This is a genomic window from Nocardia sp. NPDC051321, from assembly GCF_044455225.1.
Classification (GTDB): domain Bacteria; phylum Actinomycetota; class Actinomycetes; order Mycobacteriales; family Mycobacteriaceae; genus Nocardia.
Genome location: NZ_JBITEM010000013.1, coordinates 92,054 through 148,468, shown reverse-complemented (window position 1 = coordinate 148,468; position 56,415 = coordinate 92,054). Strand labels below are relative to the sequence as shown.

55 protein-coding genes (1 of these 55 running past the window's edge) are annotated in these 56,415 nt (G+C 67.1%); 19 read left to right on the top strand and 36 right to left on the bottom strand.

The annotated features are described in order from the left end of the window. Positions 1-2,971 carry the 5' portion of a molybdopterin-dependent oxidoreductase gene (locus ACIA8C_RS30320; protein ID WP_397140587.1) on the bottom strand. The gene continues 2 nt to the left of window position 1, outside the view, so the window shows 2,971 of its 2,973 coding nt (coding positions 1-2,971); it begins with the start codon at positions 2,969-2,971; only part of the stop codon is in view: it crosses the left edge, with 1 base visible at position 1. Further along, entirely contained in the window at positions 2,968-3,825 is an 858-nt protein-coding gene (locus ACIA8C_RS30315) for an FAD binding domain-containing protein (protein ID WP_397140585.1), read from the bottom strand. The genes ACIA8C_RS30320 and ACIA8C_RS30315 overlap by 4 nt, the downstream gene beginning before the upstream one ends. Positions 3,826-4,561: 736 nt before the next feature. Between ACIA8C_RS30315 and ACIA8C_RS30310 the strand changes: the two genes are divergently transcribed. Then, a complete protein-coding gene (locus ACIA8C_RS30310; RefSeq protein WP_397140583.1) occupies positions 4,562-5,377 on the top strand; it encodes a M20/M25/M40 family metallo-hydrolase in 816 nt (271 codons plus the stop codon). A gap of 5 nt (positions 5,378-5,382) precedes the next feature. Here the strand turns inward: ACIA8C_RS30310 and ACIA8C_RS30305 are convergent, their stop codons facing one another. Genes ACIA8C_RS30305 through uraD form a run of 4 tightly spaced genes read right to left on the bottom strand, consistent with a single transcriptional unit; the run spans position 5,383 to position 8,494 of the window. Beyond that, positions 5,383-6,744: an 8-oxoguanine deaminase gene (locus ACIA8C_RS30305; protein ID WP_397140581.1), complete on the bottom strand. Its 1,362-nt coding sequence runs from the start codon at positions 6,742-6,744 to the stop codon at positions 5,383-5,385. Continuing rightward, entirely contained in the window at positions 6,732-7,637 is a 906-nt protein-coding gene (gene pucL, locus ACIA8C_RS30300) for a factor-independent urate hydroxylase (RefSeq protein WP_397140579.1), read from the bottom strand. The genes ACIA8C_RS30305 and pucL overlap by 13 nt, the downstream gene beginning before the upstream one ends. Before the next feature lie 6 nt (positions 7,638-7,643). Then, positions 7,644-7,961: a hydroxyisourate hydrolase gene (uraH, locus tag ACIA8C_RS30295; protein ID WP_397140577.1), complete on the bottom strand. Its 318-nt coding sequence runs from the start codon at positions 7,959-7,961 to the stop codon at positions 7,644-7,646. Beyond that, complete coding sequence (uraD, locus tag ACIA8C_RS30290) at positions 7,958-8,494, bottom strand: 2-oxo-4-hydroxy-4-carboxy-5-ureidoimidazoline decarboxylase (RefSeq protein ID WP_397140576.1); 537 nt, start codon at positions 8,492-8,494, stop codon at positions 7,958-7,960. Before uraD ends, uraH begins: the two co-directional genes overlap by 4 nt. A gap of 150 nt (positions 8,495-8,644) precedes the next feature. On the opposite strand from uraD, the gene ACIA8C_RS30285 reads away from it, so the two are divergent. After that, the gene (locus ACIA8C_RS30285) at positions 8,645-9,244 is read left to right on the top strand and encodes an NTP transferase domain-containing protein (protein WP_397140574.1); all 600 of its coding nucleotides are present in this window, start codon (positions 8,645-8,647) and stop codon (positions 9,242-9,244) included. Between the two features lie 13 nt (positions 9,245-9,257). Next, on the top strand, positions 9,258-10,289 hold the full coding sequence (locus tag ACIA8C_RS30280) for an XdhC family protein (protein ID WP_397140572.1): 1,032 nt from the start codon (positions 9,258-9,260) through the stop codon (positions 10,287-10,289). On the opposite strand, the gene ACIA8C_RS30275 is transcribed toward ACIA8C_RS30280, so the two are convergent. The 4 genes from ACIA8C_RS30275 to ACIA8C_RS30260 form a co-directional block, all read right to left on the bottom strand. Then, the gene (locus tag ACIA8C_RS30275) at positions 10,286-11,380 is read right to left on the bottom strand and encodes an ABC transporter substrate-binding protein (protein WP_397140570.1); all 1,095 of its coding nucleotides are present in this window, start codon (positions 11,378-11,380) and stop codon (positions 10,286-10,288) included. The two genes, ACIA8C_RS30280 and ACIA8C_RS30275, sit on opposite strands and share 4 nt — an antisense overlap. Before the next feature lie 98 nt (positions 11,381-11,478). Continuing rightward, positions 11,479-12,276, bottom strand: coding sequence for an ABC transporter permease (locus ACIA8C_RS30270; protein WP_397140568.1), 798 nt, complete (start codon positions 12,274-12,276; stop codon positions 11,479-11,481). Between the two features lie 49 nt (positions 12,277-12,325). Continuing rightward, positions 12,326-13,072, bottom strand: coding sequence for an ABC transporter permease (locus ACIA8C_RS30265; protein ID WP_397140566.1), 747 nt, complete (start codon positions 13,070-13,072; stop codon positions 12,326-12,328). A gap of 115 nt (positions 13,073-13,187) precedes the next feature. Further along, positions 13,188-14,030, bottom strand: a complete 843-nt coding sequence (locus ACIA8C_RS30260; protein WP_397140564.1) for an ABC transporter ATP-binding protein — start codon at positions 14,028-14,030, stop codon at positions 13,188-13,190. Between the two features lie 161 nt (positions 14,031-14,191). Between ACIA8C_RS30260 and pnuC the strand changes: the two genes are divergently transcribed. Next, entirely contained in the window at positions 14,192-14,875 is a 684-nt protein-coding gene (gene pnuC / locus ACIA8C_RS30255; protein WP_397140864.1) for a nicotinamide riboside transporter PnuC, read from the top strand. A gap of 4 nt (positions 14,876-14,879) precedes the next feature. On the opposite strand, the gene ACIA8C_RS30250 is transcribed toward pnuC, so the two are convergent. After that, positions 14,880-15,446, bottom strand: a complete 567-nt coding sequence (locus tag ACIA8C_RS30250) for a TetR/AcrR family transcriptional regulator (protein WP_397140562.1) — start codon at positions 15,444-15,446, stop codon at positions 14,880-14,882. Positions 15,447-15,554: 108 nt separating this feature from the next. Here ACIA8C_RS30250 and ACIA8C_RS30245 point away from each other — a divergent pair, with 108 nt between their 5' ends. Next, on the top strand, positions 15,555-16,712 hold the full coding sequence (locus ACIA8C_RS30245) for an FAD-dependent oxidoreductase (RefSeq protein WP_397140560.1): 1,158 nt from the start codon (positions 15,555-15,557) through the stop codon (positions 16,710-16,712). Positions 16,713-16,735: 23 nt separating this feature from the next. Here the strand turns inward: ACIA8C_RS30245 and ACIA8C_RS30240 are convergent, their stop codons facing one another. The 11 genes from ACIA8C_RS30240 to ACIA8C_RS30190 form a co-directional block, all read right to left on the bottom strand. After that, on the bottom strand, positions 16,736-17,482 hold the full coding sequence (locus ACIA8C_RS30240) for a TetR/AcrR family transcriptional regulator (RefSeq protein WP_397140558.1): 747 nt from the start codon (positions 17,480-17,482) through the stop codon (positions 16,736-16,738). Positions 17,483-17,490: 8 nt separating this feature from the next. Then, the gene (locus tag ACIA8C_RS30235; RefSeq protein ID WP_397140556.1) at positions 17,491-19,032 is read right to left on the bottom strand and encodes a cytochrome P450; all 1,542 of its coding nucleotides are present in this window, start codon (positions 19,030-19,032) and stop codon (positions 17,491-17,493) included. A 194-nt stretch (positions 19,033-19,226) separates the two neighbouring features. Next, positions 19,227-19,400: a hypothetical protein gene (locus ACIA8C_RS30230; protein ID WP_397140554.1), complete on the bottom strand. Its 174-nt coding sequence runs from the start codon at positions 19,398-19,400 to the stop codon at positions 19,227-19,229. Between the two features lie 16 nt (positions 19,401-19,416). Continuing rightward, positions 19,417-20,208, bottom strand: coding sequence for a DeoR/GlpR family DNA-binding transcription regulator (locus ACIA8C_RS30225; protein WP_397140552.1), 792 nt, complete (start codon positions 20,206-20,208; stop codon positions 19,417-19,419). A 186-nt stretch (positions 20,209-20,394) separates the two neighbouring features. Beyond that, complete coding sequence (locus tag ACIA8C_RS30220; RefSeq protein WP_397140550.1) at positions 20,395-22,512, bottom strand: CocE/NonD family hydrolase; 2,118 nt, start codon at positions 22,510-22,512, stop codon at positions 20,395-20,397. Between the two features lie 161 nt (positions 22,513-22,673). Continuing rightward, on the bottom strand, positions 22,674-24,296 hold the full coding sequence (locus ACIA8C_RS30215; RefSeq protein ID WP_397140548.1) for an AMP-binding protein: 1,623 nt from the start codon (positions 24,294-24,296) through the stop codon (positions 22,674-22,676). A gap of 138 nt (positions 24,297-24,434) precedes the next feature. Further along, complete coding sequence (locus ACIA8C_RS30210) at positions 24,435-25,088, bottom strand: TetR/AcrR family transcriptional regulator (RefSeq protein WP_397140546.1); 654 nt, start codon at positions 25,086-25,088, stop codon at positions 24,435-24,437. Between the two features lie 68 nt (positions 25,089-25,156). Next, positions 25,157-26,554 carry a lipase family protein gene (locus tag ACIA8C_RS30205; RefSeq protein WP_397140544.1) on the bottom strand — a complete coding sequence of 466 codons (1,398 nt, stop codon included), beginning with the start codon at positions 26,552-26,554 and terminating at the stop codon, positions 25,157-25,159. Positions 26,555-26,697: 143 nt separating this feature from the next. Further along, positions 26,698-27,606, bottom strand: coding sequence for a carbohydrate ABC transporter permease (locus tag ACIA8C_RS30200; protein WP_397140542.1), 909 nt, complete (start codon positions 27,604-27,606; stop codon positions 26,698-26,700). Between the two features lie 67 nt (positions 27,607-27,673). Then, positions 27,674-28,501: a carbohydrate ABC transporter permease gene (locus ACIA8C_RS30195; RefSeq protein WP_397140540.1), complete on the bottom strand. Its 828-nt coding sequence runs from the start codon at positions 28,499-28,501 to the stop codon at positions 27,674-27,676. Positions 28,502-28,556: 55 nt separating this feature from the next. After that, positions 28,557-29,807, bottom strand: a complete 1,251-nt coding sequence (locus ACIA8C_RS30190; protein ID WP_397140538.1) for an extracellular solute-binding protein — start codon at positions 29,805-29,807, stop codon at positions 28,557-28,559. Positions 29,808-29,935: 128 nt separating this feature from the next. Between ACIA8C_RS30190 and ACIA8C_RS30185 the strand changes: the two genes are divergently transcribed. From ACIA8C_RS30185 to ACIA8C_RS30155, 7 genes are all read left to right on the top strand, one after another. After that, positions 29,936-30,880: an SIS domain-containing protein gene (locus ACIA8C_RS30185; protein WP_397140536.1), complete on the top strand. Its 945-nt coding sequence runs from the start codon at positions 29,936-29,938 to the stop codon at positions 30,878-30,880. A 79-nt stretch (positions 30,881-30,959) separates the two neighbouring features. Beyond that, positions 30,960-32,024 (top strand): ROK family protein, encoded by a 1,065-nt coding sequence (locus ACIA8C_RS30180; protein WP_397140534.1) that lies wholly within the window; start codon positions 30,960-30,962, stop codon positions 32,022-32,024. After that, positions 32,021-32,392: a hypothetical protein gene (locus ACIA8C_RS30175; protein ID WP_397140532.1), complete on the top strand. Its 372-nt coding sequence runs from the start codon at positions 32,021-32,023 to the stop codon at positions 32,390-32,392. Before ACIA8C_RS30180 ends, ACIA8C_RS30175 begins: the two co-directional genes overlap by 4 nt. Continuing rightward, the gene (locus tag ACIA8C_RS30170) at positions 32,386-33,540 is read left to right on the top strand and encodes an N-acetylglucosamine-6-phosphate deacetylase (protein ID WP_397140530.1); all 1,155 of its coding nucleotides are present in this window, start codon (positions 32,386-32,388) and stop codon (positions 33,538-33,540) included. Before ACIA8C_RS30175 ends, ACIA8C_RS30170 begins: the two co-directional genes overlap by 7 nt. Next, positions 33,537-34,490: a hexose kinase gene (locus ACIA8C_RS30165; RefSeq protein WP_396991426.1), complete on the top strand. Its 954-nt coding sequence runs from the start codon at positions 33,537-33,539 to the stop codon at positions 34,488-34,490. The genes ACIA8C_RS30170 and ACIA8C_RS30165 overlap by 4 nt, the downstream gene beginning before the upstream one ends. A gap of 113 nt (positions 34,491-34,603) precedes the next feature. Next, positions 34,604-35,431, top strand: a complete 828-nt coding sequence (locus ACIA8C_RS30160) for a class II fructose-bisphosphate aldolase (protein ID WP_397140528.1) — start codon at positions 34,604-34,606, stop codon at positions 35,429-35,431. 266 nt (positions 35,432-35,697) lie between these two features. Continuing rightward, positions 35,698-36,564 carry a DUF559 domain-containing protein gene (locus ACIA8C_RS30155; protein WP_397140526.1) on the top strand — a complete coding sequence of 289 codons (867 nt, stop codon included), beginning with the start codon at positions 35,698-35,700 and terminating at the stop codon, positions 36,562-36,564. Positions 36,565-36,814: 250 nt separating this feature from the next. Here ACIA8C_RS30155 and ACIA8C_RS30150 read toward each other — a convergent pair whose 3' ends face one another. Both ACIA8C_RS30150 and ACIA8C_RS30145 read right to left on the bottom strand, forming a co-directional pair. Next, a complete protein-coding gene (locus ACIA8C_RS30150) occupies positions 36,815-37,009 on the bottom strand; it encodes a DUF397 domain-containing protein (RefSeq protein ID WP_397140524.1) in 195 nt (64 codons plus the stop codon). Between the two features lie 9 nt (positions 37,010-37,018). Next, on the bottom strand, positions 37,019-37,879 hold the full coding sequence (locus ACIA8C_RS30145; RefSeq protein WP_397140522.1) for a DUF5753 domain-containing protein: 861 nt from the start codon (positions 37,877-37,879) through the stop codon (positions 37,019-37,021). A gap of 551 nt (positions 37,880-38,430) precedes the next feature. Here ACIA8C_RS30145 and ACIA8C_RS30140 point away from each other — a divergent pair. Further along, positions 38,431-38,880 carry a DUF4254 domain-containing protein gene (locus tag ACIA8C_RS30140; RefSeq protein ID WP_397140520.1) on the top strand — a complete coding sequence of 150 codons (450 nt, stop codon included), beginning with the start codon at positions 38,431-38,433 and terminating at the stop codon, positions 38,878-38,880. A 593-nt stretch (positions 38,881-39,473) separates the two neighbouring features. Here the strand turns inward: ACIA8C_RS30140 and ACIA8C_RS30135 are convergent. The 6 genes from ACIA8C_RS30135 to ACIA8C_RS30110 form a co-directional block, all read right to left on the bottom strand. Then, positions 39,474-39,788 (bottom strand): DUF3349 domain-containing protein, encoded by a 315-nt coding sequence (locus ACIA8C_RS30135; RefSeq protein WP_397140518.1) that lies wholly within the window; start codon positions 39,786-39,788, stop codon positions 39,474-39,476. 16 nt (positions 39,789-39,804) lie between these two features. Beyond that, a complete protein-coding gene (locus ACIA8C_RS30130) occupies positions 39,805-40,140 on the bottom strand; it encodes a DUF3349 domain-containing protein (RefSeq protein ID WP_397140516.1) in 336 nt (111 codons plus the stop codon). Between the two features lie 10 nt (positions 40,141-40,150). Next, on the bottom strand, positions 40,151-40,435 hold the full coding sequence (locus tag ACIA8C_RS30125) for a hypothetical protein (protein ID WP_397140514.1): 285 nt from the start codon (positions 40,433-40,435) through the stop codon (positions 40,151-40,153). Positions 40,436-40,446: 11 nt separating this feature from the next. Next, a complete protein-coding gene (locus ACIA8C_RS30120) occupies positions 40,447-41,715 on the bottom strand; it encodes an anion permease (protein ID WP_397140512.1) in 1,269 nt (422 codons plus the stop codon). Between the two features lie 113 nt (positions 41,716-41,828). After that, positions 41,829-43,064 (bottom strand): lipase family protein, encoded by a 1,236-nt coding sequence (locus tag ACIA8C_RS30115; RefSeq protein WP_397140510.1) that lies wholly within the window; start codon positions 43,062-43,064, stop codon positions 41,829-41,831. Positions 43,065-43,266: 202 nt separating this feature from the next. Next, positions 43,267-44,778 (bottom strand): ATP-dependent DNA ligase, encoded by a 1,512-nt coding sequence (locus ACIA8C_RS30110; protein WP_397140508.1) that lies wholly within the window; start codon positions 44,776-44,778, stop codon positions 43,267-43,269. 93 nt (positions 44,779-44,871) lie between these two features. Between ACIA8C_RS30110 and ramB the strand changes: the two genes are divergently transcribed. Continuing rightward, positions 44,872-46,278: an acetate metabolism transcriptional regulator RamB gene (gene ramB / locus ACIA8C_RS30105; RefSeq protein WP_397140506.1), complete on the top strand. Its 1,407-nt coding sequence runs from the start codon at positions 44,872-44,874 to the stop codon at positions 46,276-46,278. Positions 46,279-46,390: 112 nt separating this feature from the next. On the opposite strand, the gene ACIA8C_RS30100 is transcribed toward ramB, so the two are convergent. Further along, positions 46,391-47,626, bottom strand: coding sequence for an MFS transporter (locus ACIA8C_RS30100; RefSeq protein WP_397140504.1), 1,236 nt, complete (start codon positions 47,624-47,626; stop codon positions 46,391-46,393). Positions 47,627-47,701: 75 nt separating this feature from the next. On the opposite strand from ACIA8C_RS30100, the gene ACIA8C_RS30095 reads away from it, so the two are divergent. Beyond that, positions 47,702-48,535 carry a TetR/AcrR family transcriptional regulator gene (locus ACIA8C_RS30095; protein WP_397140502.1) on the top strand — a complete coding sequence of 278 codons (834 nt, stop codon included), beginning with the start codon at positions 47,702-47,704 and terminating at the stop codon, positions 48,533-48,535. A gap of 74 nt (positions 48,536-48,609) precedes the next feature. Here ACIA8C_RS30095 and ACIA8C_RS30090 read toward each other — a convergent pair whose 3' ends face one another. Next, complete coding sequence (locus ACIA8C_RS30090; RefSeq protein ID WP_397140862.1) at positions 48,610-50,436, bottom strand: acyl-CoA dehydrogenase; 1,827 nt, start codon at positions 50,434-50,436, stop codon at positions 48,610-48,612. Positions 50,437-50,610: 174 nt separating this feature from the next. Then, on the bottom strand, positions 50,611-51,480 hold the full coding sequence (locus ACIA8C_RS30085) for a nuclease-related domain-containing protein (protein WP_397140500.1): 870 nt from the start codon (positions 51,478-51,480) through the stop codon (positions 50,611-50,613). A gap of 227 nt (positions 51,481-51,707) precedes the next feature. Between ACIA8C_RS30085 and ACIA8C_RS30080 the strand changes: the two genes are divergently transcribed. Beyond that, positions 51,708-52,241 carry a carboxymuconolactone decarboxylase family protein gene (locus tag ACIA8C_RS30080; RefSeq protein WP_397140860.1) on the top strand — a complete coding sequence of 178 codons (534 nt, stop codon included), beginning with the start codon at positions 51,708-51,710 and terminating at the stop codon, positions 52,239-52,241. Positions 52,242-52,338: 97 nt separating this feature from the next. On the opposite strand, the gene ACIA8C_RS30075 is transcribed toward ACIA8C_RS30080, so the two are convergent. After that, positions 52,339-53,067: a TetR/AcrR family transcriptional regulator gene (locus tag ACIA8C_RS30075; protein ID WP_397140858.1), complete on the bottom strand. Its 729-nt coding sequence runs from the start codon at positions 53,065-53,067 to the stop codon at positions 52,339-52,341. A 212-nt stretch (positions 53,068-53,279) separates the two neighbouring features. Between ACIA8C_RS30075 and ACIA8C_RS30070 the strand changes: the two genes are divergently transcribed. Further along, positions 53,280-53,657, top strand: coding sequence for a VOC family protein (locus ACIA8C_RS30070; protein WP_397140498.1), 378 nt, complete (start codon positions 53,280-53,282; stop codon positions 53,655-53,657). Between the two features lie 67 nt (positions 53,658-53,724). On the opposite strand, the gene ACIA8C_RS30065 is transcribed toward ACIA8C_RS30070, so the two are convergent. Beyond that, the gene (locus ACIA8C_RS30065; RefSeq protein WP_397140496.1) at positions 53,725-54,573 is read right to left on the bottom strand and encodes an SDR family oxidoreductase; all 849 of its coding nucleotides are present in this window, start codon (positions 54,571-54,573) and stop codon (positions 53,725-53,727) included. A 100-nt stretch (positions 54,574-54,673) separates the two neighbouring features. Here ACIA8C_RS30065 and ACIA8C_RS30060 point away from each other — a divergent pair, with 100 nt between their 5' ends. Both ACIA8C_RS30060 and ACIA8C_RS30055 read left to right on the top strand, forming a co-directional pair. Next, positions 54,674-55,072, top strand: coding sequence for a winged helix-turn-helix transcriptional regulator (locus ACIA8C_RS30060; protein WP_397140494.1), 399 nt, complete (start codon positions 54,674-54,676; stop codon positions 55,070-55,072). 46 nt (positions 55,073-55,118) lie between these two features. After that, positions 55,119-55,535 carry a PPOX class F420-dependent oxidoreductase gene (locus tag ACIA8C_RS30055; protein WP_397140492.1) on the top strand — a complete coding sequence of 139 codons (417 nt, stop codon included), beginning with the start codon at positions 55,119-55,121 and terminating at the stop codon, positions 55,533-55,535. Here the strand turns inward: ACIA8C_RS30055 and ACIA8C_RS30050 are convergent, their stop codons facing one another. Next, a complete protein-coding gene (locus ACIA8C_RS30050; protein WP_397140490.1) occupies positions 55,536-56,240 on the bottom strand; it encodes a polysaccharide deacetylase family protein in 705 nt (234 codons plus the stop codon). Positions 56,241-56,415: the final 175 nt, after the last annotated feature.

Here is a 56,415-nt window from a genome sequence, read left to right as displayed (position 1 = left end):
ACCGCTGATCTCCTTCCTGCATGGACCGCCAGATCCGATCGGCGGTCATCGGCAGCCGATCCGGCCGCACCCCGACAGCATCCCGTATCGCGTTCGCCAAGGCGGGGGCGACCGGGTTGTACGGGGATTCACTCATCGACTTGGCGCCGAGCGGGCCGAACGCGTCGGCGGTATCGGCAAAGTACACCTCGGTGCGCGGCACGTCCGAGAACCGCGGAATGTGGTAATGCCGCAGCGACTGGGTGGTGACGACGCCGAACTCGCTGCGCATGTCCTCGTAGAGCGCGGTGCCGATGGCCTGCGCGACGCCGCCCTCCACCTGGCCGCGGCATTGCACCGGATTGAGCACGGTCCCGGCGTCGGCGGCTTGGATCGACTGGAGGATGCGCACCGAGCCGGTGTCCTGGTGCACGGCGACGCGGAAGGCGTGCACGTTGAAGCTCACCGATCGCGGGGTGCCCGAGTGCTCGCCGTGCGCGACCAGCTCGCCGTCGGCCAGCAATTCGCGGACGCCGAATACCTGGTCGCCGCAACGGACTCCGTCGGACTCGAGCACACAGTCGCGCTCGGGCAGCCCGGCCAGCTTCGCCGCCCTGGCCAGCAGCAGTCTGCGCAATTCGAGCGCCGCCGCGTAGGTCGCCTTGCCCGCCACCACGATTCCGGTGGAGCCGAATGCGCCGGTGTCGTGCCCGATCAGGTCGGTGTCGGATTGCCGGACCAAGATGCGCGCCGCATCGGTTTCCAGCGCGGAGGCCGCGAGCTGGGCGTGCACGGTGGTGGTGCCGTTGCCGAATTCCGCGGTACCGACGCGGATCTCGTACCGGCCGTCGGGCAGCAGGGTGATCGTGGCGTCCGCCGAGTGCCCGCGCGGCGGGATAGTCGCGATCATCGCTATCGCCATCCCGGTGCCGACCCGCCACCGCGGCCCTGGATCCGATACCCCGTTGCCCCGCAACAGTGCTCGTTCGGCCAGGTCGATGCACTGGTCGAGGCCGTAGCTGCCGAACGACAGATCGCTCTCGTCCACCTCGGCGCCGACGAACTCGTCGCCCGGGACCACCACGTTGCGGCGCCGGAACTCGAACGGGTCGATGCCGAGCGCACGCGCGAGATCGTCCAGCGCGGACTCGATCCCGAAAATGACCTGGCCGAGCCCGTAGCCGCGGAACGCGCCGGAGGGAATGTTGTTGGTGTACACCGCTTGCGCGTCCACCCGCTTGTTGGCGCAGCGATAGACGCCGATCGATTCGCCGACACCGTGGAACATCACGCCCGCGCTGTGATTGCCGTACGCGCCCGCGTCGGCGAGCACGTCGACCAGCAGCGCGGTCAGCACGCCGTCCGCGTCGGCGCCCGCGGTCACCGCGACGCGCATCGGGTGACGGCAAGTGGCGGAGGAGAATTCGTCGGCCCTGGTGAATTCGTACTGCACCGGCCGCCCGGTGCGCAGCACCGCCAGCGCGATCAGGTCCTCGGCCAGCATCTCCTGCTTGGCGCCGAACCCGCCGCCGACCCTGGTGGCGAACACCCGCACCTGTTCGCGCCGCAGCCCGAACAGCTGACACAGCTCGTCGCGCACCAGGAACGGCACCTGCGTGCTGCACCGAATGACCAGCCTGCCGTCCGCGTCGAGCCAGCCGATCCCGCCGTGCGTCTCCAGGTGCACGTGCTGTCCGCGCGGCGAATGCCACACGCCGCGCACCACTTTCGCCGCCGCCGCGAGACCGGCAGGCACATCGCCCACCTCGCCGTGCACCTCGGCGATCAGATTACGTTCGGCGTCCGCGATCCGCGCCGAATCCGGTTTGCCCCCATGCAGTTTCGGCGCGTACGGCGCCAGCGCCTCGGCAGGCTCGAACACCGCGGGCAACACCTCGTACTCGACCCGCACAGCCCGGCAGCCCGCGCGTGCGGCCGCCGAACTCTCCGCGACCACCGCCGCGACCCGCTGCCCGACGAAGCGCACCGTCCGATCGAGCACGTAGGTGTCGTCCGGATCGTCGGCTCGTAACTCGTGCCGTGCGGTGGAAAACGCCACCTCCGGTGCGTCCCGGTAGGTGAGCACCGCGCGCACTCCGGGCAGCGCCTCGGCGGCTGTCGTATCGATGGACACGATGCGCGCGTGCGCGTGCGGACTTGGCAGCACCGCGAGGTGCAGCGGAGCGGTGGGCGGCGAGACCTCCGGTTCCCCAGGTGAACTCGCGTGCACGTCGTTCGCGCCCGGTCGGATATCGAAGGTGAACGGCTCCATGCCCCGCACGATCCGCGGACCGGCGGGGGCCCCGACACCAGCGCCTGCACGCCCGGCCACCACGGGCCCCGATTCGCCACTGCCTGAACATGTTTCGGAGACAGCACGCGCTGTCGCACCGGTCGGAGCGGCGTCGGCCGGCCCACCGGCCAACGCTTCGGCGATCGATCGATAACCCGTGCAGCGGCACAGGTTTCCCTTCATCAGTTCAGCCAACTCGGCGTCGGAACGGCCGCCGTATTCGACCGCGCCGACGGAACTCAGCGCCGCGGCGCCCGCCGATGCGACGGCACCGTCTCGCGCGACTCCATCGACCGATACCGCGGCCGCTTCGCCCGGCAGATCCGCGCCGCTGGGCGCGACAGCCGACGCCGTCCCGGATGTACCGCAACCGAGGCCCGCGGCGGTCACCACCATTCCCGCGGTACAGAACCCGCATTGGAAGGCGGCGTTCTCGACGAATCGGCGCTGTATCGGGTGCGGCTCTTCGGCGGTGCCGAGCCCCGCCGCGGTGGTGATCACACGGTCGGCCGCACGGTGGGCCGGAATCAGGCACGAGTGCACGGTCATTCCGTCGACCTGTACCGAACAGGCCCCGCAATCGCCTGTGTCGCAGCCTTTTTTGACCGACAGGGTGCCTTGCTCGCGGAGCAAGGTGCGCAGGCATTGGCCTGGGCGCGGTTCGGCTTCGACAGCTCGGCCATCGACTTCGAATCTCATAGTCGCTCCCGATCCGGGGCGCGCAGCTCGGCGGCGACCTCGCGAGCGAGTACGCCGGTGACGTGCCGGCGCCAGTCGGGCGTGCCGTGCGGGTCGTCGAACCACAGCAGTGGATCTATTTCCGCGACCACCGCATCGATCTCGGCATCGCTTGGCGCCGCGGCGAAATCCAGCACGACGGGTCGGGCAGTGGCCGCGGTAATGGTGACCACGCACCGGCCATCCGGATCACACCGCCCCATCACCACTGATCCGGACCGGCCAAGCGGCGCGAGCGCGACCTTCCGGAAACTGGTGTGCGCCAGCAGACTCGACGTCGGCACGGTGATCGAGCGCAACACCTCACCAGGTTGCAGCACGTTCCGACCGGGACCGAGTACGAACTCCCGCAGCGGAATCCGGCGATCGGCGCCCTCCGGACCCCACACCAGCGCGACACCGTCGAGCGCGGTCAGCGCCGCGAGCACGGCACCGGCGGGCAAGGACAAACAGATGTTGCCGCCCACCGTCGCCGTACGCCAGATCTTGTGCGACGCAAGCAATGCCCGGCACCCCTTGGCGAACAACCGGGTCCCCGGCCACTGTTCGCGCAACACCGGCGCACCGAGCTCACGCCCCGGCACCGCACCGGCGAATTCGGCCAGCGTGCAGGTGGCCGCGATCTCCAGCCCGTCCGGCCGGACCGTGAACGCGGGCCAGCCGAGCGCGGTGATGTCGACCAGCCGCTCCAGGTGGTTCTGCGGCTCGGAGAAGAGGAAGGTGCCGCCCGCGAGCACCGCGCACGACGCATCGACCGCAGCCAGGTCCGCTCGCTCCCGCGCGAGCACCACCGCACGGATCGTGTCCAGATCCACGTCTCACCTCACTCCGCTGTCGCTGCGGCCACCCTAGGGGCGGGGAGTTGCCGCAATGTTGCACAACAACCGCCCCTGATGTCGCGACCGTTACCGGGCCGGCGTCCGACCGGCCTACTCCACTCCCTCGGATCGCCCGCGCGCCCCGCGACACCCGACGTCCGTTCCGTTCGCCACCACAGTCAGAGGCGACCCTGTTCCAGTATCCCGCACATGCGCTGAACTGGCACAATGCCGGTTCAATACCTGCCGGTCTATTTCTGACGGTCCGCAGCACAGGCGTCGAAAACACTCGCGGCGACAGCCCGCGAACTCCACCGGTCCGCAACACGCCGAGCCCCCGGTCCACGACGCGCGCTCGACACGCGATATCGAGGACGTCACACACTCGACAACCAGGCGGCTGCCAGATTAATGTCCAACCCGGCCCACTCTGTGTGACATTTCCCACGCGTACGCGGGCCATCCCTTACTGATGTGTGCCACCGACGGCCCCGTTGTCGGCAGCCCATGTCCCGACGCGGAGGGCCTCCGATCAACGCCAACCAGCGGGCGGCGACCGCCGACCACGAGTTGCCAGCGGACCACTGTCACCGGCGACGGCGCCGCCCTCTACGATCGCTACGTCCCGGAACGGGAGCTGGGCGGCCTCGTTCTCGCCGCATTACACGACGACACGCACGGTGACCGATCCCGCCGGGTTACGCGATGTCGGTGCTGATCGGATTCAGAAAGCGTGAATAGTTCCACAACGACCTTCGTCGACCAGTTGCCCCGGCTGCTGCCCGACGACGAGCTCGTGCAGCTGGCTGCCGGGCTCACCGCGGTGCCTTCCTTTACCGGGCAGGAGACGCCGCTGGCTTTCCACGTCCGCAATGTCCTCGCCCGCAATGACATTCATGCATACCACCAAGAAGTGCAGCCGGGCCGATTACAGACCGTCGCACGGCTCGGCCCGGAGCGCGGCACACCCGCGCTGCTGCTCAGCGGCCACCTCGACATGGATCCGCTCGGCAGCGACTTTCCCGGCGAGCCGTTCGCCGCCCGGCGCGACGGCGACCGGCTGTACGGGGCGGGCCTGCACAACATGAAAAGCGGCCTCGCCGCGATCCTCGGCGCGGCTATCGCGCTGCGCCGCAGCGGGATCGGCCTGGAACGACCGCTGCTGCTCGAGTTCGTCGTCGGCGGGCTACATGGCGAGGTCGGCACGAGGCACGCGCTGCGCAGCGGCCTCACCGCGGACGCCGCCGTTGTCCCCGAACCGTATTCGGTGCGCAGGGTGATCACCCGCGTGCCCGCCGACCGCGCGGTGGTCCGCGACATCACCGAATTGCTGCCTCAGGTCTCGAATTTCCAGGTCGAAGAAACCGGATCGGCGCTGCCCTACTCGTACTGCGGAAACGACACCACTGACCTGAGCCGGGCAGGCATCGAATGCTGCCTGTTCGGGCCTCGCGGCGACGCAACGGATACCGAACATCACGTCCTGATCAGTGAAATGCGCGCCTGCGCGGACACTCTCGCGGTACTCGCGGCCCGCCGCTGCGGCTGAACCCGCTACCCAGCCTTGGCGACCAGCGCGGCTTGCGCCCGAGCCACCCGCGTCCCGACCGCCTCCTCGTCGATGGTGCACAGCCGACCGGCCCGAACGACCTCGCGCCCGTTCACGATCAGCGCCGCGAGGGGCGGCGCCGAGCCGAGCACGAGCGCGGTCACCGGGTCGTCGATGCCCGCGTGCGCCGGGGTGTCCAGCCGCCACAGCGCCAGATCGGCGAGCTTGCCCGGTTCGATCGAGCCGATCTCGGCGTCGCGGCCGAGTACCCGCGCGCCGCCGATGGTGGCCAGCGCCAACGACGTTCGCACGGTCATCGCGCGCGGGCCGCCCCTGTTGCGCGCGAAGAACAGGGCATTGCGCGGCTCCTCGATCATCGAGCTCGACTCGTTGCTCGCCGCGCCGTCCACCCCGAGGCCGACCGGGACCCCGGCGTGCACCAGGTCCGCGGTACGCGCGATACCCGCGCCGATCCGTGCGTTCGAGGTGGGGCAATGCGCCACCCCGGTACCGGTTTTCGCCATCGCCTCGATCGCCGAGTCGTCAAGGTGGATCGCGTGCGCCCACCAGACGTCGGCACCGACCCAACCGAGCCGCTCCACGTACTGCGCCGGTGTGCAGCCGAATGTCGCGGCGCAATAGTCCTGTTCGTCGATCGTCTCGGCGACATGGGTATGCAGCCGCACTCCCGACTCGCGCGCCAGCACCGCCGACTCCCGCAGCAGATCCGGCGTCACCGAGAACGGCGAGCACGGGGCCAGCGCGATGCGCAGCATCGAGTCGAACGACGAATCATGGTGGCGGGCAATGGCCGTCGCACTGTCGGCCAGGATCTCGTCCAGCGTTTGCACCACGTGATCGGGGGGCAGTCCGCCCGAGCTGACACCGAGATCCATCGAGCCTCGGCACGGATGGAAGCGCAGGCCCACCTCGGCCGCCGCGGCGATCTCGGCGCCGAGCAGATCTCCGCCCTCGCGCGGGAACACGTAGTGATGATCCGTCGTGGTGGTGCAGCCGGTACGGGCCAGCGCGGCGAGCCCGCCCGTCGCCGCGATCCGCACCGCGTCCTCATCGATGCCCGCCCAGATGGGATAGAGCGTGGTGAGCCACTCGAACAGCGTGTTGTCCGCGGCGAGCCCCCGGGTAATCCACTGGTAGAGATGGTGATGCGTGTTCACCAAGCCGGGCGTCAGCAGACAGCCACGGCCGTCGATGCGCCGCACCGCGCCGTCGCCTGCGGGCGCCGCGCCCGCGCCGACGGCCTCGATCCTGTTGCCGCGCAGCACTACATGACCGTCGCGATATTCGGTGCCGACCGCGTCCACGGTCGCGACGGCACACCCCTCGATGACCGTCACCGCGTCCATGCGGGCCCGGCCTCCGGTGCGTCGGCCCGCTGCACGGTCGCGTGGATCAGGCCGTACGGACGATCCGCGGCGATGTACACCTCGCCGTTGTTCTCGATACCGAAACGTTCGAGGTCGTAATCGAAGTGGTGCTTGTTCGGCGCCGCCAGCCGGATCTCCGCGAGCACCGGGTAAGCCTCCAGTGCGGCCTTGCCCATCTCGAACAAGGTCTGCTGCAACGCCTTCGAGTGCTGCGTCGCGAAAGTCTCGACCAACCGCGCCCGGATACCGGCGTACACCTCGTCCCAGGCGATGCCGGTGGTGCCCGCGAACCGCCATTCCACCACCAGCGCGGTGGCCAGCATCCGGTCGTGCGTCGGGGCGAGCACGGTGAATTCGTCGGTCAGGAAGTCGGCGAACTCCGAGCCGGTCGACTTCAGAATCGTCAGGTCCTTCACCCCGCCGATCACCCAGGCCTGCCGGTCCGCACCCGCGCCTGCCACCGTCACCGCCGCGGTGCGCACCTCGGGACCTTGCCGGACCCAGGTGTGGTCGTGTTCGTGGCCGTCCACCGAAACCCGTTGCCAGGCATACTCGTCGACCTCGATCCGCGCGCTGGTCACCGGTTCGATGTCATCGACGAAATGGCCGGCCAGCGCTAGCGCGTAGTCCTCGATCGTTTGTAGCCCTGGCTGTTTCGCGTAGGCGTACGCGGTCTGCTTCTGGGTATCGGTGGGGAGCACCTTGCGCTGATCGCCCGCGACGTAGGCGTCGGCGAAGTCGCCGCGCAGCACGGTGGACACGTTCACGTCGCGGATCTCGTGGCGGGCGCGCTGCCGCCAGATCCGGACGATCCGGTTCTCGGCCTTGCCGTATCGGTGGTCGGACAGCACGATCGGCCCGGTCAGTTCCATGCTCGTTCAGCTCCCTCGATAGGTGGAAAAGGCAAAGGGCGACAGCAACAACGGGACGTGGTAGTGCCGCTCCTCGGTGACGGCGAACGCCACGGAGACCTCGGGATAGAAGGTGTCGACCTCGTGTCCGGCGAAGTAGGCGCCGGTGCCGAACACCAGCCGATAGGTCCCGGCCGGGAGCGCACCGCCCAGTGCGGGGATCCGGCCGTCCGCGTCGGTCGCCGCCGAATCCAGCTGCTCGGCACCGCGATACAACGTCACCGCGACGTCCTGCGCGGGCGCACCGCGCATCGCGTCCAGCACGTGCGTGCTCAGCGTGCTCATCGGGCCGCCAGCAACGCGCGCAACCGAAGTCGATTGATCTTCGCCAGTTCTGTTCGCATAACCCGCCTTTCGGTCTCGGCATCGTTGCCGAGTCGTTCGTCGAGGATCGCGAGCAGCTCGCTACCCGATCTGCCGCTCGCGCACACCAGATAGCGATGACCGAACCGCGCCTCGTAGGCCCGGTTGCCGTCCGCGAGCGCCGACCGTACCGCGTCCCCTGCCGTGGCGACCCCGGCTTGCTCACGCGCCGAGGCCGCCGTGCGGCCTCGCGCATCCGCGGTTCGCAAGCGCTCTTGGTCCGGTCGCTCGCCGATCCGGGGATGCCCGGCGAGCGCGCGATCAATCTCGGACTCGGGCAGCCCGGCCAGCACGGCGTCGGCCGCGTCGAGCAGCGCGCCGACGCTCGGATACGGGCGCCCCGCGACGAGTGCCCGCGCCCATTCGGGCGAAGAGCAACACGCGAGCAATGCCTCGGTGGCTGCGCCGTCGGGCATCGCGTCGAACCGGGCCAGACCCGCAACGTCGTCTGTCATCGCACCAGCATCGAATACGACCCGCCCGGACGCCACCCGGAAGAGATACCGCGCCCCCGGCGTGTCGCCGCAACGAAAGCGGCCGGGCAGGGCCACGAGCAGCACTCTTCCGGCACGCGCGCACGGCGGTTCCGGACTACCGTCGTAACCATGGCTGTACCCGATCGCCCGGCCGCCCCGCCCGGTTGCGCGGGCATCGTGCTCGCCGCGGGCGCCGGAACACGCTACGGACGGCCCAAAGCGCTGGCCGAGGACGGTGCCTGGCTGCGCGGCGCGATCGCCGCGCTGCGCGACGGCGGCTGCGATCCGGTGATCGTGGTGCTCGGCGCTACCGGCCCCGATCCGGCCCTGCTCGACCTGCCCGCCGGCGTCCAGCACGTCTGGGCCGCGGACTGGGCCACCGGGCTCGGCGCGTCCGTCCGGGCCGGGCTCATCGCGGCCGCGCGCACCCCGGCGCGCTACGCCGCGATCATGCCGGTGGACACCCCCGACGTCGGCGCCGATGTGATCGCCAGGGTCACGGCCGCGGCGTTCGCCTCGTCCAGCGGCCTCGCCCGCGCTGTGTTCCACAACACACCGGGCCATCCCGTTGTGCTCGCTCACAAGCACTGGACCTCGATATGTCAGGAGGCCGTAGGAGATTCGGGCGCGCGCACCTATTTGTCGCGTAAGGCGGATATGGTGTGCGTCACGTGCGACGATTTGGCGACGGGCGTCGATCGTGATTACCCGGCCTCGTCCGCACGCTGATCGGAGCGAGCTGATGCGGGACATCGTCGATGACCTACTGCGAGTTTGGCATTCCGGGCGGACCGGTGGGCTGGCCACCATAGTGCGCACCATGGGCTCCGCGTCCTTACCGATCGGCTCGGCGATGCTGGTCGACCCGGACGGTGGCGTGTACGGCGCGGTCACCGACGGCGGGCTCGAGGAGATCGCCTACGAGGCCGTGCTGCAGGCCGCTCGCACGGGTCGGCGCGCGTTGCACCGCTACGGCGTGGCTACCCGCACGGAAGGCGCATCGGACGGCGACGGCACCATGGACGTGTTCACCGAACCGTTCTCGCGCAGACACTTTCCCGAGTTTCCCCTCGTCGCCGCGGAGATCGCCGCGCACCGGCGGATCACCGTGTTCACCGTCGTCTGGAATTCCGACGCGGACCTGATCGGCCAACACCTGGTCACCGACAAGAAGCACGGCACCGAGCTGCTCGCGCTGCCGGACTCGGACGTGTTCGTCGCGTCGTTCGCTCCGCCGCCGCGGCTGATCGTCTTCGGCGCCAACTCTTTTGCCGCAGCGCTGACCGTGCAGGCGCGGCTGCTCGGCTACCGGGTCACCATCTGCGACTCCAGGGAGAACTTCGCGAAACCGGAGAAGTTCCCCGGCGCCGAGGTGGTCGTCGACTGGCCGCACCGGTACCTGAACACGCTGTCCTCGGCGGGCGAAATCGACAGCGGCACCGGCATTGTCGTCACCTCGCACGATCCGAAGTTCGAGATCCCGTTGCTCACCGTCGCGCTCCGACTACCCGAGCTCGGCTACCTCGGCGCCATGGGTTCGCGCACCGTGCACACCCAGCGCATGGAAGACCTACGCGCGGGCGGCTTCACCGAAGCGACGCTCGCTCGCCTGCATTCTCCCGCCGGACTCGACCTGGGCGCCCGCACCGCCGCCGAGATGGCCGTCGCGATCGCCGCCGAGCTGATTGCCGCCAAGACCGAACAGTCCGGGCGGCACTCGCTGTCCAACAACACCAAAGCTCCGCTGAAAACAGTTGTCGGACTGAATAATTAGGCTTTCAGGCCCGGGTTCTCCGCATACACCTCACGCAACACCGACAGGTCGAACAGCTGATCGGCCTTGATGTCGAGCTTGGCCGCCCGCAACGCGGCGACGTTTTGCTCGATCAGTTTGTCGGTCATGGTGAGCAGCCCGTTGGCGGTCGCGTCCGCCGAGGTGACCAGATCGTTCTGCGCCTGCGCCTCTTTCGTCTGCTCGGCCAGGTCGAGCTTCTGATCCTTGCCGTACACCTCGACCGCGAGCCTGGCGGCTTCGGCGGGGTTGGCCACCGCGTCCTTCCAGCCCTTGATCTCCGCGACCAGGAACGCCTTCAGCTTGTCCCGCTCGTTGTCGATGGTGGACTGCTTGACGGTGAGCGTCTCGGCCGTCAGCGGCAGGTTGTAGTCGGCGAACAGGAAGTGGGTGTTGGCGAATCCCTTGGCCGTCAAGGTGATCGGCTCGTTGGTCACATAGCTGACCCAGCCGTCGACCTCGCCGTTGGCCAGCGGGGACGGGTCGAACTGCGCGGGCACGATGGTGACATCGCTCGGCTTCAGGCCGTTGGCGGTGAGCAGGGCGTTGAAGATCAGCTGGTTGGTGTCCTGCACACCGATTTTCTTGCCCTTCATGTCCTCGGGCGTCTTGATCGGCTTGGCGGCCGAGCTGACGATCGCGAAGGGGTTCTTCTGATAGGTGGTGGCGATGATCTTGCCCGGCAGGCCCTCCAGCACCGCCTTGGCGGTGGTCTGCGGGGCGGACAGGCCGAGCCAGATCTTTCCGGTGTCCAGCCCGGCCTCCACCGAGGTGCTTGCCGCGCCGCCCGCGATGAGGTTGACCGAGCCGAAACCGGCTTCTTTGAAATAGCTCTTACTGTCCGCGAAGTACTCGCCGGCGAATTCGATGTTCTTCAGCCAGGACAGCTGCACCGCCACGGTGCCGAACTTGGAGCCGTCCGCGGTGGAACCGCCCGAGGCGTCGGTGGAACTGCCGCCGCACGCGGCAAGCAGACCGGTGCCGCCGAGGGCGGCACCGGCCAGCGCGGAGTAACGAAGGAGAGACCGTCGGTTCAGTGTCGGCCCGAACGAAGAGCGTTGCACGGGTGTCATGGGCCGAATCTAGGTCGATTGCGTTTCATTTTCTTTACTTTGGCGTTCCGGATATTGATTTGCTCGAATTTCACCGCGTTTCCCCGCGAAAACAGGGCTCAGTTTCTACCGGCATCGGCACCGAAGCGGGCCAGCACCAGGTTCTCGATCACGCCGACGATCGCGTAGAGCAGCACCGACACGATCGTGACGATGACGATCGATGACCACAGCTGGTTGTACTGGAACGTCGGGATGGCGCGAATCAGGCTGGCGCCGAGTCCCGTTCCGCTGCCGAGCCATTCGCCGAGCAGCGCACCGATCAGCGCTCCCGGCACGGAGATCCGCGCGGCCGCGAACACCGAGGGCAGCGCGGCGGGCACCGCGACCATCCGCAGTCCGGTCCATTTGGACCCGCCGTACGCGGCAACCAGGTCCAGCGCCTCCCTCGGCGCGTTGCGCAAACCCGCCATGATCATCACCAGCGCCGGGAAGAACACCACGATCGCGGCGAGCACCGCAACGCCACCGAGTCCGCGGCCGAACACCAGCACGATGATCGGGGCGAGCACCACCAGCGGCACCGAGCGCAACAGCATCGCCACCGGCAGGAAGGTCTGCTCCACCGCGGCGAACGACACGAACAGCGCGGCCACCACCAGCGCCGCCACCATGCCGAAGCCGAAGCCGATCGCCGCGTCCCGCAACGTGATCTGCAGATCGTCGACGATCACCTCGCGCGCCGCGCTCGCGCCGGGCGACGTCACCAGATACCGCCAGATGTCTTCCGGCGACTTTCCCACCCGCGGCCCGACCTGTGGAAACGCCTTCAAGAAGACGTACCAGATCAACAGCATCAACAACAGCGAGGTGAACAACGGGAACAAGAACTTCCCGATCCGCCACACAACCTTCATCGCACCTCCTCCATGCCCCAGGTAAAGCGTTGCACGCCAAGCCCTTCGGTCATCGCGACTCCTGGGTGGTCCAGGGGGCGACGAGGCGGGCGGCCAGCGCGACGACCGCGTAGCCGAGACCGGCCAATGCGGCGGCGGCCAGCGCCATGCCCCAGGTGCGTGGCACGTTGTAGGCCGTCTGGGCGGCGGTCAGCGCGACACCGATGCCGCTGTCGACACCGCCGAGGTACTCGCCGATGATCGCGCCGAGCACCGCCGAGGGTGCCGCGATCTTCAACGCCGCGAAGGTATTCGGCAAGGCGGAGATCAACTGCACCCGATACAGCTGCTGCCACCGCCCGCCGCCATAGGCACGCACCAGGTCGAGGCTTGTTCTATCGGCCGAGCGCAAGCCCGTCACGGTGCCGACCATGGTGGTGAAGAAGCAGTACATCGCGGCAAGGAACACCGTCGGGGTGCGGCCGCCGAACACCACCAGAATGATCGGCCCGAGGGCGAGCAAGGGCGTGCAGTAGCTCAGGATCGCCAGCTGCGTCGCCAACGATTCGATCTGCGGGATCAGCATGATGAGAATCGCCAGCGCGATGGCCATCCCGTTGCCCCACAGGAAGCCCTTCAGCGCGCCGAGCGCGGTGATCCGGAAGTTCGGCCCGTAGAGCCCCCATCCGTCGGTGTACATGGTGTGCAGCACCGTCCACGGGCTCGGCACGGTGCCACCCGCGACGCCGAGCGCCGCGAGCAGCCACCACACCCCGATCAGCCCACCGACGCCGAGCAGTCCGCCGATCCGCTTCATGCTCGTCCTCCCCGCCGCACGCGGATCGCGACCGACCGCATCGACTGTCCGTATGGGCGCATCCGCTGCCATCCCGGCCTGGCCTGCCACTGGCAGCGCGCCGGTCGTTGCTCCGTCATACCTGCACCGCGCCCGTGCTCGACTTGCCCGCGGCGGTGCCGAGCGCTCCGCCGGTGCCGGACTTTCCGAACAGCAGCTCCGACAGATAGTCGTGCAGCCGGTGGAATTCGGGCGTGCGCATCATCTCCGGCGTGCGCGGACGCGGCAGATCGATCTGCACCAATTCCAGCACCCGGCCCGGCCGCGGACTCATCACCGCGACCACATCGGAGAGGAACACCGCCTCGGCGATGCCGTGGGTGACCATCAGCGTGGTCGCGGGTTTCTCGGTCCAGATCCGCAGCAGCTCGAGATTGAGGCGCTGCCTTGTCATGTCGTCCAGCGCGCCGAACGGTTCGTCGAGCAGCAGCACGGTTGGCTTCACCACCAGCGCCCTGGCGATCGAGACGCGCTGACGCATGCCGCCCGACAGCTGCGCTGGCTTGGCCTTCTCGAAGCCGTCCAGCCCGACCAGCTGGATCAGGTCCGCGATCAATGCCGGGTCCGGCGTGAGGCCGGCCACCTGCAAGGGCAGCTTGATGTTCGACTCCACCGAGCGCCACGGCAGCAGCGCCGAGTCCTGGAACGCGATGCCGAGTTCGTGCCTGCGAACCAGCTCGGCGGGCGTCTGGCCGTCGATGAGCGTCTTGCCCGCGCTCGGCGTCTCCAGTCCCGCGAGAATGCGCAGGACGGTCGACTTACCGCAGCCGGACGGGCCGAGCAATGACAGGAAGGTCCCCTGTTCAGTGTGCAGGTCAACGGAGTCCAGCGCCGCCACCGTCTTACGACCGACGCGGAAGGTTTTGGTCAACCCGCTGATGTGAATTCCGGTCCCCCCGGTACTACTTTCCGTGCTCATAGCCGTCACCCTAGAAGGGGTCCGTTGCACAGATATTGCGAATCGCGACCCCAGATTTCGCAATCGTTACGCGAACCCGCGTTCCCCGCCGGTTTTTCGCTCAGTGCGAGCCGATATCCGGGCGGTGGATGACATCGGTCGGCGCGCTGGTTGTACAGCAGGTGAACCCGATCATCTCGCTGCTCGACGCCAAGCTGCATATCGCAGGCTCGGAGATTCTCTGGCGCGAGGTGATCGGCAACGGCTTCGGTCTTGCCTCCGCGCTCGGCGGCATGCGGCGGCGCGTCTGGGCCTGGCCGATCGGCATCGCCGGGAACGCGCTGCTGTTCACCGTTTTCGTCGGTGGCGTCTTCAACACTCCGCAGCATCTGAACATGGCAGGCCAGGCGGGGCGCCAGCTCATGTTCATCGCGGTAAGCGTCTACGGCTGGTGGAGCTGGCATCGGCACGCCAACGAGACCGGCCTGGAGCATCGGGGTGTCGAACCGCGCTGGGCGAGCAATCGCGAACGCCTCATCCTGGTCGCCGCCATGTTCGCAGGCACCGCGGCGTTCGCGCAGATCTTCGCGCTGATCGGCTCCTACGGCCCGTGGGCCGAGGCCTGGATCTTCACCGGCTCGGTGCTGGCGACCTACGGGATGGCGCGCGGGCTGGCCGAGTTCTGGCTCATCTGGATCGCCGTCGACATCGTCGGCATCCCGCTGTTGGTGCGGGCGGGCTACTACCCGTCGGCCACCCTGTACTTCGTCTATGCGGGCTTCGTCGCTTGGGGATTCGTGGTCTGGATGCGCAGCATTCGCCCCACCAGCACCCCGGACACCGTGTCGCTCGCCGCGACACCATGACGCGCTAGCGGGCGCGCAGTCCGTTGAGCATGATGTCCACCACCCGATCGATCGCCTCGGGATGGGATTCGCCTGGGCGAGTGTAGATCTGGAGCGTCATCAGCTTGGCGATGTCCGCTGGTCCGATGTCCTCGCGTAGCGTGCCGTCGGCCTTGGCTCGCGCGGTCATGCGGTTGATCAGATCTGTGACGGTGCCGCGCACCTCGATCAGCTCGGGGTCGGCCCGGATTCGGGAGTGCGCGACGGGTTCGATCGCGGAAGACAGTCCGCCGACGCCCTTTTGGACGCACTCACGCAGGAATCGGGCGAGCGCCGCCCAGGCGTCGGGCTCCTCGCGCCAGGCCGTCGCGGCCGCGTCCGCGAGCCCGGCCAGGTAGGCGCTGGCGGCGGCGGAGATCAGTGCGTCGCGATCGGGAAAACGGCGGTAAAGCGTGCCGACCCCGACGCCCGCGCGGTCGGCGATCTCCTTCATCGGCACATCGACGCCTCGTTCACGGAAGACGCTCAGTGCCGCCGCGAGGATCTGATCCCGATTGCTTCTGGCGTCGGCGCGCAGCTCCTCGGCCGCCATCAGTGCCTCCTATCAGGACATATCGAGTAACTGGACGAAATTCTTCCACTTAGCGTACGCTATAGCTAAGCGGACGAAATTCGTCCAGTTAGTTGAAAAGGTGTCACCATGAACAAGACAGTGCTGATCTCCGGAGCGGGCGTCGCTGGTTCGACGCTGGCCTACTGGCTGGCGCGACGGGGATACGAGGTGACCGTGGTTGAGCGCGCGGCGGCGCTGCGTTCGAGCGGAAATCCCGTCGACGTGAAGGGTCCCGCGGTGGCCGTTGCCGAACGGATGGGGATCATGCCGCGGCTGCGCGCTGCCGGCTCAGCCGTCGACCGGATGACCTTCGTCGATGCCGCGGGCAAGCCGGTGGGACGGGTTCCGCTCGCAGCATTCCAGGGCTCGAGCGGTGATCGAGAAGTAGAGGTACCCCGCGCCGACCTAGCCGCGATTCTGCTGGAAGCCAGCCGCACCGAGGCCGAATTCGTTTGGGGCGATACCGTTACCGCCCTCACCCAAGACGGCGATGGCGTCGATGTCACCTTCGCCGGTGCGCCTGCCCGGCGCTTCGATCTGGTCATCGGCGCCGACGGGCTGCACTCTACGGTCCGGCGGCTGGCCTTCGGCCCGGAACGCGAATTCGTCAGGCACAAGGGCATGTACGTCGCGACGATGCCGATCGACGCACCCGTCGGCTCGGATCGAGAAGTGGTCATTTACAACACTCCGGGCCGCGCGGTCTCGGTGCATCCGACGCGTGGACGCGCACTCGCCGCGTTCATCTTCCGTCACGACGCCGTGCCCGGTTTCGACCACCGCGATCAGTCGAGCCACAAACGCCTTGTCGCCGAAGCATATTCAGCTGGTGGCTGGCGACTGCCGGACTTGCTGGACCGCATGCACGCAGCTGACGACCTGTACTTCGACGCCGTCAGCCAGGTCGATCTGCCCACCTGGTCGACCGGACGGATCGTCCTGGTCGGGGATGCCGGATCGAGCCTGTCCTTGTTCGGTGACGGCTCTACCCTCGCGATGGCAGGTGCGTACACGCTGGCCGAGGAGTTGGGCGAGGCCACCGATGACCCTGCGGCAGCCTTGCGTCGTTACGAGGCGAGGCATCGAAAGCTGGTGCGGTCCAAGCAAGGTGGCTTCCGGATCGCCGGTGCCCTGCTGCTGCCCGCCACCCGAACCGGCCTCACGCTTCGTAACGCGGCGACGCGGTTCATGCCCGCGATTGCCGGCCTGCGGGCTACCCGATCAGCGCCAGCAACCGTCTCGTGAAGGCCGAAACACGTTGCGGCCCTTCAGTCGTGCTGTGCCGCCGCGTCGGCGAGAAGCTTGGCGAGCGATTCCCCCATGGTGGCGGAGCGTTCGAAGTGATAGCCGCGGTCGGCGGCATGACCGGCGTAGAGATGCCAGACCGACGAAGCGAGGAGGCGGGCAATGGCTTCCTGGTCGGGTCGCTCGGCATCGGCCGGGGTGCCGATGTATTGGGTGACGATGCCCTCGACCAGGCCGACTATCCCGTACACGACGGGACGGTAGGGCAGCACCTCGATGCCGAGGATCCCGCTCCAGGACGAAACCTGTTGCCACAGCGTCTCGGCGACCCGATGCCTGCCGATGGTCAGGCTGGTTTCCCCGGTCGCCTGCCCGTGCACCCAACCGCTCTGGCCGTAGCGGTACAGCTTCGGATGCGCTGCGGCCCAATGCACGACGGTGCGCATCACATCGAGAATGATCTCCTCGAGGGTCTTGGCCGGGTCCAGCGTCAGGACGCGCTCGACCTCGCCGACGTACCGTTCGACGATGAACTCCCGGACGCGCGAGTCCAGGTCTTCGCGATTGTCGAACTGCCGGTAGACCACCGAGCGGGCCAGTCCGGCCCGCTCGGCGATCTGCTGGATCGAGACCTCGACGTTCGGATCGTTCTCCTCGATCAGCGCGACGGCCGCCTCGAGGATCTGCGCCTGCCGAGTCGAATTGTGTGCGTCCCACCGTTGCCCGCCCGAGCGCCTGCGATGGCTGCGCATGTGGGCGGGCGGTTTCACGGATCCGACTATACGGCGGTGTCCGCGCGCTCCAGTTCCGGCAGGAACCGAGGACGCATCGGCAGCGGGCCGTCCGGACCGCCGGTGAACGAGATCTGCCGCCGCACCCGCTGATCCGACACCGCGTCGAATTGCAGCTGCTGGGCGAAGGTGGCGACCACCAGCGCGGCCTCCATGTTCGCGAATCCCGAAGCGACACACATTCTTTTGCCGGCACCGAACGGCATGGTGGCCCGCTTGTGTTCGCGCGCTACGTTTTCCGGCAGGTACCGGCTCGGGTCGAACTCGTCCGGCCGATCCCACACCCGCTGATTGTGGTGTGATCCGTGGATCAGCGTGATCACCGTGGTGCCCGGCTTGATCAGGTAACCGCCGAGCGCATCAGCCTCTTTCGCCGTCCTGGCCAGCCCGACCACCGGCGGCAGCACCCGCATGGTCTCGGCGACGACGGCCTGCGTCCACGGCAGCTGGTCGAGGTCGGCGGCGGTCGCCGGGCGCGTGCCGAGCACCGAGGTCACCTCGTCGCGTAGTCGCTCGCGGGCCTCGGGATGCTCGGAGAGCAGCTGCCACACCCAGGTGAGCGCGGTGGCGGTGGTCTCCATGCCCGCGCCGATGAACGTCATCAGCTCGTCGTGGATCTCCTGATCGGTGTACTTGTAGCCGGTTTCCGGGTCGGACGCGTCGATCAGCGCGGCGAGCAGGTTGTCCTTGCGGGTGATCCGGCCCGCCCGGTGATCGGCGATGAGGCCGTCGACCACGCGCTCGGCATGGCGCAGGTCGCGCATGCTGCGCGGCTCGATCACCCATCCCGCGGCGCGCATCACCCGCATCGGCAACCGCGAATTCCCGGCTTCGTCGCGATGGCGGCCGCGCCGGTGCAGCCACGTCGCGACGTGATGCAGCGGATGGCTGAGGTTCGTCATGAAGCCACGGCCGAAGAACCCCAACAGCCGGTACAGCACCACCTCCGACATCGGCCCGGTGATATCGGTGCCGAACATCGTCCGCGACGTGACATCCAAAGTGAGCCGGTTCATTTCGGCATTGACGTCGACCACGCCATCGCCCGCCGACAGCTCCCGGATCCGCGCAACGGCATCCCGCGCTGCTTCCACCATCACCGGCGCGAACCCATCCACGTTGCGCTTGGCGAAGATCGGCTGCACCAGCCGCCGATTACGCTGCCACAGTTCATCATTCAGGTCGGTTACCAGACCGCGCCCGAACGCCACCGCGAGCATGTCGTAGTCCGGACTCTTGGTGTAGTTGTTCTGATTGGTCACCAGCACATGCCGGGCCAACTCCGGGCTGCGCACGATGACGAACTTCGCGAACGGCACCCGGGCCACGATCACGTCATCCTGTCCGGGAAAGTTGGTCACGTAATCCAGCACGGTGTGATCACGCACCCTCGGCAGGATCCCCACCGACAGCTTCACCGACTCCCACCAGGTCACCGGGGTGTTGTGCCATCGGATGAACGTCGGCGCCCAACGGGGCGGGTGCAACGTCGAATCAACGGCGGAATCAACAGAATCGACATCGGCCATAGCGGGCTCACCTTGCCTACACACTCATGTGGGACGTGCTGTCCCACTCAGACTAGTGAGACACTATGACTCGGTCAATGGGGGAATATCGCCGACCGAACGGGGTCGAGAAACAGCACAGCCCGGTAGGCCATCGATGGCCTACCGGGCTGTTTCGGCTCGGACTCCGAGCGAGAGTCGGGTGCAGAGGGCGGCTAGTTGGGCGTATCGCCCTCGTAGTCCATATCCGACGCCTGATCCTCCGTGGTCGCCGCGGCGTCCTCGGTCGAATCCGGCTGATCAACGTTCTCGCGGTCCACTTCGGTGTCATCGGGACGGTTCGTACCGGGTTCAGTGGTCATGGCCTCGTGCATGCCCGATGCGGTCATGTTCAAACCGTGCCGCCTACACGACGTCGACGCGCACTCCCGTCGCGCGGATCGCCGCCACCGCCACCGGGTCCGCGTCGGTATCGGTCACCAGGGCGTGCACCTGCTCGATGCTGCAGATGCGGGCCAAGGCCGTGCGCTCCAGCTTGTCGGCGGTAGCGACGACCATGACGTGGCGGGAGCGGCGGACCATTTCGGTGGTGACGCCCGCCTCGTCGATGTGCCTGCATTGCGCGCCGCCCTCGGCGGAGATGGCGTTGACACCGAGGATCAGTTCGTCAAGGCGGAGTTCGGCGAGGGCGCGTTCGGCGAGGGGGCCGTGCAGCTCGTAGGACTCGCGGCGGGCGACGCCGCCGAGCACGACGGTGCGCATGTGCGGGCGCAGCACCATCTCGCCCGCGATATTGAGCGCGTTGGTGACGATGGTCAGCTGTTCGTCGCCGGTCATGCCCAGGTCGGTGCGTCCGGCCAGGGCCCGCGCCACCGCGGTGGTTGTCGTGCCACCGTTCATCGCGATAACGGCGCGCGGATCCACCAGTGACGCAGCGTGTTCCGCGATCCGCTGCTTGGCCTCCCCGCCGGTCTGCCGGTAGCGGGCGGGCAGGTCGTAGGCGACCGAGGTCGCGACGACGCCGCCGTGCGTTCTGGTCGCCAACTGCTGTTCGGCCAGGGCGGTGAAGTCGCGGCGGACCGTCGCCGAGGACACACCGAGGCGCTCGGCGGCCTCCTCGACGGAAAGTCGCCCGGATTCGGCGAGCAGTTCGAGCAGCCGGTTCCACCGCTGCGGGCGGTCGGTCGGTCCGGTCATCTCACACCACCCCGCGGCGTTCGCGACGGGCCCGGCGGAGGTAGCGAAGCGTCACCACGGAGGGACCCGCGAACGCCGCCAATCGAACACGCCGACCTGCTGTTTTTCTAGGCACGCGAACAATCTGATCACAGGCACGCTGCCGACCGTAGAGATTCCGGTGCGGCAATGCCAAGCGGCGCCGCCTCAGCGGTGCATGGCCGACGCGCCGGCCAGCGGCACCGTGAGGAACGAGGCCGCGCCCTCGGTGCGCTGAATGTCGTAGACGCCGCCGAGCAGTGCCGGGTAGTCCTTCGGGTTGAAGATATGCGTCGGCGCATCGCCGGAGCCGATCGTCACCTGCAACCGGTGACCCGGCTGGAAGACGTGGAAGGCCGGGCGGACCTTGACGTTGTACTCGGTCACCTGGCCGGGGATCACCGGCAGCATCGACTCCCTGGTTCCCGGATGAAACGCGCCGAGCACGCTGCCATCCGGTGCCCGCCACGTCCGCTCCTCGTCCAGCGCACGGAAGTTTCCGGCGAGTTGCCCATCGGTCAGTGCGATGGCCGTGCCGTCCGGCGCGATGTCTTGTACCGTCACGCTGAACGCCGAGGCGGGCGTGTTCGAGACGGCGAAAAGGGTGGCGCCGATCGGCCCGCCGAGCACGGTCGGCTCGGTGAAGGCGTCGGTCGTGTACTGCGGATTGTCCAGCAGCCCAGGCACATCCGGGTGCGCGGGGAACTGCCCGCACGGGTCGTCGACGCCGACCATCGTGGTGAGCAGCTCGTACACCCCGGAGAAGTTGCGGGAGAACGAGGAGTTGCAGATGGTGCCGCCATTGACCGGACTGAAGGTCACCCGGTCCGAACCCGACTGGGCCACCGGACGATCCGGCGCCAGCCGGCCACCGGCTTCCAGATACAGATTCTGCGTGGGCGTTTCCCGCATCGGATAGGTGGCACTCTCGATCACGTTGCCGTTCACGTCGATCGCGTGCAGCGGCGTCTTCGTCTCGTCGATACCGTTGCGGTCGTTCTTCAGCCACCGGTCGAACCAGGCCAGCTGGATGGCGTGCATATCGATATCGGTGTTGCGCTGCACCCCGGGCTGCACGTGAAACCAAGGGCCGATGAGCATTTGGAAGCGGCCGCTGGACGGCGCCGTCGCGGCCATCGGGCCGTTGTGCGAGCGTCCGGCATACGCGTTCTGCAATCCGGCGAAGGTGCGCGGCGTGCCGTCCTGCAATAGGTCGTACTGGCCGCCCACCAGATAGGTCGGAATGTCGTTCGCCGCTATCTGTTCCACCACATTGTCGATCGCGCGCGACTCCCAGTACGGGCTGTTGTACGCCTTGTCGCCGTCGAGCAGTGCGTTGAACACCGAATGCCAGGTGCCGTCGGCCCGGAAATGCGAGATCAGGTGGTCGACGAACACGCTGGCCAGCTTGTCCGGCTCCCGGTACAGCCCGAGGATCGGATCGAGCTGCGGCAGCAGGGTGATCGGGAATTGCAGCATCGAAGCCAGGAAGGCGGTGTTGTAGAACCCGTCGTGGTCCAGCAGATCCTGGAACGCGTGGTTGCCGGGCATCAGCGGAAAGAGCGCTTTGACCGGCGAATCCGGTTCCAGCACACCGGCGGTGAAAAGTTCGGCCATTCCGAGATACGACAGACCCCACAGGCCGATCTCGCCGGTCGAGTTGGCCAGTCCTGCGGCCCAATGGATTACTCGTTTGGAATCCTCTCGCTCCTGCGGCTGCAAGATGCTCCACTGCCCACCCGACGAGCCGGTGCCCCGAATGTCCACGATCACGCTGATATAGCCGCGCTTGACGAAATAGTCCCCATAACCGGCTGCGTCGCTGATCTGTTTTGCCACGTCGATGACGCTGGGCAGCGCGTTCTGCAGGAGCGGGCCGAGCCCATCGTAGGACAGCAGCCGCATGAAGCCCGCGCTGTCCTTGCCGTACGACGTCTGGGTCAACATGATCGGGAACGGGCCGGGCGCGGGCGCGCCGGAGGCATCGGTCGGATACCGGACGTCCGCGCGCAGCACCACGCCGTCGGCCATCGGCAGCTCGACGTTCTTCTGCTCGCCGACGCCGTACAGCTCGGGTCCCGGATTCCACCCCTCGGGCAATCCGGTCCGAGCATCCGCCTTCGGGAACCCGTCGGCAGGCACCGGTGCGGCGAGCGCAACGGGCGCCGCTATCGGTAGCACCGAGGAAATCGCGAGGATGCCGACCGCGATTCGCGCCGCGATCGAGGTGGCCGTGCCGAATCCACGGCGGGGAGCCCGCCGCTTCAGCCAACTATCGGTCATCATCATTGATCACCCATTCGATCCGCGCGAGCGGTCTGCTCACGACCATTTTCGATATTGATGGCGATCCAGGCCGCCGACGCAGTGACCGGGGTCACCATATTGGTAAGTCATCTTTTCAGATCATGTGCGGAATGTCCAGCACCTGTCCCAGACGATTGAGTTCAGCCTGCGGTCAGCTCCCGGCGCAGCAGTTTGCCGGTGCTGGTGCGCGGAAGTTCTTCGAGGAAGGTGACATCGCGCGGCACCTTGAACCGCGCCAGGTTCGCCTTCACGTGCGCGCGAACCGCATCGGCATCCAGTTCTCGACCGGGGTGCCGCACCACGAAAGCCGCCAGCCGCTGGCCGAATTCGTCGTCCGGCACCGCGACGATCGCCGCCTCGGCAATGGCAGGGTGGGCATACAGCAGCTCCTCCACCTCGCCGGGAAAAACATTCTCGCCGCCGGAAACGATCATGTCGTCGTCGCGTCCGTCGATGAACAGCCGCCCGCCCGAATCCCAGTGCCCCACATCGCCGGAGGACAGCAGACCATCGATGACGTCCTTGTTACCGCCGCCGGAGTACCCGGCGAACGACAGCATGCTGCGCACGTAGATGGTGCCGCGCACACCCGGTTCGGTGACCACCTTGCCGTCTTCGTCGTAGAGCCGGACCGTACACACCGTCGGCGGTTTGCCGACTGTCCCGGACGCCGCGCGCCAGTCCGCGGGCGTGGCGATGGCAGCGACGCCGACCTCGGTCGAGCCGTAAAAGTTGTAGAGCACGTCGCCGAACACTTCAGTGGCCGAATCCCCCAGCGCGGCAGGCAGAGCCGAGCCCGCGCTGAATACGATGCGCAGGCTGTCGGTGTGGTATTTCGCCAAGACCTCGGGGCCGAGGTCGAGTATCCGGCGCAGCATGGTAGGCACCAGGACGAGCACCTGCGCCCGATGATCGGCGACGTCGGCCATGGTCGCCTCGGCGTCGAATCGCCTGCGCAGCACCACCGTCGAGGCCAGCGATAGCGCCAGGATGAACTGGTTCAGCGCGGTGCCGTGGAACAGCGGCGCGGCCAGCACCAGAGCCTGGTTGCGGCACAACGGAATACGCTCCAGCAGCGCGGCCGCCGCGAGCGGTGACCTGACCTCGCGCGGTACGCCTTTCGGCGTCCCGGTGGTGCCGCCGGTCAGCAGCACGAATCCGCCCTGCCGCGGCGGCGGGGCCAGTTCGGCGGTGTCATTGCCCGCGATCAGCTCGCCGACGGTGGCCGTGCCGTCGACCCCGATGCCGTCGTGCACGGCGAGCACCCGCCGCACCTCCGCCGGTAGCACCCGCAGCAATGCGGTGAATTCCTGGTCGTACACCACGGCATTCACGCCTTCGCGCGCCGCGACATCGGCCAGCTGCGGGCCCGCGAACCCGGTGTTGAGCAGCACCAGCCGCGCGCCGATCTTCGCGGCGCCGAGCATGGTGTCCACCAGCTCGCGCCGGTCCCGGATGAGCGCGGCGATGGTGTCGCCAGGCCCGAGTCCGAGCCCGGTGAAGCCGCGGGCCAGCGCGTTACCGCGAGCCTCCAGCTCGCGGTAGGTGAGCGGGCCGAGCTCATCGATCAGCGCCACCCGCTCCGGCTCCCGCCGCGCCGACATCCGCACCGGCCCGGCGATGCCGCCGAACTGCCGGACCGCACGGGAGGCACGTACCAGGTCGGCCGGTGCGAGCAGGTTGAGCACGCCCGCGCGTTGCAGCACGCCCACCGAATGCAGATTGACCACCAGCGCGCGAACGGCACTTCCGATGGAGGACATGAACACTCCGTCCAGAGAATCGTCGACTCCCTCGAATAAGGGAGTCGACTCGACTGTAAGAGGTTTCCGCAAATTCGGCAAGACATCTTTTCAGATGCTGGCCCGACCGAACCCACGGTCGACTCAGCCAATTTCAGATCAGGTGAGAGCGAGCCCGGAGTTCACGAAATACGCGATCTCCTCGCATATTTCGTCCACGCTGATGACCGAATCGGGCACCGTGCTCTGCACCAATTCCTGGGCGAGCGAGTTCACCGCACCGATCACCGCGAGCGCGAAAAGATCGAAACGCCTCGGCTTGGCCTCGCCGCGCTCGACACCGCGCTCGGCCTCGCTGATCAACAGCGCGGAAAGCAGGCGTCGCTGGTCTCGGCGCCACTCCTCGACCGCTTGGCTCACGCCGACCACTTCGACATAACAGACCCTGGCCGAACGATGATCCGCACAGGTCACCGAGAGATAGGCGCGGAAGCCTTCGACGACCCTGGTCGAGAGCGGATCGTTCTCGGTTTTCGCCAATGTCTCCAAGGCCCGCTCGACCGCGCGCGAAGTGGTCCGGTTGGCCAACGCGATCAGCAAAGCCTCACGGCTGCCCATATCTTCGTAGAAACTGCGCGTGGAAACATTGGCTACCGCGCAGAGACGCTCGATGGAAGTGGCAGCGTAGCCCTGGGTTCCGAATAATTCGAGGGCGGCATCGATCAATCGGGTCTGCCGCTGCGCCACCCGTTGTTCCCGCGACAGCCCGCCGTAGCTGCGACCGTCCTTCGATTCTTCTTCCCGCCGTGCCACCGTTCGATGCTACCTGTTGACCCGCCGCGGCCCCGGCACGGACATCGGTCCGCGCCGGGGCCGTCGGCTCACTTCTGCTGGCCGATGGCGTATCCGACCAGGGCCTGCGCCATGGGCGGCAGTATCTCCGACAGGCCCTGCCCGAACTGGGGTTCGCCAATGGTGCTCACCGGACTGGTAATCGAGCAGCCCTGCGGTGCGGCGACGCCGTTGAGCCGGTCTTTCAGCCAATAGAACGCGCCGGCCAGGTGCGAGAGGACACCGGAGATATGTTCGGCGGCGAATTCCCGGACGTAGGTCACGCTCGGCGCACCCTCGGCGCAGTATTTCTGCACGGTCGCGTCGGTGCCCGCGATCGGAATGAGCTCGTCGTTCTGCGCGTGATAGAAGTAGATCGGCACGGTCGGCTTCTGCTGTCCGAGTGAGTTATCCGCGATCGCGTCCCGAATCTCCGGCAGCGCCAGCGGATCGCCGCCCTGAAAGGTGCCGAAGTAGTTGAATCCGGGGAATAGGATTGCACTTTGCGGATGGCACAGCACCTTCTTGGACGCCATGACGAATTGCCCGAGCAGATCGACCCTTTCGCGCATCACCCGCTGCATCTCCGGGTATTCGGTGGAAATACCGACGATCGCGGCCGCGATGAGCCCCGCGTAGACGCCGCCATTGTTGTGCCGTACCACCCCGGCATAGTCGCCCGCCGCGACACCGCCCGCGGCGATGCCGACAATATTCAGTTCGGGCGCATAGCTTTCCTTGATCTCCGGAACGAAGGCCGACGGGATAGTGCCGCCCGAGTAGCCCCACAGCGCCGCCGGAGTTTCCGACCCGCTCAACTGAGCGGGCGCGAAGTTCTCGGCGGCACGAATACCGTCGAGGGTCGCCTGCGCGTTCATCCGCGAGGCGCCGTACGCCGAATTCGGGCCCTGATAGTCGGGCATCGCGACCGTCCAGCCCTGCCCGAGACCCGCGGCGATCGGGATGAGCGTTTCCGCCGCGTTCACGTAATCGACGGGGATGGCACCGGATTGGGCCACATATGACGGTGCGCAGTACTGCGCACCGCTGTCCTCGGCGATCTGATACGACAGCAGTTTCGACCCGCCCGCGGGCGCTGGGCCGCGCGGTTTCAGGATGGTGGTGACCGTGGAGATCGGCTCGCCATGACTGTTCGTGGTGCGGTAAAGCAGTTGCCACGCATCGACATTCAGCTGCAGGATGCCCATGAACGCCGGATAGATCGCCCGCGCGCGCAGGATCTCGCCCGGCTGTGCCGAGGCGACCACCCCCGCCGCCGGCTTGTAGAAGTCGTCGAGTTCCGGCGGCAGGGTGAGCGCGGGTGCCGGTTCGATGCGGACACCCTCCTGCTCCGCCGGCGCCGCCTGCCCAGAACCAAGTGCCGTCCATGCCGCCATCAGCGCGATGACGCCGAGGACGACGACGCGCCCACCATTGCGCACGCTCATCGAACAACCTTCCCGTTACCGCTCGCTACCGATAATGGTAAGATATATTTTCAGATAACCGGCAAGAAGTCCAGACTCAGACAGTGGTTCGGTTCACAACGTGCCAACGACGGGTGGTGCAGCACACCACCCGCCGGGACGGTTTACTTGACGCTACCCGCGGTAAGGCCCGCGACCAGGCGCTTTTCGATCAGCGCGAACAGGATCACGACCGGGATGATACCGACCGTGGAGATAGCGAACACGTATTGCCATGACGTGTCGTACTGGCCGATGAACTTCGTCAGCGCCACCGAAAGCGGCTGGTTCTCGGGGGTGGTCAGCACCACCAGGCTGGCGGCGAACTCGTTCCAGCAGGAGACGATGACGAAGATCGTCGCGGTGACGATGCCCGGCCACACCAGCGGCAGGCTCACCCGGAGCAGGATCTGCCAGCGGCTCAGCCCATCGAGCATCGCGGCCTCCTCGATCTCCACCGGAATGGAGGCGAAGAAGCTGTGCAGGATCCACACCGCGAACGACAGATTGAACGCCGCGTTCACCAGGATCATCGCCAGCCAGGTGTCGTTGATACCGACCGCGAAGAACTCCCTGATCAGACCGGTCACCAGCACGGTCGGCTGCAGCATCTGGGTGATGAGCACCAAACCGAGGAACACCGCGCGACCCGGAAACTTGTGCCGCGCCGTGTAATACGCGGCCGGAACCGCGACGAGCAGCACCAGCACCGTGGCGCACACCGAAATGATCACCGTGCTGGCCAGATTGAACGGCAGCGGCGTCTCCGGGGTGTCCCACATGGTGGCGTAGTTGTCCGGGTGCCACGTCTCCGGGATGTATGTCGGTGGGATGCGCAGGATTTCGGCACGGTTCTTCAGCGAGCCGAGCACCATCACGATGAACGGCAGCAGGAACAACGCGGCGAGCACCACGCCGACCGCGGTCAGCTCCCAGCGACGCCGTTTCGCTCGCGGGCCGGGACGCTCGGCCGAATCAACCACTCCCGTCGCACCCGTAACCTTCTCGAGGTGCGCAACATCCGCCGCGGTCATCAGTCGATCTCCTGTGTCATGCGGGACACCCGCACCCGGTCGGTCGTCGAGTGAGGCTGCGCTTTTATCACCCGTCGACCTCCTGAGTAGGCCGGATCACCTTCACGTAGATCGCGATGATGACGATGATCAGCACGAAGTTCAGCACGCTCATCGCCGCGGCCGTGTCGACCTGCTGATTCTGCCGAATCAGCTTGAACATCAACGTGGTGGTGGTGTCGGCCTGGAATCCCGCGATACTGCCGGTGATCACCTGCAGAATCGGCAACGAGTTGAACGAGTTGATGATGTTGATGATCGTCGCCACCGCGATGGCCGGACGCAGCTGCGGCAGCGTGAGAAAGCGGTAGCGCTGCCAGGCACTCGCACCGTCGACCCGCCCTGCCTCACTGATCTCGGCTGGAATGGATTGCAGCCCGGCCAGAATCGTGTACGTGGTGAACGGGATCGAGACGAACACCGCGACACCGATCGCGACGAGGAACGCGGGCGTCGGCTGCTTGGTGAAGCCGTAACCCCGGTCGAGCAGGCCGATGTCGACCAGGAACCGGTTGGCGATGCCGACGTCGGGATCGAGCATGTAGTAGAAGATCGTCGTCGTCATCACCACCGAGGCCGCCCACGGCACCAGAACCGCCATCCGCACCGCGGTGCGGCCGGGGAAGTCCTTGTTGAGGAACTGGGCGAGCCCGGCCGAAAGCACCAGGGTGATCAGCACAACGGCGACAACCCAGATCACCGTGTGTGCCAGTACCGAGCCCAGCTCCGAAATCCCGAACAAGGTGCGGAAATTGGCCAGTCCAGCCGCGCCCCGGTCTTGACCGTAGGCGCTCAGATCTCTGGTACTGGTCCACACCATGTAGCAGGCGGGAAAGGCGACGATAGCCGCGATCAAGACCAGCGAGGGTCCGATCCACGGTATCGCCGCCAGAGTTCCTTTCCGTCGCACGCTATTTCGCGGCTTCCTGAACGCGCTGCAACACCTGGGCCGGGTCGGTGCCCTGAGCGATGGTGCCGATCTGCTGGCGGATGGCGCCTTGCGCCGCAGCCCATTTCGCGTTGTTGCTCGGGTAGAACTGGGCCACCGCGAGGGTCGAGCCGAACGCCTTGGTCACCGGGTCCGAGGCCAGCTTGGCGGCCGCGGTGTTGGTGATCGGGATGAAGCCTTCGGTCGAGACGAACTTCGAGTAGACGTCGGCGCCGTAGAAGAAGTCGAGGAACTTCTTGATCGATTCCGTCTTCTTGCCGTCCTTCTTGAACGCCATCAGGTGATCGGCCACGCCGAGCGTCACCGGCGTGCCGGACTTGGTCGGCGTCGGCGCGGTGGCGTACTTCAGGCCGGGGTTCTTCGCGGCGATCTGGCTGATGTTCGGGGGCAGGCCCTCGATCATGCCGATCTTGCCCTGGATGAACGCGTTGATGACGTCCTTGCGGTCGGTCGCGCCCGGATTCGGCTGGGTGACACCGGCATCGGCGATCTCCCGCATCGCGCGAACGCCCTCGAGGTTCGCCGGGGTGTCGATGGTGAGCTTGTCACCCTCGGCCCACTGGCCGCCCGCACCGAAGGTCCAGATGGAGGTTTCGCCCTGCGCTTCCTCGCTGCCGAGCGGCAGACCGTAGCCGGACACACCGCCGCCGAGCGCCTGGATCTTCTTGGCCGTGTCGGTGAGCTCGGCCCACGTCTTCGGCGGCGCGGTGACGCCCGCCTTGGCGAACAGATCGGTGTTGTAGAACAGGGTGCGGGTGGAGGCGAACAGCGGCAGCGCGTACTGGGTGCCGTTCAGCGACGCGTTCTTCGCGAAGCCGGGCTGGATGTCCGAAAGCACCTGCGGCGAGACAACTTCCGAGGCGGGGTAGAGCTGGCCGTCACTGGCGAAGCTGGCGTAGGCATCGATGTTGAGGATGTCCGGGGTGGTCGACTTCGACTGCAGCTTGGTGCGCACCACGTCGTTGATCGAGTTCCAGGACTCGATCTGCAGGTTCACCTTGATGTCGGGGTTCTGCTTCTGGAAGTCCGCGATGATCCCGTCCCACAGCGCCTTCGTACCGTTGGCCCCGTCGCTGTAGGCCGGGGCTAAAAAGTTGATCGTGTTGTCGGAATCGGCGTTATCTTTCGAGCCGAACCCACAGGACGAGATCGCCAGCGCGAGGCCGGTGAACATCGCGACCCCCGCAAGCACGCCGTGGAGTGGTCTTTTCACGAGTAGAACCTTTCAAATTTGCACACCGGGCGCCACTGGACAGCCGATGATGGGATCGAACTGATCGACCGACTATCAACATAGACCCAAGTTTGATCATATGTGACCGATTCGCTCGTAAATTTGACATGAACGATCACCGGGCGGATTCTGTTGTGGTGCCGATCTCCGCCGAACCCACGCCTGTCACCCATCTGGCCAACGAAGTAGCCACCCAGCCCGACGACTGGGCGCGCGCCGAAACGATCGCTGCCGAGCATCGCGACATCCTCCCCCACAAGGGCGAGCGAGTCGCCGTGATCGGTTGCGGCACTTCCCTGTTCATGTCCAAAGCGATCGCGGCATTGCGCGAGGGCGCGGGCCACGGTCTGACCGACGCATGGCCGGCCAGCGAGGTCCGCTCCGGCCGCGAGTACGACCGTTACCTGGTGATCTGCCGGTCAGGCACGACCACCGAGGTGGTCAATGCCATGCGGGACATCCCAGCACACATTCCACGCACCGTCATCTGTTCCAGTCCCGGCACCCCGGTGCTCGAGCTCGGCGACCCGATCCTGATCGACGAGGTCGACGAGGAGTCGGTGGTGCAGACCCGCTTCGCCACCACCACCCTGGCGATCCTGCGCTGGCACCTCGGCGAAGATCTCGCCCCGGTGATCGAGCAGGGGCGCAAGGTGCTCGCCGAGGATCCGGCGGTCTCGCTCGCCGACGTCCGCCACGCCGAGGAGATCAGCTTCGTCGGCATGGGCTTCGCCGCCGCCATCGCCGAGGAATCCGGGCTGAAGCTGCGCGAATCCTGCCAGTCCTGGACCGAGTCCTACCTGGCCACCGAATACCGGCACGGCCCGGTCGCCATCTCGGCGCCCGGTCGCGCGGTCTGGGCCTTCGGCCCGCTGGTCCCCAACTTCGCCAGGGACATCGCAAGCACCGGTGCGCATTTCGAGCACCGCGACATCGACCCGATGGCTGATCTGCTCCGCGTCCACCAGCTCTGCGTGCTGCGCGCGGCCGACCTCGGCCTCGACCCCGACCACCCGCGTGGGCTCAATCGCTCGGTCGTCCTCGACCAGTGATCGGACCGGCCCGGTGAAACTCGACCCCGCTTTACCAGGCAGCACGCCGCGCGACGCACCGGGAACTACTGTGCGGAGCATGGGAGTGGTGCAGGACCCGACGGCCGATAACGAAGTGTCCCCGACCAGTGCCGCCCGGCCCGCGGCCGGGACTGCCGGGTCGACCGCGGCGGCTCACCGCGGCGGCACACCGGCGCGTTCGGCTGCGGGATCGCCGCAGCCGGACGCGTTGGCCGAGGACGCGCTGGTGCTCGGACTCGATGTCGGCGGCACCACCATCAAGGGCGAGATCACCGATGCCGTGGGCACCGTGCTCGCCGTCGGCACCGTGCTGACGCCGCACGGCGAGGCGGCGTTCGAGGTGATGGGTGCGCTCGGTGATCAGTTGCTCGCCGAACTGACCGAAGCACAACGCGGCCGCGTCGGCCGGGCCGCCGTAGTGCTGCCCGGCATCGTGGACACCGTCCGATCGATCGCCGTGTTCAGCAGCAATGTCGGCTGGCGAGACTTCGAGGTCGGCGACCGGTTCATCGATCGCTGGGGTATCCCGGTATTGATCGAACACGATGTCGCCGTGGCGGGTTGGGCCGAATGGCGCTTCGGCGCCGGGCGTGGCTACGACAACGTCTGCGTGGTCATCCTCGGCACCGGCATCTCCGGCACGCTGTCGGTCGGCGGGCGGCTGCTGCGCAGCAGCTACGGCCAGGTCGGCGAATACGGCCATATCCCGGTTCGCGCCGACGGCCTCCCCTGCCCGTGCGGCAACACCGGCTGCGTCGAAACCGTCGCCTCCGGTGCGTCCATCGCGCGCGCCTACACTCGCCGCACCGGTCGTGAAATCAGCGGCGCCGCAGAGATATTCGCCTTGGTAGCTACCGACGCCGATGCCAAGGCGGTGCTCGCCGACGCCGTCGACGCGCTCGCCGACGGCCTCATCGGCATCGTGCACGCCGCCTGCCCCGAACTGATCATCCTCGGCGGCGGGCTGGCCGGCGCGGGCGCGGCATTGACCGAGCCACTCCATCAAGCCATTGCCGACCGACTCCGGCTGGTTCCGGCTCCGCATGTCGTGCTCGGGGAATTCGGCGCACGCGCCGGGCTGACCGGGGCCGCGCTCTTCGCCAGGCAAGGAGCCCTCGCATGAGCGACGCCGCGCCTTCGTTCGTGAAATCGGCTGCCGACAGGCCAGATCCGTCATGTCGGGTCCGGCGGATTCGTCGGGTCCGCGCTGTTCACCAGGCAAGAGGCTCCAGCACGATCGGCGCCAGGCAGTTACTTGTCGAGAACCGCTCTGGCTCGCCGCTGCTGGTCGTGAAATCCGCTGCTGGCAAGCTAGATTCGCAACGAAGCTCGGCAGCGTCGAGGTCAGGCATCTCGCGCGCGTCGGCCACCCCGAATCGGCTCGACCTGCACCGGCTCGTGACCTCGCCGGTCGACACGGCTATCCCTGCTCGGTTCGCGGCGGCCCGGCGGGTGCCCCTGCTCGGCTGTGGGGAAGTGCTCGCATGGTGACCGAATTGGTTGTTCGCGGGCGGGTCGTCTCGGCGACCGCTCAGTTGGACGATGGTGTTGTCACGGTCGTGGGCGATCGGATCGGTACTGTGCTGCCGTTCGCGAAGTGGGTTGCGGCGCATCCGGATTCGCCGGAGCCCGCTTTTGCGGGGACGCTGCTGCCCGGGCTGGTGGACATTCACAATCACGGCGGGTTCGGGCATCGGTTCGACACTGTCGATGTGGCGGAGGCGCGGGCGGCGGCCGAGTTTCATCATGCGAGCGGGTCAACGACGGTAGTGGCGAGCATTGTTACGGCGGACGCGGCGGACATGGTCGCGCAGACCGCCACCTTGCGGGAGCTGGCTTCCGCGGGCCTGCTCGGCGGGATACATGCCGAGGGACCGTTTCTTTCCGAAGCACGTTGCGGGGCACAGGATCCGCGGTTCTTGCGAGATCCGGATCTCGAGCTGACCGATCAGCTGCTCGTCGCAGGCGGTGGGCATCTTCGGGTCATGACGCTCGCTCCGGAGCGAACCGGTTATGACGCTGTCGCGCGACGGCTTACCGAGCACGGCGTGCTGGTATCGCTGGGGCACAGCAACGCCGACTACGCCTCGTTCTTGAAGGCTTTGCGGCCGAACGGGTTCGGTTCGCTGATCACCCACCTGGCGAACGGCATGCCGCCGCTGCATCACCGCGACCCAGGTCCAGTCGGCGCGGGACTGGTCGCCGCGGCGGGCGGGCACGCGACGGTCGAGCTGATCGGGGACGGCGTGCATGTCGACCCCGGCTTCGCCGCGCTGGTGTTCGCGACCGCGCCAGGCCGGGTCGCGCTGATCACCGATGCCATGCAGGCGGCCGGGTTGTCGGACGGCGAGTATCAACTCGGTCCGCAATCGGTGACCGTGCGGCAAGGGGTTGCCAGGATCGCGAACGGCTCGATCGCGGGCGGCATCAGCACGCTGCTCGATTGCGTGGCCCGGGCGGTGCGCGAGTCGGGTGTCGCGCTGGCCGACGCGGTGCTCGCGGCGACGTCCACCCCGGCGGCGGCACTCGGCCTCGCCGAGGTCGGTGACCTGCGGACGGGCTACTTAGCCGACCTACTGATCGTCGGCGAGGGTCTCCAGTTGCGCCGGGTGCTCAGGCGAGGACAGTGGTTGTCGTGATCCTCACCGTGACGATGAACCCCGCCTACGACATGACCTACCGCGTCGAGCACTTCGAACGCGGCCAGGCGCATCGGGTCCGCTCGGTCGAACAGCGCATCGGCGGCAAGGGCATCAACGTCACCCGGGTGCTGAACCAACTCGGCAAATACGCCAGGGCGACCGGCTTCGCCGACCACGCCTTCGCGGCCGCCGCCGAGCTGGAGATGCCGGTCGACTTCGTGCACGCCCTGCCCTGGGTCCGGCGCACCGTGGTGATCAGCGAATCCGAGGACGGCACCGCGACCGCCCTGTGGGAGCCCGGCGCCCGCGTCTCCAATCCGCACGCCGCCGAACAACTCGCGGTCCGCGTCGCGGGCATGCTGCCCGACATCGACGGCCTGGTCATCTCCGGGTCGCTGCCCGGCGGCATCGCGGCCACCCTCCCCGCCGAGATCGCCCGCACCGCCATCGCCGCCGACGTGCCGACCATCTGCGACGTCGATGGCGAGGCGCTGCGTCTTGCCGCGCAGATCCCCGGCATCATCCTGATGCCCAACGGTGATGAGCTGCACCATCTCACCGGCATCAAGCCCGCCACCGCCGCGGAGGTCGTCACCGCGGCCTACCCGCTCATCGAGAGCGGCGTCCGCGCCGTCATCGCTACCCGCGGTGCCGACGGCATGGTCGCCGTCACCGCCGAGGGCGCCTGGGTCGCCACCCTCCCCGAGCCCCTGGCCGGAAATCCCACCGGCGCAGGCGATTCCGCCACCGCTGCGGTCATCGCCGCGCTCACCGAGGATCCGGTCCCCGACTGGCCCGCCATCCTCGCCGACGCCGTCGCCACCTCCGCCGCCGCCGTGGTGATCCCCGTCGCAGGCGAGATCGACCGCTGCCTGCGCACCCGCATCGCGCCCACCGTCCGCGTCACCCCGCTCGACCTGCCCACCCGCCAAGAATCCGCCCCGTGAGCCACGAGTCGCCGCTGCGCCGTAGCACCGGTCGATACGGCCGGAGTCTGTACACCCTCGCCCGCGCCGCCTCGTCGAGCGGTCGGGCATGTTGAGTATCAGGAGAGATACCGATGCCGCTGACGCCAGTTTCCGACTTGATCACCGCCGCGAGACCGGGCGGGCTCGGCGCGTTCAACGTGATCACCCTGGAACATGCCGAAGCCATCGCGGCGGCCGCGGAATCCGCGAAACGACCTGCCGTGCTACAGCTTTCGGAGAACACCGCGAGCTACCACGGTAGCCTCGCCCCGCTCGCCCTCGCCTGCCTGCGCATCGCGGCGGACAGCAGCGCCGACATCGCCGTCCACCTCGACCACGCCACCACCCCCGAATTGATCCGCGCCGCAGTCGATCTCGGCATCCGCTCGGTCATGTACGACGGCTCCACCCTCGACTACGCCGCCAACCTCGCCAGCACCGCCGACATCACCCGCTGGTGCCACGAACGCGATGTGCACGTCGAAGCCGAACTCGGCGAGGTAGGCGGCAAGGACGGCGCGCACGCCCCCGGTGTACGCACCGACCCCGACGAGGCCGTCGAATTCGTCGCCGCCACCGGCGTGGACGCGCTAGCGGTAGCCGTCGGCTCCTCGCACGCCATGCACACCCGCACCGCCACCCTGGACAACGACCTGATCGCGCACCTCGCCGCCAAGGTCCCCGTCCCGCTGGTCCTGCACGGCTCCTCCGGCGTCCCAGACGAGGGCCTGCGCGCCGCGGTCGAACACGGCATCACCAAGGTCAATATCGCCACTCGCCTCAACGTCCTGATGACCGAGGCCATCCGCGCCACCCTCGACACCTCCCCCACCCTCTCCGACCCCCGCAAGTACCTCACACCCGCCCGAACCGCAATCCAAACCGAGGTAACCCACTTCCTCCACCTACTCGCGCGATAGAAGCATGCGGTCGGCGACGCCAGGAGTAACGCCGCCGACCGCGGGGAGGGATGAACCGGGCCAGCCGATCCACCAAAGTCCCCACCGAAACGGATACACCGCGTCGAACGGGACATGGTGGCGGCTCCACTCGGACTTTTCCGCCACTATGTCCCGTTCGATGACGCGGAAGCGGGCTGTGGATAGGTCTGGGGCTGGGGATAAGTGGGGGTGGAGGAGGGTTTGGGCGGGGTGGCGGGTAGGTGGGGCAGGGCAGGATTGCGCGGATGGGGGTACTCGATGAACCGTTTCCTGGAAGTTGGGCGTTGCGCACCGGGCTGGTGCGGCGGTGGCAGTTGCGTACGGAGTACGAGCGGATCCATCCGGATGTGTACCTGAGCAAGGGGGTATCGCTGGGTGCGAGAGGCCGCGCGCTGGCGGCGGGGTATTGGGCGAAGGGGAATGCCATCCTGAGTGGCTTCTCGGCTGCGGCGATGCATGGCACACGGTGGCTCGACAGCAAGCCTGCCGAGATCACGTTGCCAGAGCATGTGCGACCGCCTCGGGGTATCCGCGGGTATCGCGATGTCATCCCGGACGACGAGGTCTGCTCGATCGACGGATTTCGTTGCACCACACCGGCTCGCACCGCCCTCGATCTCGGCCGCCGTCTCGAATTCGCCGAGGCGGTCGAGATACTGGACGCCCTCTGCCATGCGACAGGCCTGGAGCCGTCTGCGATCGCACAGCTCCTCGACCACCACCCAGGCATCCGAGGCTGCCGAAACCTCCGAAAGATACTGCCCTACATCGACGGCGGAGCCGAATCCATCCAGGAATCCCGCACCCGGCTCCTACTCCGCCAGGCGGACCTCCCCACCCCCGAGACCCAAATCCGCGTCTTCGACACCTCCGGCAGATGCATCGCCCGCCTCGACATGGGTTGGCGCCAATGGCAAGTCGCCGTCGAATACGACGGCGAACAACACTGGACCAACCCCCACCAGCGCACCAAAGACATCGACCGCACCGCCACCCTCGAATCCCTAGGCTGGACCCTAATCCGAGTAAACAACACCCTCCTAACCACCCACCCCCACAAAGTCCTAACCCGAACCCGCCAAGCCCTCCACTCCCACAACGCCCCGATCTGACAGCGAACGGGAGATGGTGGCGGGATTACTCGGAGTTTCGCGCCACCATGTCCCGTTCGACGAAGTCGACGGTCGGCGGCGCGGGCGAGGGACCGACGCCGCCGACCGGCGGGGAGGTGGGCTCGGGCAGTGGCCCACCAGGCGAGTTATCGGAGTAGTCAGGCGGTTCCGACTACGTCAGCTTGGTCGCCTCACCTGAATACTCGCCCCAGCCCAGCTGAGAGTCCGCTGGGAGCCGGGTCGACATTTGTCAGAGGGAGGCGAGGAAGGTGGACCACTCGGCGTTGGTGAAGGACAGGGTGGGTCGGGAGGCCGGTGGGCCTTGGTATTTGCTGTCGCGCATGAGGATTCGGTCGCCGGCGAAGCACACCTCGACGCAGGCCTGGCTGTCACTCGAGTGCGAAGACTTGAACCAGCCTTCCGAAGAGGAAACCGCGCTATCCACAACGCAACCTTACAAGGCATCGGCCTTGCTCACGATCAGCGAGAGCGACTCCGCCGGTGCCAGTGCATGATCGGCTACGGTGCTGTCGAACATGGCACCGAGGTGATGGACCGGCTCGACATCCTCGATGAGCTGGTAGTGCACCAAGGTCTCGCTCCACGCGACGTCCGGCAGCAGCGGGCTCTCGAAGTTGATCAAATGAAATGTCGCGCCGCCTAGTAGAGCGCCGCCTGGCGCGTCGAACGGTATGACTCGAATGTCAACCGTATCGGGGTGCCTCTCCACCATCGACGCAAGATGACGAAGTTGCCTCTTCAACACGTCGGTACCACCGGTCGCCTGAGTAAGCGCCGCTTCGCTGATGACCGCAGTCAACCGAACGGGATCCTCGCCGACCAACCGTTGCTGGCGACGCATGCGGACTTCCACCCATCGGTCGATCTCCACCCGGCGAACACGCGCAAGGTCATTGGTGAACAACGCGCGTGCATAGTCGGCCGTCTGCAGCAATCCCGGAATGAGGACACTCTCGTAGGTCTGAATTCGCTGAGCACCGTATTCGAGCCCGAATAGCCGGGCTACGTCACTCGACAGCAGGCCCGCATAACTCGACCACCACCCGCGCTGCTTGGCGATCTCGCGCAACCGCAGCATCTCTTCGCGCTCGGCGGGGTCGAACTCGAGCAGGGACATGAGCTTCTTGAGCTTGTCCTCGGCGAGGATTCGTTCCTTCTCCACCTTCGACCAGTACGACAGGGTGAAGCCGAGCTCCTTGGCGATGACCGAGGCATTGACGTCGAACTCGGTGCGGCGGCGACGGATTCGGAGCATGAGCTCCCAGCGGGCGACCGTTGGTGAGAGTGGAGCCATGGTGTCCTTCCAACTCGGGCGATGCGTGGAGACGGCGTACCTCTCGTAAGACTAAGGCACATCGTAGTGGAAGCGATATGTCAACTTGACTTATCGGCCGATATTCACTTAACTTCTTGTGTCACACGTCACACGCGGGATCTCGCTAGGCGGGCTCGCATGGTGGGAGCGAGGGGGTTTCGCGTGTCTGTGCATGTCATCGGTAAGGCCTGGATGGTCAGTGATCGGACGGCGCATCAGGCTCGGCGGGTCAGTGATGATGCTTGGGTGGTGTCGTATCTGCGGGGTCGGATGTTGACCACGGAGCAGGCTACGGCGGCTATGCAAGCGGCGGAGGCGGTTTCGCTGGTGGATGAGTTGGCGCAGCGGATGGGGCTTACCGCGTTGGAAGCGATCGGGTTGGCGGTCATCGAAAAGCCTTGGGAGACACCTTCGCCCAGACGGCTCCGGTTAGTGCCCCGGCCGGGAGGTCGGCATCACCGCTGATCGCAAGCGATTCGATGTACCACATTTGTTGTCCAGTAACAGCATTCGCATCAGGGGGTTACCTAGTGGAACCGCTTCCGTCCAAGGCGTTGCTTCTCGAAGCCTGCCGGACCGCGCCGAGCACCGGACATCCGGTGTTGGAATCCGCCCATCTGCTCGCCGGATTGCACGAGCGGCGGGCACGCATCGGGCTGGGCGCGGCCGGTGACATCGACGCGCATCGTGCCCGGCTGGTGCTCTCCATCGACAGGTGGATCGCCACCGAACTTCCGCCGGCGCACGGCGCCGCGCACATGCACAGCGAGACGGTCGGCATGGTGATCGATCGGCTCGCCCAGTTCTCCGTCAGCGCCCACGAAACCCTGTTCAGCGCACCGGAATGGGCGGTCCACATCGCCTGGGAACGCCTCGCCGAGCTCGCCCTCGGCTACCACGACCTAGCCTTCGAAGTCTCTGCGGGCTTCCGTCGCCTGCCCTACCTCGGCGGTCCACGAACCTCCACCCCACCCACCTGACCCGCACCACCGCAACGCTTCGCCGCATCCTCGCGTCGTTCACCGCAGCCACCCCGTTCCGCAGCCAGCAGCCCGCCGTCCCAGCGATCCTGCGCCGCGGCGCCAATGCGGTTCGCCCCTATCGCGCGCGGCGACCTGTCGGGGACACCGCCGACGACCTCGGCCAAATCTTCGACAAGTAACGCTGCCGCCGAGCGACTACGACCGAACAATCACTCGCCGTGTCGATCAGCCAGGCACGGTCACATCGACCCCGCCGCCGACGAGACAGGTTGCCCTCCAACGCATCCGTCATTCTACGCAACCAACCCGCACACAGCCGACGACCGAGCCCCAACAGCCGCAGCCGAACCTCTGACGAATCACGCTGTGGCCGAACGACCACGACCAATCAGCCACCCACCATTTCGACTCAGCCACGTTCCGTTCATCGTCGACACCGCCGCCAGTGAGTCGGGCTGTCCCGCAACGCATCCGCCATTCGACACAACCTGGCCGCACTCGAGTCGACTGCCGAGCACCCGTCCCCTTCGGCCCGATCGCTGACGATCTGACTGGCGCGATCGCTGACGACCAATTCGGTCGACAGCCCGTCAAACCGGCGGGGTAGCCTCACCGGTCGACGAACCGTCTTGCGGCCAGGCATGTGCCTCCAGACGGGTCTGAACACGCAAAACGTCTGTTTCTGAAGGCATCTCGTTGGTTACCTTGGTGATCATCACCTGGATGTCGGTCTTGTCGGCAGGCAGGTCGCCGGAACCTGCCAGCTCGGCGGCGATTTGGCGGACCTCGTCGTCGGAGAGGCGGCGGCGTAGCAGCGCGAGCAGCGGGATGTAGTCGGATTCCGGGACACCGTCCGGATATCCGGCCCGCAGCCAGTCGATGATGGCGTTCAGGAAGGGTGGCATCGGCGGCGGTGCCTGCTCAGTCGAGGTCGGGTGGTGGGGTGGCCAGCGGCCAGCCGCCCGCCGCGAGGTGGGAGGCCACCCTGGCGACGTCGATGTCGGCGGGCTGTTCCTTCGCGACCCGTGCGATGGCGTCCTCGATCTCGGCGCGGGTGATCTCGCTGTCCGGATTCGACGCCGCCAGCTCCTCGGCGATCGCGACCACCTCGAAATCGGTGAGGTGCCGGTGCAATACCGCGAACAGCGCCACATAATCCGAATGTGGGATGCCCTGCGGATAACCGGCACGCAGCCAGCCGATGATCCGGCCGAGCACCTTCGGCCGGAGCTCCGCGGATTTCGCTTGATCGGTCACATCTCGCCCTTCAGGCCTGTCCGAACAGGTGGATGCCGAACTTCGCGGCAATGAAAGCCTTAGCGGTATAGAGGATTCCGGTGCCGATCGCGGCGATGATCAGCCCGAAGCACACCACCGCGACGGCCAGCGCCGGGTAGTTACGTTGCGCGACACGGCCGTCCGCGGTGACCGCGTCACCCATCGACCAGAACCGCACCCCCACCGCGAACACCAGCGGCAGCCCGGCCCCGAGAATCAGCCCGGCCAGCAAGACCTTCCAGAGCGCGTTCAGATTCGTGATGAGCGTATGCACGTCTACTCCTCCTAAACCTGCGCCGACCGGGTGGACTTGCCCGGCTCCGCGGCCGCACCGTCCGGTGTGCCGGATTCTGCACCATTTGCGCGAGCCGCGCCGCCCGGCTCGACAACCTCGACCGGAGCGACGGGGCCGCCCTGCGTGTCCGCAGGCCATTCGTTGACGTTGCCGGTGTCGACCGGATCGCGGCGCGACCGCACATACATCAACCCGGACAGCCCGAGCAGGATCGCGAACACCACAAGCACACCGGGCAGTCCGCCGATGAAGTGCGCGATCGCCCAGCACGCCGCGCCGGCCAGACCGGCCAACGGCAGCGTGAGCAGCCACGCAACCACCATCCGGCCCATCACGCCCCAGCGCACCTCGGCACCCTTGCCGAGCCCGGTGCCGAGGATCGAACCGGTCGCGGTCTGCGTGGTCGACAGCGGCAGCCCGAAATGGGCCGAGCTGAGAATGATGGCCGCCGACGCGGTCTCGGCCGCGAGACCCTGCGGCGATTCGATCTCCACCAGGCCCTTGCCGAGCGTCCGGATGATCCGCCAGCCACCGAGGTAGGTGCCCGCCGCGATGGCGACGGCGCACGCGGCCATCACCCATATCGGCATATCGGCGTTCTTGGTGAGCGTGCCGTGCGCGACCAGGGCCAGGAAGATGACGCCCATCGTCTTCTGCGCGTCGTTGGTGCCGTGCGCCAGCGAGACCAGCGAGGCCGAGCCGATCTGACCCCAGCGAAAGCCCGTCTCCACCTTCGCCGGATCGGACTTCTTGGTGATCCGGTAGACCAGCCAGGTGCCGAGCGCCGACACCAGCGCCGCGACGATCGGGGCGAGCACGGCGGGCAGAATTATCTTGGTCAGCACCCCGTCCGAGCCGGCCGCCCAGATCACGCCGCTCCAGCCGAGCGCGGCGAGGGTGGCGCCGATCAGGCCGCCGAAGAGCGCGTGCGAGGAACTCGACGGCAGGCCGAACAGCCAGGTGAGCAAGTTCCAGAGAATGCCGCCGACCAGACCGGCGAACACGATGATCAGCAGGTCATGGCCCTGCACCGCGTCGAGTCGGACGATGCCCTTGGCCACGGTGGCGGCGACGGCTACCGAAAGAAATGCACCCACCAGATTCAGCACCGCCGACAACGCGACCGCGACCCGCGGCCGGAGCGCACCGGTCGCGATCGAGGTCGCCATGGCGTTGGCGGTGTCATGGAAGCCGTTGGTGAAATCGAATGCGAGTGCCGTGACGATGACGATCAGGAGAACCAATAATTCGACGGTCACATGTCCAGTGTGCGGCACAGGTCAATACGATTGCCAGGTGGTTGCGGTTCACCGCGCGTCGTCGGTGCGTTAAGTTGGACCCTGTCCTCTATCGGCCCGGATTCCGTCGTCTATCAGCCGAATCGGGTGCAACCCCTATTCACCGGTTTGCCGGCAAATCGATCTTCGATCCAGGCATACGCGCCCGGAACACCGCTGGTGCTGACGATGAAGTGTTCACCGAGATATACCTGAAAATCCACCTGGGTCCCGCCCCGGCACCAGTCCTGATAGAGGTTCTCCGCCCCGGCCAGCGGCACCCACCATTCGTTCAGGCCGTGATACATGAACACCGGAATGGTCGGCGGCATGGCACCGAGCCGATTCTCCGCCAGGATCTGCCGGATGAGCGGCAGCTCGGTCGGCGCTGGCACATCGGTGAGCGCCTGCACCGGAATGGGCGCGACCATCCCGACGGACTCCTCATGGGCCATGCAGAAGTCCTTACCGATCCGGGCGAGGCGCCAGCCGTTGTCGTTCATCAGGCCGAGCATTTCCGGGTATTCCCGCGCCAGACCCAACGTCGCGGCGAGGAAGATGCCGGAGGCGAGGTCCCTGCCGTTCATGGTGTTGATCAGCATGTCGAAGTCGGCGGGCACGCCACCGAAGGCGACGCCGACCAGATTCAGTTCCGGCGCGTACGCCGGAGCCAGCTGCGCGGCCCAGGCCGAGGCAATCGCGCCGCCGGAGTAGCCGGTGATCGCGGTCGGCGCCTCGGGTTGCAGACCGAGTTCCGGGGTGCGCACCGCGGCCCTGATCGAATCGAGCACCGCGTGGCCGGCCATCAGGCCCGCCGCGTAGGCCTGCCGCGGCCCCTGATGATCCGGCACCAACACCGCGAAGCCCTTGGACAGCGGGATCTGTGCCATCCACAGCTTGCTCGACACCATGCGCAGCTCATAGGACGGCGCGCACTGGTTTCCGAGTGAGTCGATCGCCGGGTTCAGGGTCACCAATGGGCGCGGTCCCTGGCCGGTCCACGGCGTCGCCGGTGTCAGCAGGGTGGCCACCACCGGCGCGGGCTTGCCCTTCGCGTCGTTCGACCGGATCAGCAGCTCGGTCGAGCTCAAAGGGACCCCGGTTACCCCGGTGCCACCGGGACGGGAGGCGAGAACTGTTCCCGGAGCACGGCTTTCGAAGCCAGGCGGGGGGACGTAGAAGGGATCGCCGAGTGGCGTCGGCATGGCGTCGGCGATATCGCGGGACGGAAAGAGCAGATCATCGATCGGATTGGCGTGCGCGATGGTGCCGAGCACCGCGCTGACCGCGACCACCGAGGCCAGCGCCAACGCGCGAAGCCGCCACACCATAGAACCCAATTGTCTTCCCCCATCCCGAAGCAGATCCCTGCCGAACCCACTGCAGTCTGGCCCGCCTCCGAACCCCTGAGAAGCCCGCATTTGCAGTGGCGGAGCAATCTTCGCACCGCCAGCCCGCTAACCGCTCGACATCGCCGAGACTGCCGCGAGTCGACCGCGAGTGCGCTCCGTCATGTCCTGTTCGGCGGGGCGGTCACGGGAGTAGAGCGCGGACCGTATCGATGGTGTCGGCGTCGACCGGTTCTTTGTCGGGGCGGTAGCGGACGACCCTGGCGAAGCGAAGGGCTACCCCGCCGGGATAACGCGGGCTGACCTGCACTCCGTCGAGCGCGATCTCGACAACCAATTCCGGCCGCAGGTAGACGGTGTGCTCGTCACGGTCGCGTTCATGGTGCGGGAATTCGGTTGTCTGCCATTGCAGTAGGGCGTCGGTGAGTCCCTTGAAGGTTTTGCCGACCATGACCGGCTCGCCGGTCTCCGGATCGCGGGCGCCGAGGTGCAGGTTCGACAGGTAGCCGGTGCGCCGGCCGTAGCCCCATTCGGCACCGAGGACGATCAGGTCGAGGGTGTGCGTCGGCTTGATCTTCTGCCAGGCCCGGCCGCGCCGGCCCGCCGCGTAGGGCGCGGACAGCGCCTTGATCATGACGCCCTCGTGCCCCGCGGCGAGCGCACTGTCGAAATATTCGGCAGCGGCTTCTTCGTCGGGCCGGATCAACGCGGGAATGCTGTGTGCAGCAGCCACTTTCGTGAGCGCGGCGCGTCGCTCGGACAGGGGCGCATCGAGCAGGTCCGCGCCGTCCAGGTGCAGGCAGTCGAAGAAATACGGGTGCAGCAGCAGCTCCCGGGTGGAGCTCACCTCGGCGAATCGGCTCATCGTTTCCTGGAAGGGGCGCGGCCGCCCGGCATCGGTGAGCGCCAGGGTTTCCCCGTCGAGCACAACGCTGGTGCAGTCGAGTCCAGCGACCAGCTCGACCAGTTCCGGCACGCTCGCGGTGATGTCACGCAGCGTCCTGGTGAACACCCACACCCGCGAGCCGTCGCGATGCACCTGGATCCGTGCGCCATCCATCTTGATCTCGACGCTCACGTCGCCGCCGAACTCGGTCAGTGCCCCGTCCAGCGTCGCGCCGGGTGAGGCAAGCATCGGCTGGATCGGCCTGCCCACCTCGAGCCGGAACTCGCCGAGCGCCTCGACGCCGCCGGTCAGCGCGGCAATCGCGGTCACCGGCAGCTGACCGGACAGCATGTAGGCCCGGCGCACGAGATCGGCGGGCACCCCGGCGGCCACGGCAACGGCCTCACCGACGATCGCGGTGAGCGCCCCTTGGCGCAGCTCACCGGTCAGCAGGCGCAGCAGGAACGCCTGCTCGGCCGAGGTCGCGGCGGTCCACAGCGCGGCGAGCAGGGCTTTGCGCCGTGCCGCGGATCCGGCACCGGCGGTACCGGCCAATTCGGTGAGGGCGGCATCGACCGCCGAAACCGTCAGCGTCGCAACGGCTGCCGGGGTAGTGTCCACCGCGGTGAGGGTGCGCCAACCGGTGCCGATCCGGCCCTGCCGGAGCTCGCCGGACGCCCAGGCGACCACCGGCGCGAGCTCGTCCGGCGCGGCGGCGATCAACAGCTCGGCGAAGGTTGCGATCTTCGTCTTGCGTGACCTGGTCGCGCGGACGGTCTCCGAAGCCTGGACGACATGCGAGAACAACACCCGTCGACGGTAACGCCTGCCTGTGACATATAGCTCAGCACTACTGCTAATTCCCCATTGGCACGGTTGCGAAAACGCCCATAAACTGGACGCATGGCCAAGACTTACGTCGGGGCGCGGCTTCGTCAGCTGCGGACCGAACGGGGGCTGAGCCAGGTCTCACTCGCCCAGAAGCTGGAGATCTCGGCGAGCTACCTCAATCAGATCGAACACGACGTGCGCCCGCTCACCGTTCCGGTGCTGCTGCGGATCACCGAGGTGTTCGGCGTCGACGCCACCTTCTTCTCCTCCCAGGACGACACCCGGCTCATCGCCGAACTGCAAGAGGTCGTGATGGACCAGGAGCTCGGCATCGAAGCCGACACCCAGGAGATCGCGGACATGGTCTCGGCGCATCCCAGCATGGCGCGCGCGCTGGTCAACATGCACAACCGCTACCGCAACACCTCCGCCCAGCTGGCCGCCGCCACCGAGGACCGGTTCTCCGACGGTTCGGGCAGTGCGGCGATCAGCAAGCCGCACGAGGAGGTGCGTGACTTCTTCTACCAGCGGCAGAACTACATCCACGAATTGGACACCGCCGCAGAGGAACTCACCGCACGCATCCGATTCCACGGTGGCGACGTGAACAGCGAGGTGGCGCGGATCCTGCGCGCGCACGATGTGCGGATCGTCGAACGCATCGACCTGGGCGAGGGCGTGCTGCACCGCTACGACGAGGACACCCAGCGGCTGGAGATCGCACCGCACCTGTCCGGCGGCCAGCGCACGTTCAAGCTCGCCGCCGAGCTCGCCTACTTCGAATGCGGCGATCTGCTCGAAAAGCTGGTCGAGGAGGGCAATTTCGCCTCCGAGGACACCCGCAAGCTGGCCATGCTCGGGCTGGCGAACTACTTCGCGGCGGCAACCGTGTTGCCCTACACGCACTTTCACGAGGTAGCCGAGGACTTCCGCTACGACATCGAGCGGCTCTCGGCGTTCTTCACGCAGAGTTACGAGACCATCTGCCACCGGCTTTCGACGCTGCAGCGGCCCAAACTGCGCGGTGTCCCGTTCTCCTTCGTCCGGGTGGACCGGGCGGGAAACATGTCGAAGCGCCAGTCCGCCACCGGTTTCCACTTCTCCGCAAGCGGCGGCACCTGCCCGCTGTGGAATGTCTACGAGACCTTCGCCTACCCAGGCAAGATCATGACGCAGATCGCGCAGATGCCCGACGGCCGCAAATACCTGTGGGTCGCCCGCACGGTCGAACGGCGCGCCACCCGCTATGGGCAGCCGAGCAAGACCTTCGCCATCGGCCTCGGCTGCGAGCTTCGCCACGCGGGCCGCGTCATCTACGCCGACGGCATCGATCTCGATGAAGTTCAGCCCACCCCCATCGGCGCCGGCTGCCGCGTGTGCGAGCGGCTCAACTGCCCGCAGCGCGCCTTCCCACCCTTGGGCAAAGTGCTCGACATCAGCGAACACCGAAGCTCGGTCTCCCCGTACGTCTTGAAGTAGTCCCGGCGGCGTGCCGTAGGGATTGCTCCGTTCGCGGCAGACATTGATGACGAAGGCCGACATCGCCGTATCGCGATGTCGGCCTTCGCCGTTGAGCCGGTGCCGCGTCGTCTCACGCGACGGCGAGCGCCCGCCGTTGGATCCGCAGGCCGACCAGGGTCATGCCGAGCGCGACGACCAACAACGCGGCCAGGGTCCAGGCCAGCGCCGAGAAGCCGTGCGGGGCAGCGGCTGCCGCGACCAGCGGGCCGACGGTGGCACCCACATAGAAGCTGAACATCGCGACCGACATTGCGGCGGCACGGGATTCGCCGCCGAGCTCGCCCGCGCTCTGCAGCACGGCGGGACCGATCACGCCGAGACCACCGACGAGAACCGCGAGCAAAATCGTCAGGACCGCCAGGTGCGAGCCCTCAAAAGTGGCCGCAACCATCGCCGCCGCGGCAACCAGGACACCGAGCATGATCTGGTAGTGCTTGGTCAACCGGGCCAGCGGGATCGCCAGCAGCGGCAGCGCCACCATCACCGGGAGCGCGCCCGCGCGCAGGGCAAGCAGTTCGCCGGAACCCTTGACCACGCCGGTGAGTTCGAGGCCGGTGTAGATGCCGACCATCACCGCCATGCTCATCGAACCCGCGACCAGCATCGGCAGCAGCGGGCGGATGCGCAGCACCGCGGGGATCGCGGCGTAGCTGTGCCGCAACGGAAGATCGCGCCCGGTCGGCTGGTCATCGAGCATCACCCGGCGCAGCACGACCGCGAGCACCGCGAAGACGAGGGCGGAACCGATGAACATGGTGCGCCACGGGAACGAGGCGACCACGGCCTGCGAGACGATCTGCGCGATCACCGTCGCGGCCAGGAACGAGGTGGCCACCGACATGGTCGCCACGGCACGATGCGCGGGGGTGACGCGGGTGGCGACATAGGCCATGATCGCGGGCGGTATAGAGCCGACGACGAGGCCCTGCACGATCCGCAGGCCGACCGCGACCGGCGCGCTGAACGCCAGGCCGGTCAATAGGGTGACCACCGCGGCGACGAGCATGCCGGTCATCAGCACCCGGCGATGCCCGAAGCGGTCCGACAGCGGGCCGAACAGCACGAAACCGCCCGCGTAGCCGAAGGCGAACGCGCTGATGATCCAGGTCATCACGCCCGAGCCGACGTTCCAGTCCGCTTTCATGGCGGCGAACAGGGGTATCGGGACGTACATCTGGCCGGTCGCGAGCAGTGCGGCCAGCACGAAAACGGGTACGGTGCGCGCGGTGTGTGCGCGCGAGGGTGCGGCAAGGGTGGGCGGGGCGGCCGAAGTATCGGTCGTGCGAGGAAGAGTCGGCGTAGCCATGAGGAAGACATTAGGACCGCGATAGAGCAGCTGTCAACCAAATAGTTGGTTTAATGAAGTGGTAAAATCGAGCCCATGACGGCCACCATCAAGCGCAGCGACGCGACCAAACAGGCGCTACTGCGTGCCGCGCGAGCCGAATTCGCCGAATACGGCCTGGCAGGCGCGCGGGTCGATCGCATCGCCGAGGCGGCCGGTGTGAACAAGGAGCGCATCTACGGCTTGTTCGGCAGCAAGGACAAGCTGTTCGACGTCATCCTGATCGACACCATGCGCGAGTTCATGGACGTAGTCCAACCCTTGACCGAGACCGACCCGGCCAGATACGTCGGCAAGCTGTTCGACTACCACAACAACCACCCGCAACTGCTCCGGCTGCTGCTGTGGGAGGGCCTGCATCGCGGCGGCGACGCGCACGACATCGACGGCTGGCGCGCGCAGCACTACGAGCAGAAATTCGACAGGGCCATCGAACAATTCGGCGTCGACGCACAGCACGCCGGCCGCTTGCTGCTCGCGCTGTGCGGCATGACCAACTGGAGCCTCGCCGTCCCGCAAACCACCCGGCTGCTGCTCGGCGACGCCGCCGAGGACAAGAACGCGACGCGCGATTTCATGCAGGAATTCGCCACGGCGGCAATGCGCAACTTCCCGCCCGCGATGAAGCAGGGCGCGCAGGCCGCACCACCGGAAACCGCACCGGTCAATGCCTTGACCGATCAGGCAACCAGGGTCGACCGAGCAGCTCAACGCCTCCGCGAAGCCCAGGCCGCCGCCGACGCCGCCCGCGACGAACTGGCCGCCGCCCTGCGCGACGCACACGCCGCAGGCACCAGCGCCAACCAGCTCGCCCGCGAGGTGTCCGGCACCCTGTCCCGCCCCGTCGTACTCAAACTGCTCGCCGACTGACGGACCCGACCGAAGGCGCCCTTCACTCGGTCTGATCGAGTGAAGGGCGCCTTCGGTCGGTATGTGGTGCGGTTCTAGAACGCCGCTTCGTCCAACGTCATGATGTCGTTGTCGAGGGCGGCGATGATCGCCACGTTCGCGGTCAATTCCGGCAGCACGTTCTTCGCGAAGAAGCTTGCGGCAGCGACCTTTCCGGCATAGAAAGGCCGATCCTTGTCCGGCGCTTCGGCGGCAAGCGCCGAGGCCGCGATCTCGGCCTGGACCAGCAGGCGCCAGCCGATGAGCAGGTCGCCGACCGAGAGCAGGAAGCGCACCGAACCGAGGCCGACCTTGTACAGCTCGGCCGGATCCTGCTGGCCCGCCATCAGGAAGCCGGTCAGCGTGGCCGCCATCGCCTGCACGTCGCCCAAAGCCGTACGCAGGAGCTCGCGTTCGGTCTCGAAGCGTCCGCTCTTGGTGTCCAGGAACGCGGCGATCTGCCCGGTGACGTGCCCGATCGCCACCCCCTTGTCCCGAATGATCTTGCGGAAGAAGAAGTCCTGCGCCTGGATGGCGGTAGTGCCCTCGTAGAGCGAGTCGATCTTCGCGTCGCGGATGTACTGCTCGATCGGGTAGTCCTGCAGGTATCCCGAACCGCCAAGCGTCTGCAGCGATTCCGTGAGGTACTGGTAGGCCCGTTCCGAGCCGACACCCTTGACGATCGGCAGCAGCAAATCGTCGACCCGGTGCGCCAATTCCGCGTCCGCACCCGAAACCAGCTGCGCCACATCGGGATTCTGATGCGCGGCGGTGTACAGGTACACCGCGCGCATGCCCTCGGCGTACGCCTTCTGTAATGCGAGGCTGCGACGCACATCCGGGTGCCGGGTGATCGGCACGCGCGGCGCTGCCTTGTCCGTCATCTGGGTCAGATCGGCACCTTGCACGCGCTCCTTGGCGTACTCGAGCGCGGTCAGATACCCGGTGGACAGTGTGCCGGTGGACTTGATGCCGACCACCATTCTCGCGTTCTCGATCACCTGGAACATCTGCGCGATGCCGTTGTGTACGTCGCCGACCAGCCAACCGACCGCGGGTACGTCGCCGCCGAAGGTGAGCTCACAGGTGGGCGAGGACTTCAGGCCCATCTTGTGCTCGAGATTGGTCGCGTACACGCCGTTGCGGGCGCCGAGCTCCAGCGTCTCGGCATCGAAGAGGAACTTCGGCACGTAGAACAGCGAAAGACCCTTGGTGCCTGGGCCCGCGCCCTCGGGGCGGGCGAGCACCAGGTGGAACATGTTTTCCGCGGTGTCGCCGACATCGCCGCCGGAGATGAAGCGCTTGATGCCCTCGATGTGCCAGGAGCCGTCGGGCTGCTCGATCGCCTTGGTGCGACCCGCGCCGACATCCGAGCCTGCGTCGGGCTCGGTCAGCACCATGGTGCCCTGCCAGCCGCGTTCGTAACCCTCGGTGGCCCAGTGCCGCTGCTGTTCGTTGCCGACGTTGTAGAGCACCGAGGCCATCACCGGGCCCATGTTGAAGAAGCTCGCCGCCGGGTTGGCGCACATGATCATCTCCTGGACGGCCCACACCACCGCGGCGGGCGCGGGCGTGCCGCCCATGCCCTCCGGCAGTCCGAGCCTGCTCCAGTCCGCGTCGCGCACGGCCGTGATGGTCTTGCGCAGCGCGTCCGGCACCGTGACGGAGTGGTTGGCCGGATCGAATGCCACCGGATCGCGGTCGGCGGGCGCGAAGGACTCCGCGATCGGCCCCTCGGCCAGCCGCTTCACCTCGGCCAGGATCTCGCGCACGGTATCGGAGTCGAGATCGCCGTAGGCGCCGGTATCGAGCAACTTGTCCAGCCCGAACACCTCGAACAGATTGAACTCGATGTCACGCACGTTCGCCTTGTAGTGACCCACGACGGTCCTCCCAGGTTTCGGCCGTTTGACGATGTACAAACGCAGCCTGCCCGACCGCGCCGACGCTACGCAACCGTAGGCGGCTGCCGTGATCTTCGGCACGGTGCACATACACGGCAAACTCATCGGCGTTCACCGATGGCGCGCGGTCCGGTGACCCCGATCGAGGTGCGTTCAGCAGTCCTGCTGGAACGGCCAGCAGGGGTGATACGGCGTCGGGGGCGCCGTGGTGGTCGGCGTCACGCTGGGTTCCGGCGACTTGGGGTGCGAGGAGTCGTGCGCGAGCGAGCTGGCGATCACCCCGATCACCGCGAGCATCCCGAGGACCGCCAGCGCGACGACGGTCCACCCGGCGTACGCGTGCCGCTTCGTCGCGACACCCGGTGTCGGCTCGACGCGCGGCTTGGGCGGGCGCGGAATCACGCTCGGCGACTCCTGCGCCACCTGTTCGAACCCGGTCCCGACCAGGTCGGCACGCGACGGCGCGAGCTCGGCGAGACCGAGCGCGGTGCAGTCCCCGATCACCCGATCGGCCGTCCACTTCCGCGGTCCGGCCGAGAAACTTTCGAGATAGATCCGCAGTTCGGTGGCGTCGGCGACATTGCCGACAACGACGTCCAGGCCCGGTCGCAGATTGGTCCGGGACGGCCGCACCACCGCGCCACGGAACGGGACGAGCACCACCGCGCCACACACGTGCCCCGGATCGAGCAGTGCCCGCTCGAGCGTCGTCTTCACCGCGGAGATGCCGTGTTCCAGCCGATCGGACGGGTTGCCGGACGGCTCGTCCAGGTCCGCGTCGGCATCGCTGATCTTCCACGGGCTGTCGGCGGCGAGGCTGAGAATGCCGCTCTGCCTGCGCCGGAAGCCCTTGACCTCGAGTACCGTTAGCCCGCGCGGGGTCCAGATCACCGCATCGATCTGCCGGTCACCGACCTGCAGGTCGATCATGGCGAGGGCGGCCGACGGATAGGAGCGCAGGCATTCGACGAATTCTTGTTCGGCACCGGAGAGTTGCGCCCCGGGCTTGACCCTCACCAGCATGTCGAGCTCGTCCGCCTCTCCACGTCATCAGGCCGTGGCAATCGATCGTAACGGTGTAATCGCCAGCGTGCGCAGGCAATTCGGCACCGCATCGACCGATGCGCCAGTCAGCCTCGGTCACGGCCTCGATCCGGCGCGTACTCGCCGGTAGGCTGACGGCTCGGCCCGGCATCGCCTGGCCGCCGAGTCCATCAACGCGGAGGAGCCGAACGAGCATGGTTTCAGCGCTGCGACCACGCATTTCACCCGGACGACTGCGCGAGCTGGGTCCGCTCAACTGGGTTGTCTGGCAGGTGCTTTCCAAGGCCGCGGGCACCGACGACGCCCATCTGTTCAGCACTCTCGGCCGCACCAAGGGACTGTTTCGCGGCTGGCTGCACTATTCGGGCAAACTCATGCCGGGCGGCAGGCTGCCCCGGCACGAGTCGGAGCTGGTCATCCTGCGGGTCGCGCACCTGAGTGGTTGCGAATACGAGATGGACCACCACATTCGGCTAGGCAAGCGGGCCGGGGTGACGGCGGAAATCCTCGAGCGACTGCGCACGGGGCCGGACGCACCGGGTTGGTCGGACAAGCACCGCGCACTGCTCGCCGCCGTCGACCAGCTGGTGCGGACTCGCGATCTGGACGACGCGCACTGGGCGACGCTGGCGCAACACTATGACGAGCGCAGTCTTATCGAAATCGTGCTGCTGGTGAATCAGTACGAAGGCTTGGCGTCCACGATCACCGCCCTGCGTATCCAGCGCGACGGGGTCTAGCCGACCGCAGGCGCACGCTTCTCGACTTCCGGCACCTGGATTCGCATGCGATTTTCGGTGCGGGACATCAGAAAGCGTGCGCGAGACAGGTTGACGCTCAGTGCTTTTCGATGAGCTCAGCCAAGCCGTCGAGTACCCGGGCGAGACCGAATTCGTAGGCGTGGTCGGCGCTGTAGGCGGAGTCGTGGGCCTGGCCCGCGGCCGACCCGACCCGGGCTCCGACCGGATATCGCTCCGGGTCGAACACCTGCGCCAGGAGCGGCGCCGCCCGCTCCCACCACTGGTGATCGGACATCGCGCTGTCCGCGGCGGCCCGCGCGGTATCGATGGCGATGCGGGCCACCGAGGTGACGAAGCCGAGAACGTAGGTGACCGACGCGTCCATCGTCACGTCGTCCAGGCCGAGGCCCTCGAACGCGCGTAGCTCGTGGTCGTACTTGGCGGCCATGCCGGGGCCGAGCGGCGGGCGGGTGGTCGGCAGGTAGGCGACCCAGGGATGGCGGGTCAACATGGCGCGGTTCTCGGCCGCGATGATGCTGACCCGATCGCGCCATGGCAGGTCGGCGAAGTCCGCGCGGTCCATCTCGCCGTAGACCTTGTCCACCATCAGATCGATCAGCTCGGCCTTGCCCGGCACGTAGGTGTAGGTGGCCATGGGGGTCAGCCCGAGCTTGGTGGCGACCGCGCGCATGGTGAGCGCGCCGATGCCCTCCGCGTCGGCGAGCTCGATGGCGGCCGCGATCACGGCATCCACACTGCTGCGCTGCTTCGGTCCGCGCACCGGAGCGGCGCTGGAGACCCGCCACAGCAACTCCAGGGTGCGCACGGGATCGCCCGCGCTGCTGCGCTCTTGCTTGCCGCGGCGCTGTCCGGTCTTTTCGCCGGAACCATGCGCCGAATCGTCGTCCACCCTGCCTCCTCGCCTGGCCGTCCCGATCGTATCGGCGTGACTCAGGTCATAGTGCGGCCGCCCGGGAATTCTTCTACAAAGTACATCGTACTAAGTACAGAGTTAAGTTTCGAAGCCGAGGAGGGCTCATGAACATCACCGCTTCCGCCATCTCGCTCAACGTCACCGATCCGCAGGCCTCGGCGAAGTTCCTGATCGACCACCTCGGCTTCACCGAGAAAATGTCGGCCGACGGGTTCGTCTCCTTGGATCGGCCCGATGCCGGAATGAACGTGATCTACCTGCGCACCGGACTGGAGACCTTCAAGCCGGAGAGTGCGGCGGGCAGCGCGGGCGAGGGGCTGCTCGTCGTATTCGTGGTGGACGACATCGATGCGGAGTACGTACGACTGCGCGGCGAGGGGGTCTCGATCGTCACGCCGATCGAGACCGAGGAGTGGGGCGAGCGCTACTTCCAGATGCGCGACCCGAACGGCATCATCGTGCAACTCGTTCAGTGGGTGTAGGCCATCGACCTCCCGCACACCGCAATTCAGTGTGCGGGAGGTCAGAAGGCTTGCGGCCGAGCCGGTCTCAGGACAGTGCCCGGCGGAACACCTCGACGGCGGAGGTCGCCGGACGACCGAGCAGCTTCTGCAGGTGACCGCTGGTCACGTCGAGGAGACCTTTAGCGATGCCCGTGTCCGCGTCGGCGAGCACCTTCGCGTAGTCGGCGTCCAGTCCGGACTGCTGGAGGGCGGCGGCATAGTCGGCCTCCGGCAGGTCCTGGTAGCGAACCTGCTTACCGGCGGCCGTCGAAATCGCCTGGGCCAGTTCGGCATAGGTGAGGTGCTCGTCGCCGCCGAGCTCGTACACCTGACCGGCGTGCCCGTCCGTGGTGAGCACCTTCGCGGCCGCATCGGCGTAGTCGGCGCGGGCCGCGCCCGCCACCCGGCCCTCGCTCGCCGCGCCATACAGAACGCCGGACTCGACCGCGTGCGCAAGGCCACCCAGGTAGTTCTCCCAGTACCAGCTGTTGCGCAGAATCGCATGCGGCACAGTCGAAGTGGCGAGGGCGGCCTCGGTGCCGATGTGCTCCTGCGCCAGGATCATCGAATTCTCGGTTCCCTGCGGGATGCTGGTGTAAGCGAGCAGTTCGACGCCCGCGCGCTCGGCGGCGCGAATAACGTTGGCGTGCTGGGCTACCCGGGCGCCGAATTCATTGCCGGAGACCAGCAGCACCCGGTCGACGCCGGCCAGCGCGCGATCCAGCGCGTCGGCGTCGTCGTAGCTAGCCTGACGGACCTCGGCCCCCTGCTCGGCCAGATCGGCGACCTTCTGCGGATCACGCACGATCGCGACCACCGGAGCGCCCTCGCGCAGCAGCGCCTGTACGACGAGACGGCCCAGCTGTCCACTGGCACCGGTCACGGCAACGGTCATATCTACCTCCAGAGAGTGTGTACGTTTCATCAAGCACTAACTATTAGTAAGTACTATGCATTCATACACCACTTCGGTCAAGATGGGTACTATCGGTTGTATGAGTACGCAGCGCACATCGTCGCCAGACCTGGACGATCCGACGCTGGAGCCCGACGTCTTCGCCAGAAACTGCACCTCAAGGCCGGTTTTGCAGAACATAGCGAGCCGCTGGGGCATTCTCGCCCTGGTCGCGCTCCGCGAAGGGTCCTACCGGTTCAGCGCGCTGCGCAGGCGGGTCGACGGCGTCAGCGAGCGGATGCTGTCGCAGACCCTGCAGGCCCTGGAACGCGACGGCATGGTGCATCGCGAGGTGCACGAGACCATTCCGCCCCGCGTCGAATACACATTGACCGAGCTCGGCGCCCAGGTCGCCGACCAGCTGCATGCGCTGGTCCTCGTGGTCGAGACCAACATGCCGCGTGTGCACGAAGCCCAAGCGGCCTACCACCGCGACTGAGCCGACCCGGGGAAGAGACCCGGATCACCACCGGTTGAATATCGGCATGGAACTCGCCCATGCAGTCGCCTTCGCCCGCGACCATCGCCGGTCCGTGCTGACCACCATCCGCCGCAACGGCCGCCCGCAGCTGTCCAACGTGTTGCATGTGATCGGCGGCGACGGCAACATCCGCATCTCCATCACCGCCGACCGCGCGAAGTACCACAACCTGGTGCGCGAGCCATGGGCCGCCATCCACGTCACCCGCGAGGACTTCTACGCCTACGCGGTCATCGAGGCGATCGCCTCGGTCACCCCGGTGGCCGCGGATCCGCATGACGAGACCGTCGAAGCGCTCGTCGACTACTACCGTGCCGCGAACGGCGAACACCCCGACTGGGACGACTACCGCCGCGCGATGGTCGCCGATCGCCGCGCACTGGCCACGCTCACCCCGTCCCACGCGTACGGCATGCTCTGATCAGTGCTTCATCAGCTCCGAGACGGTGACGAATCGATAGCCCTCGGCACGTAGTTCGCCGACGATGCGGGGTATCGCGGCCAGCGCGGGCCCCGCAAACTCGTGCATGACGTGCAGCAGGATGATCGAGCCTGGCCGCACCTCACGCACGGCCTGCGCGGCGATCTCGTCAGTGGTCGCGATTGCGCCGGAATCCGGCTCGACGTCCCAGGTCACCGAGGTGCGGTCGTGATCGGACAGGTACTTAGGCAGCGACCAGAGCTTCTTACCGTAGGGCGGGCGGAAGGTAATCGGGCCCTGGTAGCCGGTTTTCGCGATCTCGGCGTCGGTGCGTTCGATCTCGTCGCGGACGGTACTCGCGGAGCTGAACACCATCCGGCGATGGTTATAGCTGTGGTTACCGATCTCGTGCCCGGCCTCGGCGATGGCCCTGCCGTACTCCGGGTGCGCCGCGAGGTCGCTGCCTACCAGGTAGAAAGTGGCCGTAACCTGCTGCTCGGCAAGCACTTTCAACACACCGGGCGCCCGATCGGTCGGCCCGTCGTCCAAGGTGAGCGCCACCACCTTGTCGCTGGTATCCACCCGATTCACCAGCCGCCCCGCCAACTGGAAACTGCGCGAGTTCATCAGGTAGTACCCACCGACCGCCACCAGCAGTAGCACGACAACAACCAGCGCCCCACCGATCAACCACTTACGCATCATCGCTGTCTAGCAAACCCACACCAAGACCACCAGCCCAGCCATCCGGCAACGAAAAACGGTGGCGGGCGGGCCCCGTGGTGGGGGCGCCCCCCGGGGTGGTTGGGGGCGCGCGCCCAAGTTTTTCATGTGGCCCGCGCGGGCGGGGGCGGGCGCCAGCCGGGGGTCGCCGAGCGGC

Excerpts from the sequence above, each read along its gene's own strand:
- ACIA8C_RS30275 (WP_397140570.1), bottom strand. The coding sequence starts at position 11,380 with ATGACACCCGTGCAACGCTCTTCGTTCGGGCCGACACTGAACCGACGG.
- ACIA8C_RS30230 (WP_397140554.1), bottom strand. The coding sequence starts at position 19,400 with ATGACCGCATCGGGCATGCACGAGGCCATGACCACTGAACCCGGTACG.
- ACIA8C_RS30265 (WP_397140566.1), bottom strand. The coding sequence starts at position 13,072 with ATGAAGCGGATCGGCGGACTGCTCGGCGTCGGTGGGCTGATCGGGGTG.
- ACIA8C_RS30055 (WP_397140492.1), top strand. The coding sequence starts at position 55,119 with ATGGAACTCGCCCATGCAGTCGCCTTCGCCCGCGACCATCGCCGGTCC.
- ACIA8C_RS30160 (WP_397140528.1), top strand. The coding sequence starts at position 34,604 with ATGCCGCTGACGCCAGTTTCCGACTTGATCACCGCCGCGAGACCGGGC.
- ACIA8C_RS30175 (WP_397140532.1), top strand. The coding sequence starts at position 32,021 with ATGAGCGACGCCGCGCCTTCGTTCGTGAAATCGGCTGCCGACAGGCCA.
- ACIA8C_RS30065 (WP_397140496.1), bottom strand. The coding sequence starts at position 54,573 with ATGACCGTTGCCGTGACCGGTGCCAGTGGACAGCTGGGCCGTCTCGTC.
- ACIA8C_RS30060 (WP_397140494.1), top strand. The coding sequence starts at position 54,674 with ATGAGTACGCAGCGCACATCGTCGCCAGACCTGGACGATCCGACGCTG.
- uraD (WP_397140576.1), bottom strand. The coding sequence starts at position 8,494 with ATGACAGACGACGTTGCGGGTCTGGCCCGGTTCGACGCGATGCCCGAC.
- ACIA8C_RS30115 (WP_397140510.1), bottom strand. The coding sequence starts at position 43,064 with ATGGTGTGGCGGCTTCGCGCGTTGGCGCTGGCCTCGGTGGTCGCGGTC.
- ramB (WP_397140506.1), top strand. The coding sequence starts at position 44,872 with ATGGCCAAGACTTACGTCGGGGCGCGGCTTCGTCAGCTGCGGACCGAA.
- ACIA8C_RS30235 (WP_397140556.1), bottom strand. The coding sequence starts at position 19,032 with ATGGCCGATGTCGATTCTGTTGATTCCGCCGTTGATTCGACGTTGCAC.
- ACIA8C_RS30215 (WP_397140548.1), bottom strand. The coding sequence starts at position 24,296 with ATGTCCTCCATCGGAAGTGCCGTTCGCGCGCTGGTGGTCAATCTGCAT.
- ACIA8C_RS30305 (WP_397140581.1), bottom strand. The coding sequence starts at position 6,744 with ATGGACGCGGTGACGGTCATCGAGGGGTGTGCCGTCGCGACCGTGGAC.
- ACIA8C_RS30145 (WP_397140522.1), bottom strand. The coding sequence starts at position 37,879 with ATGGCTCCACTCTCACCAACGGTCGCCCGCTGGGAGCTCATGCTCCGA.
- ACIA8C_RS30245 (WP_397140560.1), top strand. The coding sequence starts at position 15,555 with ATGAACAAGACAGTGCTGATCTCCGGAGCGGGCGTCGCTGGTTCGACG.
- ACIA8C_RS30135 (WP_397140518.1), bottom strand. The coding sequence starts at position 39,788 with ATGCCACCCTTCCTGAACGCCATCATCGACTGGCTGCGGGCCGGATAT.
- ACIA8C_RS30285 (WP_397140574.1), top strand. The coding sequence starts at position 8,645 with ATGGCTGTACCCGATCGCCCGGCCGCCCCGCCCGGTTGCGCGGGCATC.
- ACIA8C_RS30050 (WP_397140490.1), bottom strand. The coding sequence starts at position 56,240 with ATGATGCGTAAGTGGTTGATCGGTGGGGCGCTGGTTGTTGTCGTGCTA.
- ACIA8C_RS30220 (WP_397140550.1), bottom strand. The coding sequence starts at position 22,512 with ATGATGACCGATAGTTGGCTGAAGCGGCGGGCTCCCCGCCGTGGATTC.
- ACIA8C_RS30205 (WP_397140544.1), bottom strand. The coding sequence starts at position 26,554 with ATGAGCGTGCGCAATGGTGGGCGCGTCGTCGTCCTCGGCGTCATCGCG.
- ACIA8C_RS30085 (WP_397140500.1), bottom strand. The coding sequence starts at position 51,480 with ATGCTGGTGAGGGTCAAGCCCGGGGCGCAACTCTCCGGTGCCGAACAA.
- ACIA8C_RS30260 (WP_397140564.1), bottom strand. The coding sequence starts at position 14,030 with ATGAGCACGGAAAGTAGTACCGGGGGGACCGGAATTCACATCAGCGGG.
- uraH (WP_397140577.1), bottom strand. The coding sequence starts at position 7,961 with ATGAGCACGCTGAGCACGCACGTGCTGGACGCGATGCGCGGTGCGCCC.
- ACIA8C_RS30185 (WP_397140536.1), top strand. The coding sequence starts at position 29,936 with ATGAACGATCACCGGGCGGATTCTGTTGTGGTGCCGATCTCCGCCGAA.
- ACIA8C_RS30070 (WP_397140498.1), top strand. The coding sequence starts at position 53,280 with ATGAACATCACCGCTTCCGCCATCTCGCTCAACGTCACCGATCCGCAG.
- ACIA8C_RS30180 (WP_397140534.1), top strand. The coding sequence starts at position 30,960 with ATGGGAGTGGTGCAGGACCCGACGGCCGATAACGAAGTGTCCCCGACC.
- ACIA8C_RS30170 (WP_397140530.1), top strand. The coding sequence starts at position 32,386 with ATGGTGACCGAATTGGTTGTTCGCGGGCGGGTCGTCTCGGCGACCGCT.
- ACIA8C_RS30225 (WP_397140552.1), bottom strand. The coding sequence starts at position 20,208 with ATGACCGGACCGACCGACCGCCCGCAGCGGTGGAACCGGCTGCTCGAA.
- ACIA8C_RS30250 (WP_397140562.1), bottom strand. The coding sequence starts at position 15,446 with ATGGCGGCCGAGGAGCTGCGCGCCGACGCCAGAAGCAATCGGGATCAG.
- ACIA8C_RS30200 (WP_397140542.1), bottom strand. The coding sequence starts at position 27,606 with ATGACCGCGGCGGATGTTGCGCACCTCGAGAAGGTTACGGGTGCGACG.
- pucL (WP_397140579.1), bottom strand. The coding sequence starts at position 7,637 with ATGGAACTGACCGGGCCGATCGTGCTGTCCGACCACCGATACGGCAAG.
- ACIA8C_RS30270 (WP_397140568.1), bottom strand. The coding sequence starts at position 12,276 with ATGAAGGTTGTGTGGCGGATCGGGAAGTTCTTGTTCCCGTTGTTCACC.
- ACIA8C_RS30155 (WP_397140526.1), top strand. The coding sequence starts at position 35,698 with ATGGGGGTACTCGATGAACCGTTTCCTGGAAGTTGGGCGTTGCGCACC.
- ACIA8C_RS30280 (WP_397140572.1), top strand. The coding sequence starts at position 9,258 with ATGCGGGACATCGTCGATGACCTACTGCGAGTTTGGCATTCCGGGCGG.
- ACIA8C_RS30095 (WP_397140502.1), top strand. The coding sequence starts at position 47,702 with ATGACGGCCACCATCAAGCGCAGCGACGCGACCAAACAGGCGCTACTG.
- ACIA8C_RS30100 (WP_397140504.1), bottom strand. The coding sequence starts at position 47,626 with ATGGCTACGCCGACTCTTCCTCGCACGACCGATACTTCGGCCGCCCCG.